46 protein-coding genes and 2 pseudogenes are annotated in these 54133 nt (G+C 46.1%); 28 read left to right on the top strand and 20 right to left on the bottom strand.

Features of this window, described 5'->3' with window-relative positions; translation table 11 throughout:
* The 4 genes and pseudogenes from VR7878_RS18295 to VR7878_RS18280 form a co-directional block, all read left to right on the top strand.
* A pseudogene (locus VR7878_RS18295) lies at window positions 1-128 on the top strand (IS200/IS605 family transposase); the annotation flags it as partial.
* Between the two features lie 188 nt (window positions 129-316).
* Complete coding sequence (locus tag VR7878_RS18290; RefSeq protein WP_077337456.1) at window positions 317-1519, top strand: sugar efflux transporter; 1203 nt, start codon at window positions 317-319, stop codon at window positions 1517-1519.
* 232 nt (window positions 1520-1751) lie between these two features.
* Entirely contained in the window at window positions 1752-2282 is a 531-nt protein-coding gene (locus VR7878_RS18285) for a GNAT family N-acetyltransferase (protein WP_077337455.1), read from the top strand.
* A gap of 156 nt (window positions 2283-2438) precedes the next feature.
* Window positions 2439-3047, top strand: coding sequence for a beta-phosphoglucomutase family hydrolase (locus VR7878_RS18280; RefSeq protein WP_370737105.1), 609 nt, complete (start codon window positions 2439-2441; stop codon window positions 3045-3047).
* Between the two features lie 64 nt (window positions 3048-3111).
* Here VR7878_RS18280 and bamJ read toward each other — a convergent pair whose 3' ends face one another.
* Window positions 3112-3588: a BamJ family beta-barrel-assembly machinery protein gene (gene bamJ / locus VR7878_RS18275; protein ID WP_077337453.1), complete on the bottom strand. Its 477-nt coding sequence runs from the start codon at window positions 3586-3588 to the stop codon at window positions 3112-3114.
* Between the two features lie 252 nt (window positions 3589-3840).
* Here bamJ and VR7878_RS18270 point away from each other — a divergent pair, with 252 nt between their 5' ends.
* Window positions 3841-4455: an OmpA family protein gene (locus tag VR7878_RS18270; RefSeq protein WP_077337452.1), complete on the top strand. Its 615-nt coding sequence runs from the start codon at window positions 3841-3843 to the stop codon at window positions 4453-4455.
* A gap of 79 nt (window positions 4456-4534) precedes the next feature.
* Here the strand turns inward: VR7878_RS18270 and tkt are convergent, their stop codons facing one another.
* Together tkt and tal are read right to left on the bottom strand one after the other, a co-directional pair.
* The gene (tkt, locus tag VR7878_RS18265; protein ID WP_077337451.1) at window positions 4535-6526 is read right to left on the bottom strand and encodes a transketolase; all 1992 of its coding nucleotides are present in this window, start codon (window positions 6524-6526) and stop codon (window positions 4535-4537) included.
* Window positions 6527-6611: 85 nt separating this feature from the next.
* Window positions 6612-7562, bottom strand: coding sequence for a transaldolase (tal, locus tag VR7878_RS18260; protein ID WP_077337459.1), 951 nt, complete (start codon window positions 7560-7562; stop codon window positions 6612-6614).
* Between the two features lie 433 nt (window positions 7563-7995).
* On the opposite strand from tal, the gene VR7878_RS18255 reads away from it, so the two are divergent.
* Window positions 7996-8985 carry a sugar-binding transcriptional regulator gene (locus VR7878_RS18255; RefSeq protein WP_077337450.1) on the top strand — a complete coding sequence of 330 codons (990 nt, stop codon included), beginning with the start codon at window positions 7996-7998 and terminating at the stop codon, window positions 8983-8985.
* Window positions 8986-9177: 192 nt separating this feature from the next.
* Here the strand turns inward: VR7878_RS18255 and VR7878_RS18250 are convergent, their stop codons facing one another.
* From VR7878_RS18250 to moeA, 3 genes are all read right to left on the bottom strand, one after another.
* Window positions 9178-10017 (bottom strand): sulfurtransferase, encoded by an 840-nt coding sequence (locus VR7878_RS18250; protein ID WP_205409487.1) that lies wholly within the window; start codon window positions 10015-10017, stop codon window positions 9178-9180.
* An 87-nt stretch (window positions 10018-10104) separates the two neighbouring features.
* Window positions 10105-10875 carry a molybdopterin-synthase adenylyltransferase MoeB gene (moeB, locus tag VR7878_RS18245; RefSeq protein WP_077337448.1) on the bottom strand — a complete coding sequence of 257 codons (771 nt, stop codon included), beginning with the start codon at window positions 10873-10875 and terminating at the stop codon, window positions 10105-10107.
* Between the two features lie 11 nt (window positions 10876-10886).
* The gene (moeA, locus tag VR7878_RS18240) at window positions 10887-12122 is read right to left on the bottom strand and encodes a molybdopterin molybdotransferase MoeA (protein ID WP_077337447.1); all 1236 of its coding nucleotides are present in this window, start codon (window positions 12120-12122) and stop codon (window positions 10887-10889) included.
* Between the two features lie 259 nt (window positions 12123-12381).
* Between moeA and folE the strand changes: the two genes are divergently transcribed.
* A complete protein-coding gene (gene folE, locus VR7878_RS18235) occupies window positions 12382-13038 on the top strand; it encodes a GTP cyclohydrolase I FolE (RefSeq protein WP_077337446.1) in 657 nt (218 codons plus the stop codon).
* A 238-nt stretch (window positions 13039-13276) separates the two neighbouring features.
* On the opposite strand, the gene VR7878_RS18230 is transcribed toward folE, so the two are convergent.
* The 5 genes from VR7878_RS18230 to VR7878_RS18210 all read right to left on the bottom strand — a co-directional run bounded on the left by VR7878_RS18230 (window position 13277) and on the right by VR7878_RS18210 (window position 20475).
* The gene (locus VR7878_RS18230; RefSeq protein ID WP_077337445.1) at window positions 13277-15895 is read right to left on the bottom strand and encodes a pectinesterase family protein; all 2619 of its coding nucleotides are present in this window, start codon (window positions 15893-15895) and stop codon (window positions 13277-13279) included.
* 238 nt (window positions 15896-16133) lie between these two features.
* Complete coding sequence (gene eutC, locus VR7878_RS18225; RefSeq protein ID WP_077337444.1) at window positions 16134-17003, bottom strand: ethanolamine ammonia-lyase subunit EutC; 870 nt, start codon at window positions 17001-17003, stop codon at window positions 16134-16136.
* Entirely contained in the window at window positions 17003-18403 is a 1401-nt protein-coding gene (locus VR7878_RS18220; RefSeq protein WP_077337443.1) for an ethanolamine ammonia-lyase subunit EutB, read from the bottom strand. The genes eutC and VR7878_RS18220 overlap by 1 nt, the downstream gene beginning before the upstream one ends.
* A 414-nt stretch (window positions 18404-18817) precedes the next feature.
* On the bottom strand, window positions 18818-19468 hold the full coding sequence (elbB, locus tag VR7878_RS18215) for an isoprenoid biosynthesis glyoxalase ElbB (protein WP_077337442.1): 651 nt from the start codon (window positions 19466-19468) through the stop codon (window positions 18818-18820).
* Window positions 19469-19527: 59 nt separating this feature from the next.
* Window positions 19528-20475: a LysR family transcriptional regulator gene (locus VR7878_RS18210; protein WP_077337441.1), complete on the bottom strand. Its 948-nt coding sequence runs from the start codon at window positions 20473-20475 to the stop codon at window positions 19528-19530.
* A gap of 135 nt (window positions 20476-20610) precedes the next feature.
* Between VR7878_RS18210 and yjjG the strand changes: the two genes are divergently transcribed.
* The gene (gene yjjG, locus VR7878_RS18205; protein ID WP_077337440.1) at window positions 20611-21285 is read left to right on the top strand and encodes a pyrimidine 5'-nucleotidase; all 675 of its coding nucleotides are present in this window, start codon (window positions 20611-20613) and stop codon (window positions 21283-21285) included.
* Window positions 21286-21419: 134 nt separating this feature from the next.
* Entirely contained in the window at window positions 21420-22121 is a 702-nt protein-coding gene (locus VR7878_RS18200; RefSeq protein ID WP_077337439.1) for a GntR family transcriptional regulator, read from the top strand.
* Window positions 22122-22256: 135 nt separating this feature from the next.
* Here the strand turns inward: VR7878_RS18200 and VR7878_RS18195 are convergent, their stop codons facing one another.
* Window positions 22257-22967 carry a hypothetical protein gene (locus tag VR7878_RS18195; RefSeq protein WP_077337438.1) on the bottom strand — a complete coding sequence of 237 codons (711 nt, stop codon included), beginning with the start codon at window positions 22965-22967 and terminating at the stop codon, window positions 22257-22259.
* Between the two features lie 285 nt (window positions 22968-23252).
* Between VR7878_RS18195 and VR7878_RS18190 the strand changes: the two genes are divergently transcribed.
* Genes VR7878_RS18190 through VR7878_RS18170 form a run of 5 tightly spaced genes read left to right on the top strand, consistent with a single transcriptional unit; the run spans window position 23253 to window position 29356 of the window.
* Window positions 23253-23777, top strand: coding sequence for an NUDIX hydrolase (locus tag VR7878_RS18190; protein ID WP_077337437.1), 525 nt, complete (start codon window positions 23253-23255; stop codon window positions 23775-23777).
* A gap of 13 nt (window positions 23778-23790) precedes the next feature.
* A complete protein-coding gene (locus VR7878_RS18185; protein WP_077337436.1) occupies window positions 23791-25611 on the top strand; it encodes an extracellular solute-binding protein in 1821 nt (606 codons plus the stop codon).
* Window positions 25612-25619: 8 nt separating this feature from the next.
* Complete coding sequence (locus tag VR7878_RS18180) at window positions 25620-26705, top strand: microcin C ABC transporter permease YejB (RefSeq protein WP_077337435.1); 1086 nt, start codon at window positions 25620-25622, stop codon at window positions 26703-26705.
* A gap of 15 nt (window positions 26706-26720) precedes the next feature.
* Window positions 26721-27749, top strand: coding sequence for an ABC transporter permease (locus VR7878_RS18175; protein WP_370737104.1), 1029 nt, complete (start codon window positions 26721-26723; stop codon window positions 27747-27749).
* Window positions 27746-29356 (top strand): ABC transporter ATP-binding protein, encoded by a 1611-nt coding sequence (locus VR7878_RS18170; protein WP_077337433.1) that lies wholly within the window; start codon window positions 27746-27748, stop codon window positions 29354-29356. The genes VR7878_RS18175 and VR7878_RS18170 overlap by 4 nt, the downstream gene beginning before the upstream one ends.
* Window positions 29357-29537: 181 nt before the next feature.
* On the opposite strand, the gene VR7878_RS18165 is transcribed toward VR7878_RS18170, so the two are convergent.
* Together VR7878_RS18165 and VR7878_RS18160 are read right to left on the bottom strand one after the other, a co-directional pair.
* Window positions 29538-30974: a glyceraldehyde-3-phosphate dehydrogenase gene (locus VR7878_RS18165; RefSeq protein ID WP_077337432.1), complete on the bottom strand. Its 1437-nt coding sequence runs from the start codon at window positions 30972-30974 to the stop codon at window positions 29538-29540.
* 346 nt (window positions 30975-31320) lie between these two features.
* A complete protein-coding gene (locus VR7878_RS18160; RefSeq protein ID WP_077337431.1) occupies window positions 31321-31956 on the bottom strand; it encodes a hypothetical protein in 636 nt (211 codons plus the stop codon).
* A gap of 397 nt (window positions 31957-32353) precedes the next feature.
* Between VR7878_RS18160 and VR7878_RS18155 the strand changes: the two genes are divergently transcribed.
* Both VR7878_RS18155 and VR7878_RS18150 read left to right on the top strand, forming a co-directional pair.
* Entirely contained in the window at window positions 32354-32896 is a 543-nt protein-coding gene (locus VR7878_RS18155; RefSeq protein WP_077337430.1) for a cytochrome b, read from the top strand.
* Window positions 32893-33462, top strand: coding sequence for a YceI family protein (locus VR7878_RS18150; protein ID WP_077337429.1), 570 nt, complete (start codon window positions 32893-32895; stop codon window positions 33460-33462). The genes VR7878_RS18155 and VR7878_RS18150 overlap by 4 nt, the downstream gene beginning before the upstream one ends.
* A 147-nt stretch (window positions 33463-33609) precedes the next feature.
* On the opposite strand, the pseudogene focA reads toward VR7878_RS18150, so the two are convergent.
* Window positions 33610-34455: pseudogene (focA, locus tag VR7878_RS18145) on the bottom strand (formate transporter FocA); the annotation flags it as partial.
* Between the two features lie 189 nt (window positions 34456-34644).
* On the opposite strand from focA, the gene VR7878_RS18140 reads away from it, so the two are divergent.
* Entirely contained in the window at window positions 34645-35550 is a 906-nt protein-coding gene (locus tag VR7878_RS18140) for a LysR substrate-binding domain-containing protein (protein ID WP_077337427.1), read from the top strand.
* A 51-nt stretch (window positions 35551-35601) separates the two neighbouring features.
* Here VR7878_RS18140 and VR7878_RS18135 read toward each other — a convergent pair whose 3' ends face one another.
* Window positions 35602-37236, bottom strand: a complete 1635-nt coding sequence (locus VR7878_RS18135) for an ATP-dependent endonuclease (RefSeq protein ID WP_077337426.1) — start codon at window positions 37234-37236, stop codon at window positions 35602-35604.
* A 186-nt stretch (window positions 37237-37422) separates the two neighbouring features.
* On the opposite strand from VR7878_RS18135, the gene VR7878_RS18130 reads away from it, so the two are divergent.
* Together VR7878_RS18130 and VR7878_RS18125 are read left to right on the top strand one after the other, a co-directional pair.
* On the top strand, window positions 37423-39156 hold the full coding sequence (locus VR7878_RS18130) for a bifunctional metallophosphatase/5'-nucleotidase (RefSeq protein WP_235862913.1): 1734 nt from the start codon (window positions 37423-37425) through the stop codon (window positions 39154-39156).
* Between the two features lie 576 nt (window positions 39157-39732).
* On the top strand, window positions 39733-40995 hold the full coding sequence (locus VR7878_RS18125) for an OmpA family protein (RefSeq protein WP_083960871.1): 1263 nt from the start codon (window positions 39733-39735) through the stop codon (window positions 40993-40995).
* 69 nt (window positions 40996-41064) lie between these two features.
* On the opposite strand, the gene VR7878_RS18120 is transcribed toward VR7878_RS18125, so the two are convergent.
* The gene (locus tag VR7878_RS18120) at window positions 41065-41631 is read right to left on the bottom strand and encodes a PhnA domain-containing protein (protein WP_077337423.1); all 567 of its coding nucleotides are present in this window, start codon (window positions 41629-41631) and stop codon (window positions 41065-41067) included.
* Between the two features lie 233 nt (window positions 41632-41864).
* Between VR7878_RS18120 and VR7878_RS18115 the strand changes: the two genes are divergently transcribed.
* From VR7878_RS18115 to VR7878_RS18105, 3 genes are all read left to right on the top strand, one after another.
* Window positions 41865-42287 carry a hotdog fold thioesterase gene (locus VR7878_RS18115; RefSeq protein ID WP_077337422.1) on the top strand — a complete coding sequence of 141 codons (423 nt, stop codon included), beginning with the start codon at window positions 41865-41867 and terminating at the stop codon, window positions 42285-42287.
* 86 nt (window positions 42288-42373) lie between these two features.
* Window positions 42374-44065 carry an SgrR family transcriptional regulator gene (locus tag VR7878_RS18110; RefSeq protein ID WP_077337421.1) on the top strand — a complete coding sequence of 564 codons (1692 nt, stop codon included), beginning with the start codon at window positions 42374-42376 and terminating at the stop codon, window positions 44063-44065.
* Between the two features lie 299 nt (window positions 44066-44364).
* Window positions 44365-45255, top strand: coding sequence for a LysR substrate-binding domain-containing protein (locus VR7878_RS18105; RefSeq protein WP_077337420.1), 891 nt, complete (start codon window positions 44365-44367; stop codon window positions 45253-45255).
* A 76-nt stretch (window positions 45256-45331) separates the two neighbouring features.
* Here the strand turns inward: VR7878_RS18105 and VR7878_RS18100 are convergent, their stop codons facing one another.
* Window positions 45332-48028 carry a bifunctional acetate--CoA ligase family protein/GNAT family N-acetyltransferase gene (locus VR7878_RS18100; protein WP_077337419.1) on the bottom strand — a complete coding sequence of 899 codons (2697 nt, stop codon included), beginning with the start codon at window positions 48026-48028 and terminating at the stop codon, window positions 45332-45334.
* 215 nt (window positions 48029-48243) lie between these two features.
* Between VR7878_RS18100 and VR7878_RS18095 the strand changes: the two genes are divergently transcribed.
* Window positions 48244-48810: an SPOR domain-containing protein gene (locus VR7878_RS18095; protein WP_077337458.1), complete on the top strand. Its 567-nt coding sequence runs from the start codon at window positions 48244-48246 to the stop codon at window positions 48808-48810.
* 136 nt (window positions 48811-48946) lie between these two features.
* On the top strand, window positions 48947-49963 hold the full coding sequence (locus VR7878_RS18090; protein ID WP_077337418.1) for a D-alanine--D-alanine ligase: 1017 nt from the start codon (window positions 48947-48949) through the stop codon (window positions 49961-49963).
* Here the strand turns inward: VR7878_RS18090 and VR7878_RS18085 are convergent.
* Entirely contained in the window at window positions 49944-50912 is a 969-nt protein-coding gene (locus tag VR7878_RS18085; protein ID WP_077337417.1) for a tyrosine-type recombinase/integrase, read from the bottom strand. The genes VR7878_RS18090 and VR7878_RS18085 overlap by 20 nt on opposite strands.
* A 101-nt stretch (window positions 50913-51013) precedes the next feature.
* Here VR7878_RS18085 and VR7878_RS18080 point away from each other — a divergent pair, with 101 nt between their 5' ends.
* From VR7878_RS18080 to VR7878_RS18070, 3 genes are all read left to right on the top strand, one after another.
* A complete protein-coding gene (locus VR7878_RS18080; RefSeq protein ID WP_077337416.1) occupies window positions 51014-51394 on the top strand; it encodes a DUF3319 domain-containing protein in 381 nt (126 codons plus the stop codon).
* Between the two features lie 7 nt (window positions 51395-51401).
* A complete protein-coding gene (gene yciH / locus VR7878_RS18075) occupies window positions 51402-51713 on the top strand; it encodes a stress response translation initiation inhibitor YciH (RefSeq protein WP_077337415.1) in 312 nt (103 codons plus the stop codon).
* 256 nt (window positions 51714-51969) lie between these two features.
* Complete coding sequence (locus VR7878_RS18070; RefSeq protein ID WP_077337414.1) at window positions 51970-53115, top strand: iron-containing alcohol dehydrogenase; 1146 nt, start codon at window positions 51970-51972, stop codon at window positions 53113-53115.
* Window positions 53116-53361: 246 nt separating this feature from the next.
* On the opposite strand, the gene VR7878_RS21520 is transcribed toward VR7878_RS18070, so the two are convergent.
* A complete protein-coding gene (locus VR7878_RS21520) occupies window positions 53362-53652 on the bottom strand; it encodes a bacteriocin immunity protein (RefSeq protein ID WP_261855971.1) in 291 nt (96 codons plus the stop codon).
* 323 nt (window positions 53653-53975) lie between these two features.
* On the opposite strand from VR7878_RS21520, the gene VR7878_RS18060 reads away from it, so the two are divergent.
* The coding region (locus VR7878_RS18060) for a transposase (RefSeq protein WP_077333657.1) at window positions 53976-54133 on the top strand (158 nt) is incomplete at its 3' end.

The raw sequence follows: 54133 nt of genomic DNA, 5'->3' as shown, positions 1-54133 counted from the left end.
TAGATACGGTAGGTAAAAATACGAGCAAGATACAAAATTACATCAAGCAGCAACTAGAGCAGGATAAAATGGGAGAGCAATTGTCGATCCCGTATTCAGGTAGCCCGTTTACGGGCCGCAGGAACTAGTCATATGCAAATGTCAGATCACTACGCGCCTGCTAGGGCGCTGCTAGTAGGAGAGCCTTATAGGCGCATATGAAAAACCACCGGCTATGCCGGTGGATACTTTTTTATCTGTATATCATCTGAATGGTTTCTCAGCCGGGGGAACCATTCAAGTCGAATTGATGGTTTGAGTATGAAGGGATTGTTAGATGAATTTTGAACTATTTCGAGGAGATTCAGGCGTTTATTTCTGGTTGAACGGACTGGCAGCGATGGCTTTCTCGTTCATTTTACCGGTCATGAGTTTGTTCCTTATCGAAGGTTTAGGCATTGAACCGATGTATATTGGGCTTTATACCGTTGGTACAGCAATCTCTACAATCCTGATTAGTCAGGTATTAGGACGTCTGGCGGACAAAGGCATCGATAGTAAAACATTACTGTTGATCGCGGTTGGCTTTCTGGGTCTGGCGGCATTATGTTTTTCTCTGCTGACTCAATTCTGGCAGGCGATTATTGTCGGCTGGTGTTTTATGGCATTCGGTGCGTCATCGATTCCTTTATTATTGGCTATGATTCGCCGCTTCGCTGAACGGTCAGGTAAAGATAGTACCAAGCTCAATTCTCAGATGCGTTCTTCGGTTTCATTGGTCTGGATTGCAGGACCGGCTCTGGCTTTTGCATCGGTGGGGACGTTTGGTTTTCGGGCAAACTTTCTACTGGCTGCTGGTATTGCGCTACTGGTTTTTTTGATGGTGTGGCGATTATTGCCGTCTGTGCCAAAGGTTGCGAAATCTGAAACTTCGCATGAAGTGGTTCCGCCTTTTCCTTATAAAGTCTGGTTTCTCGGGGTCGGTATTTTATTTGCGAATATGGCAAACAGTACTTATATCAATGCGATGCCACTTTTTATCACGAAAGAGCTCGATTTCCCGGTTTCATACCCGGGTATTTTTATGGGATTGACAGCGGCATTAGAAATTCCGGTGATGCTTCTTTCTGCGTCTTGGTCACACCGTTTCGGTAAAATGAAGCTGATGATGGTGGGTTTTGTCATCGCCATGTTGTTTTATATCGGCATTCAATATGTTTCGAGTCTCGAAGGGTTGTTAGCGCTGCAACTGTTAAATGGTCTTTTTTACGGAATCTTTGTTGGTTTAGGGATTACACTGTTACAAGACTCAGCACCCAAACGGGTGGGGCAGGTTTCTGCTTTCTATACCAACGCGATGTCAGTCGGCACAATGTGTGGTACCTCTTTAATGGGGTTTGTTGCACAGCAATATGGTTTCCGGAACGCCATCTATATTTCGTTGGTGGCTATTCTGGTTTCATTTGCTATCTTTCTAGTCGTTTATTTGCATGAAAACAAGCAAGAAAAGGTTTCCGAATTACCATCTTCGCCTTTGTAGTCAGCGTTTTTATTAACGATGACACCCCGAGTAATCGTATGTAATCGCGCAATATCACAGTAGAAAAAGCTGAATATTCTGTGGCAGGATGCTGACTGCTTGCAAAAATAATCATGCCGTCGTACGGTAATCAATCAGTCATATATTTTGCCGGAATGTTATGCTTTTGGCTAAAATAATGGCAGTATAAATGTAGAGAACAGAGCTAACAGGAAGTTAGAAGGGCTATTAAATGGATATTCGAGTAGCTGAATATAGTGATTTTGAAACAATTGCTGAATTGCATGCCCGGAGTTGGCAGCAGAATTATCAGGGCGTAATGGAAGCCCATTATCTTCAGGATGAAGCCGAAGAAGATCGGCGTTTGATCTGGCAGGCCAGATTGATTAATCCGCCGATTAATCAACATGTCGTTGTGGCAGAAGAAAACGGCAAGCTTTGTGGTTTTATTTGTGCGTTTGGTAATCATGATTTTGAAAAAGGCACCGTGATTGAATCCCTGCACGTTGCTCCCGAATTTCAGGGAAAGGGGATTGCGAAGTTATTGCTAAAAGAAGTCACCCAATGGATTCAACACTATTTTCCTGATAGTGGTGTGTATATTGAGGTGATGGAACAGAATATTCGGGCTATTGAGTTTTATGATCATCTCGGGGGGCTACATACGCTGGATAGAATCTGGCATTCTCCTTGCGGGAGTGATGTTCCGGAGTGGGTCTACACTTGGGAGACGCCTCAGGCGATTCTGTCTGCTATCGAATAAAATTAAAATGGGTCTTGGGGCCATTTTTAGTCTGTTTTCTCGCAAAGAGAATTTGCTGCCAGCACTAAAATAGGAATGATGTCTATGAATCAGCCTGAATTTACTGTTCACACCTTTCGGTCATGTGGCACTGAAAATGTTGCTCAACCTGAATTACTGACCCGCCTCTCCCAATATAAGGGGCTCATTTTTGATATGGATGGTACCTTGCTTGATACCATGCCTGCCCATGTTGAATCTTGGAAACAAGCTGCGGAACATTTTGGTTTTCCTTTTACTGCACAATGGCTGCACAGTATGGGTGGGATGCCGAGTATTAAGGTTGTCGGTGAGATTAACCGCCGTTTTGGTTTATCTCTCAATCCGCATGAGGTGTCGCAGTTCAAACAGGATGCATTCCGTTTACTGGATAACCAATACCAGCGAATTACACTGACCTGTGACATTCTGGAACAGGCGTACGGTGAAAAGAAGCTTGCTGTCGGAACGGGAAGTCAACGGGATAATGCGCTGTCGTTGCTAGAAAATACCGGGTTGCTGGCTAAATTAGACTCGGTTATCACTGCAAGTGATGTAGAAAATCATAAACCGCACCCGGATACGTTTTTGACCGCCTGCCACCAGATCCAACTGAAACCAAATGAATGCGTTGTGTTTGAAGATACTGTGCTGGGGAAGCAAGCCGCTCATGCGGCAGGGATGGACTGCTTTCTGGTTACTGAGCACGGCTTAGTCTTCTATCCGCTGACTGATGAGACACTCTGAGCCGGAAGACGTCATGATGATAAGAGCTGCATAAGCAGCTCTTATCGTTTGTGGCTGGTATATCTTACTGGATATCGAGCAGTTCGACCTCAAAAATGAGCATTGAACCGGGGGGAATGGTACCGATACCACGATTGCCGTAGGCCAGGTGTGCCGGAATAAATAGACGAACTTTCTGGCCGACAACCATCAGCTGTAACCCTTCTTGCCAACCTTTAATGACTTGTTTGACGCCAAAAGTAATCGGCTTCTTACGTTCAACAGAGCTATCGAACATTTTACCGTTTAATAATGTCCCATGATAATGCACTTTGACTTTATCCGTCGGGAGCGGATGTTGTGTGCCGGTTCCTTCTTGCAGAATCTGATATTGCAAACCACTTTCTGTCGTTATGACGCCTTCTTGTTGCGCATTCTGTTCCAGAAATGTTTTTCCTTCACTGATATTTTTGGCGGCTGTCTGACTCCGCTTCCAGTTGCGGTAAAGAAAAATACCAGCGATGATAAACATGAAAATAGAGAAAATATAATTTTTATCCATGATAAATTTATTCCTTGGGTTGAATCGATACCCCGTGAATATCAACAACTCGAAAAGGCTTGTCGATGAGAGACCCTATTGTTGAATTGGTATTTTGTCGAGGGTATTTGCAGATAGCCATATTTCATCGAAAAGCGTGGATAAAGGCAATCTTTCTTGCTTCACAATCAGGCAAATGTCGAAAAATCAGCTATAAAGTTTTTATGATTTAGCCGATAAAGTGAGTATGTCGGAAATAAGGATCGTGAATCAATGAAGTTTATCGTTTATCTACTAAGCTTCTGTCTTTTCGGGTGTGGTTCACTTGTCACTGAACGTTTGTTCGATGACAACATGCTCGATAGGGCACCCAAGAATAACTCAGATGTACGTTATCCTGAGTGGGGTAAGTTGCCGAAGACGGTAAGCTCCGGTGTTCAGGGGCCGCAAGGGCAGAAGAGAGCCGATAGCGCTTATCAGTCATTGCAACGTTTTTTGCTCAATAACCGCATTGATTACGAAGTATTACCGGGTCAGTTTATGATTGTGCGGGTCAAGCGAACCATTCAGTTTGCAGTGGGGTCTGCCAATGTGACACCGGAATCACGGCTATGGCTAGAGAAAGTGAAGAACTATCTGGCAACTGCTTATGGTCTTGAGTTGGTGATTGACGGACACACCGATGATCTGGGTGATGCCCGTTACAACGATCAATTATCAAAAAAACGAGCTGAAGCCGTCAAACGGATCATTGCTAATAATCGTGTTTCTCTCGATTCTATTTATACCCGTGGGTATGGTGATGTTGTTCCGGCATGTACCAATCAGACACAAAAAGGGAAAGCGTGTAACCGGCGTGTCGAGCTTTTCTTTATTCTTCCGAGCTGATTTTACTTGTATTGGCTGTATCACGATTAAAAAAACGCCAGCAACTGCTGGCGTTTTATCTCATATCTCTCGATAGTCTTTACCCTAAAGACAACGCGACTTCGACGACATTCTCGACAGTAAAGCCGAACAGTTTGAACAACTCATCCGCCGGTGCTGACTCACCAAAGCTGGTCATGCCGACAATCCGGCCATTGAGACCGACATATTTGTACCAGTAATCGGCAATACCCGCTTCAATCGCAACACGTGCTGTCACCGCAGCAGGTAGTACCGCTTCACGGTAAGCCGCATCCTGACGGTCAAATGCATCGGTTGAAGGCATCGACACCACTCGTACCTGCTTGCCTTTTGCTGTCAGCTCCGCTGCTGCCTGAACCGCCAAATCCACTTCAGAGCCGGTCGCAATCAGAATTAAATCCGGTGTGCCCTGACAATCTTTGAGGATGTAGCCGCCTTTGGCGATGTTTGCCACCTGAGTCGCATCACGCTCCTGCTGAGCCAGATTCTGACGTGAGAAAATCAACGCTGTCGGTGCATCTTTGCGTTCAATCGCCAGTTTCCACGCCACGGCCGATTCAACCTGGTCACAAGGACGCCAGGTGCTCATATTCGGGGTCAGACGCAAGGTCGCCATTTGCTCCACCGGCTGGTGGGTCGGGCCATCTTCACCCAGACCAATCGAATCGTGCGTGTAGACCTGAATGTTCTGCACTTTCATCAGTGCCGCCATCCGCATCGCATTACGCGCGTATTCCATAAACATCAGGAAGGTGGCCCCGTAAGGAATAAACCCGCCATGCAGCGCAATCCCGTTGATGATGGCCGTCATGCCGAATTCACGCACACCGTAATGGATATAGTTACCGGACGCATCTTCAGCCGTCAGTGATTTCGAGCCAGACCACATGGTCAGGTTGGACGGTGCTAAGTCAGCCGAGCCGCCCATAAACTCAGGAAGTAACTTACCGAAAGCTTCCAGTGTATTCTGAGACGCCTTGCGTGATGCAATCGTCGCCGGATTCGCTTGCAGCTCAGCAATAATTTGATTGGTTTGCGTTTCCCAGTCAGCCGGGAGCTCACCATTGATCCGACGCTTGAATTCAGCCGCCAGCTCAGGGTAAGCCGCCTGATATGCGGCAAACTTGTCATTCCATGCCGCTTCTTTGGCAGCACCGGATTCTTTCGCATCCCACTGCGCATAAATGTCAGCCGGAATTTCAAACGGGCCATATTCCCAGCCCAGTTGCTCACGCGTTGCTTTGATTTCATCCGCGCCCAGCGGGGCACCGTGACAATCATGCGAGCCGGATTTGTTCGGTGAGCCAAAACCAATCACCGTTTTCGTACAAATCAGTGTCGGACGTGATGTTTCTGCTTTTGCCGCTTCAATCGCCGCTTCAATCGCTGCAGAATCGTGACCGTCGACTGCCGGAATGACATGCCAGCCGTATGCTTCAAAGCGTTTGGCCGTGTCATCGCTGAACCAGCCGTCAACATGGCCGTCAATCGAAATGCCGTTGTCATCCCAAAACGCAATCAGCTTGCCCAGCCCCAATGTACCGGCCAGAGAGCAGGATTCGTGAGATATCCCTTCCATCAGACAGCCGTCCCCGAGGAAAGCATAAGTGTGATGGTCAACAATGGTGTGTTGGTCACGGTTAAACTGTGCCGCGAGTGCTTTTTCAGCAATCGCCATACCGACCGCATTGGTGATGCCTTGTCCCAGCGGCCCGGTGGTGGTTTCAATCCCCGGAGCATAGCCGTATTCCGGGTGACCCGGCGTTTTGGAATGGAGCTGACGGAAGTTCTTCAGGTCATCAATCGACAGGTCATAACCGGTCAGATGCAACAATGAATAAATCAGCATCGAGCCGTGGCCGTTAGAGAGGACGAAACGGTCGCGGTCAGCCCAATTCGGGTTTTGTGGGTTGTGGTTCAGATGAGAGCGCCACAGCACTTCAGCGATATCCGCCATCCCCATCGGGGCGCCGGGGTGACCTGAATTGGCTTGTTGAACACCATCCATACTTAAAGCGCGGATCGCATTCGCGAGTTGTTTACGGTTCATAATTTTTTCCAACAAGATTAAATGAAGATTAAAAGCGGTATAAACAGAAAGAGGACTGTCGGTACAGTCCTCTCAAATATTTGTCTTAAAGCTGTTTGCTAATCATCGCTTCCAGTTTGCCTTGGTCAATCGCGAAATTACGAATCCCTTCAGCCAGTTTTTCAACTGCCATCGGATCCTGATTATGTTCCCACAGGAATTCAGCGTGAGTCATGGGCTGCGGGCGTTCTTGGATACGAGTCGTCGGTGTAAGTTTTACATCCACTTGGCTTTCAGTTTCTTCCAGTGTCTGGAGTAACTGCGGGCTGATGGTCAGACGGTCACAGCCGGCGAGTTCCAGAATTTCACCAGTGTTCCGGAAGCTGGCACCCATCACGACGGTATCGTAACCATGCTCTTTATAGTAGTTGTAAATTTTCGTGACGGACAGAACACCCGGATCTTCGCTGGCTGCAAAATCGCGGCCTTCTTTTGCTTTGTACCAGTCCATAATACGACCGACGAATGGTGAAATCAGATAAGCACCGGCTTCTGCACAGGCACGGGCTTGTGCAAAAGAGAACAACAATGTCAGGTTACAGTTGATCCCATCTTTTTCGAGCACTTCTGCGGCACGAATACCTTCCCATGTGGAAGCAACTTTAATCAAAATGCGATCATTACTGATCCCTGCATCATTATACAGGCTGATAAGTTTGCGAGCTTTTTCAATGGTTTTTTCGGTATCGTAAGACAGGCGTGCATCGACTTCTGTTGAGATACGGCCGGGAATACTTTTCAGGATCTCTTTCCCAATCGTCACTGCCAGCATGTCACTGGTATCTTCAAGCTGTTGTGCTTTATCATCACTTTTAGACTTGGCGTAAGCGACTGCCTGATCGATAAATTCAGCATATTCAGGGATCTGGGCAGCTTTCAGAATCAACGATGGGTTCGTCGTTGCATCTTGGGGCTGATATTTTTTAATGGCTTCAATCTCACCGGTATCGGCAACGACAGTGGTATATTTGCGCAGTTGTTCTAGTTGATTGCTCATATTCCGATCATCCTCTTTTAGGCCAAAAGACAGCTGAGAGATAAACATGACATTATGAAGGTGCCTGTTTCAAGAGCTGGCTTGATAAATCTTCAACATTTGTCGCATTGCACTGAACATATGATCAAATGTTGAGTAAATGATGAATCCATATTTATCTGATCGATTGAGAAAGTCAACGGCTATCATGAATTTCTATCGGATATTACCGATATTCAGAAAATGTAGCGCATTTTTTCTGTTCTCAGACCGATATTTCCTCAAATAAACCCCATTTCTCAGTGAAAGAGACAGCTATTTCTCGTGAACATTTGTTTTGAGTGTGAACATTTGATATATAGATAAACATTGAACATGATGATATTTCCATCGCTTGCATTGTTCTTGAGCGGGAGATCATCACTGCTGTGAGCCAGAAGTATTGGAGGGGTACATGACGGGATCGCAAGAGATATCTGTCGAAGATTCGGATCTGTTGACCGAGATTTCGGTTGCCTATTATCAGGATGGGGCAACACAGGAAGAGATATCCAGAAAGTATGCTATTTCCAGAGCCAAAGTCGGGCGAATGCTCAAGCAAGCCAGAGATGAAGGCATTGTCGAAATTACGGTGAAATATCACCCGGTATTCAGCGCCAAAGTTGAGCAGCGATTGATTGAACGGTTTGGGATTAAGCGTGCCCTGATTGCATTAGATCAACCGGACGAGGCTCAACAACGTCAGCAAATTGCCGGGTTGGTATCAAATTATTTATCCAGTTCACTCAAAAGTGGTCAGGTGATCGCTGTGGGTCAGGGGAGAAATGTCTCTGCTGTTGCCCACCATGTCGGGGTGATTTCACCGAAAGATGTCAAATTTGTTTGCAGTATCGGTGGGATTCACCCGCGGGGCGGTATGTTTAACGCAGACCATATCTGCCGCCAGCTGGCGAAAAAATATGGCGGCACATCGGAGACACTCTATGCACCGGCATATGCGGTGAACCGGGCACAGAAACTGGCATTTATGGAGAATGACACCATTAAGCAAACGCTGGATTTAGCCAGAAAAGCGGATGTTGCACTGGTCGGGATTGGCGATATGAGTGAGAACAGTTATATGGTGGATTTAGGCTGGTTTACCCCGCAGGAAGTGGTTCAGTCTCGTTTAGAGCAGGGGGTCGTCGGTGATTTTGCCGGATATGACTTTTTTGATATTCATGGACAGATAGCCAACACAGTGATGAGTGATCGAATCATTGGATTAAGTATTGAAGAATTCAGACCGATTGCTGAGGTGATTGCCATTGCCGCAGAAAACAGTAAACCGCTGGCGCTATTAGGGGCTTTGCGAACCGGAGCCATCGATGTGATTGCAACCAGTGTTTCTAACGCGCTGACCATTCTTAATCTTGATGAGCAAATGCGCTTTAAATCCGAATGATCACCGAGCAATATTGTGCTTCAAGCGGTGCGACTTATCGCGCCATGCTTGAAGCCTGAGTATTTGTCATCGTTACCATTTATCCCTTATCAGCCCGGTAGAGCCGATGGAATAGATGCAGAAACGGAGCGTCGAGACAGCGCACGGTGATAGCATGTCAGTTTTCGCTCATTCGCCATCCGCTGCTCTTTTTTATGATTCATCTGTTGCTATGGGATGTTGTGAAGCTCCCCATTCGGTCCATGAGCCATCATAAACTTTCAGATTCTGATAACCGCAGATATAAGCTGCCAGCAGCACAATACAGGCTGTCACACCGGAGCCACAGCTGAAAATATATTCTTCAGCGTCGTGAGGCAGAGTGTCTTGCAGTATCGTGCGTAGTGCTTCCGGTGATTTCAGCGTGTGTCCGTCAATGAGACATGTAAACGGCACACAGATCGAATGAGGAATATGACCGCTACGAATACCGGCTCTCGGTTCGGCAACGGTTCCCGAAAAACGCGCCCGAGAACGGGCATCAACTGCCAGGCTGTTTTGCTGCATGATTTGTCGGAGTACATAGTCGGCATCTACAAAAAAACCGGGGGTGAGCGTTCCGGAAAAGTTGCCGGGCGCAGCAGGGGGCTGAAAGCTCATCGCGAGCGGATAACCCTGGCGTTTCCACTCAGCCAGACCACCGTTGAGAATATAAACGTGTTCATGTCCCATTGCTTTGAGCATCCACCACGCCCGGGGAGACGCCATTGTTCCGCTGTTATCGTAGACGACGATGAGCGAGTCTTGGTTGAGCCCGATTTGGCGGGCACATTGATTGAAACGACTCTCGCTTGGCATCATATGTGGCAGGTGGCTATCCGGATCGCAAAATACTTTATCGTAATCAAAGCGCCGGGCTCCGGGAATGTTATGTACGGTATCTTTCTCAGTTTCTGAGGGAATTTGAAAGGCAATACTACTATCTAAGACGACCAGTTTCGGGTCAGAGAGGTGTTCCGATAGCCATTGCGGTGAGACAAGTGGTGACATAATTGATATTCCTTCTATTGATTCAGTAATCCGTTTGTTTTATCCGGGAGCATTGAACGATAAAATAGTGACATTGTCACTTGTGCCGATTCAATCAACGTTGCTGCAACAGACCGGACAATTCTTCCGCTGGGGGAGAGTCATTGCTTGCCATGACAGCGTCATCGCGTCTAATAACAGCACTTTACCTCGCAACGGCTGACCGTAATTCGCCAATACTTTGAGTGTTTCCAGTGCTTGCATCGCACCAATCACCCCGACGACTGGCGCAAGTACACCATTTTCGACACAAGTCGGCGCATGATTACCAAATAATGTGCTAAAGCACTGATAACAAGGCTCACCGGTTTGATAGGTAAAGACACTTAAGAAACCTTCCATACGGATTGCCGCACCGGAGATGAGTGGTGTCTTGGTTTGAAAACAGAGTTGATTGAGCTGATTACGGGTGGCGATATTGTCACTGGCATCCAGTACGGCATCATGATGTGCCATCAGTGCCAATAGCGAAGGTTCGTCAAGCCGTCGGGCTATCGTTTTAACCCGAAGGTAAGGGTTGAGTTGACGGAGTGAATCTGCGGCAGAGTCAACTTTCAGCCGTCCGATATCCTGATCGGTGTGTAGAATTTGTCGCTGCAGATTGGATAATTCCACCACATCATCATCAACCAGTGTGAGATTACCAACGCCGGCACTGGCAAGATATTGGCTGGCTGCACACCCCAGACCACCGGCACCGATGATCAGCACCCGCCCCTGTTTGAGCGCTTCTTGTCCCTCAAAATCAAACTGTTTCAGGATAATCTGGCGGTTGTAGCGCAGATGCTCGTCATCACTGAGCAACTCGTCATGCGTCGTCATTGCGTTGCTCTCTAATATAGTGCCGGGTTAAACGGTTCGATAGTGACGGTCTCACCGGCTTCAACCGAACCGCGTTGCTGTTCGAGAACGATGAAACAGTTGGCGGTACTCATTGCGCGGAATGCCCCGGAGCTTTGGTTGCCTGCATTATCAACAACGATTTGCCCGTTTTCTACGCTGAAAACCCCGCGTTGATAGTCGGTTCGCCCGGGAGATTTCTTAAATGAAACCTTGCTGGTGGCTTGTATTTGTGCTGGCGCCTGCCACTGGGTATGGCCTGCGAGTTTGGCGAGCATCGGTTGAACTAAAACGTATAAAGTCACCACCGCAGAAACCGGATTCCCGGGGAGCCCGCAAAATAGCGAATGATTCAGTTTACCGAAAGCAAAGGGTTTACCCGGCTTAATGGCGATTTTCCAGAAATTGATTGTACCGAGCGATTCGAGAATGGTTTTGGTGTAGTCGGCTTCTCCGACACTCACGCCGCCCGATGTAATGACAACATCCGCAAGCGACTGGGCTTGTTGGAATGTTTCTGTGAGTTGTGTTTGGTTATCGGGAATGATCCCTAAGTCAATCACATCACAACCGAAATTTTCGAGAATAGGGCGGATGGCATAGCGATTACTGTCGTAGATCTGTCCTGCGTCGAGCTTTTCACCCACCGGTTTAAGTTCATCCCCGGTTGAGAAAATCGCAACTTTGGGTTTGCGCAGCACCAGTACCTGACTAATCCCCAATGATGCCAGTAGCGGTAAGTCCCGGACGGTCAGACGGCTGCCGGCAGGGAGCACAACCTCATTCTGTTTGAAGTCATCACCTTGAGGACGAATATTGGCCTGTGCTTTCACCTGAGAAGTGAGGAAGTGAATCCCTTCTGGGGTTGCTTCGGTTTTCTCCTGCATAATCACGGCATCACAACCAGTGGGAACGGGAGCGCCAGTCATGATTCGAATGCAGGTTTTTTCCGGCCATTCGCCACTAAAAGGCTGCCCGGCAAATGCTTTTCCCGCCAGCGGGAGCGTGTCTGTTGTGGTGAGGTCTTGAGTCCGGACGGCATAACCGTCCATTGCTGAATTATCAAAAGGAGGAACATCAATCGGAGAGCGGACATCTTCGGCGAGCACATGACCTAATGCTGTTTCAAGAGGAAGTTTTTGACTGATTTTTAGCGGAGAAACATCAGCCAGCATGGTTTGAATCGCATCTTCAATCGGGAGAAGTCCTTGGGTATCACAGCATCCCATATCTATTATCCTAATTCGCGTTATATAATCTTGAGGGGTTACTTTAGCATGAATCGTTTCATACCGAGTGTGCTTTCATGAATATTTTGATGCAATGAATTGCACTTTTTAATGCGGCAGCTCTACAGATGAATTCATCAATTATTATGTGTTGAGATGGTTCTGATTTCCTGCCTTAAATTGTGGATGTAATTATGACAAATTCCGAGTATCCTTGTCAGCCATCCGGAGGAAGGGTTGAATCAAGAGAGGTTATGTCATGTCAGGTTTGAGCGAGTCTGCTTTGCTGGTCAAAAATGCACTCGAACATCGTGGTTTAGAAACGCCGATGCGTTTGAATTCGATTGGACGGGAAGAGAAGAAAGAAAAAATAGAATATCACATGCGTGAGATTCTCAATCTGCTCGGACTGGATTTAACCGATGATAGCCTTGAAGAAACACCGCATCGTATTGCCAAAATGTATGTGGATGAAGTGTTCTCCGGTCTGGATTATCAAAATTTTCCGAAGATCACCCTGATTGAAAATAAAATGAAAGTCAGTGAGATGGTTCGGGTTAAAGACATTACCGTGACCAGTACCTGCGAACACCATTTGGTCACCATTGACGGAAAAGCAGCAGTTGCCTACATTCCCCGTGGCAAAATTATCGGTTTATCGAAAATTAACCGGATTGTTCGTTTCTTTTCCCAGCGCCCACAGGTGCAAGAACGAATGACCCAGCAGATTCTGGTGGCATTACAAGTGCTGTTAGAAACAGATGATGTCGCGGTGACGATTGATGCGACCCACTATTGTGTTAAAGCCCGTGGCGTGATGGATGCAACCAGTGAAACGACGACGACCGCACTGGGGGGATTGTTCAAGTCGAACCCTGCTACGCGCTCCGAATTTTTACATGGTCTTTTAGGTTAAAAGTCTGTTAGGTTGAACGTTTCTAAGGCTGGCAGTCTCCCCGGTTAAAGAGAACGGGCGGTTAACAGCGAACAGGTTGAAAGGAAAAACCGAGTGTTTAACACTCGGTTTTTTTATGGATGTTGCAAACACTTTAGCTATACAAACACTTTAGCTATACAAACACTTTAGCTATACAAACACTTTTGTTATCTGAACAATTACGTCATGCAAACAATTGAGCCAGAAAATGCCTGAATCAGAAATTGTCATGCGACAGACGGGGAAGTTGCCGCGCGAGATGATGCAGTGATGGATTGTGCTGAATGGCCTGAATCACCAGTTGAGCAATCCGTTGGGCGCCTTGCTGTTGAAAATGGGTGGTATCCGGTTTTTCAAGTGATCCGCTCCGGCCTTTGTAATAAGGGTACTGCTCGGGATCAACCGCGAGCCAGATATTTTTCCATTCGTCATCGCTGGTCTGGTTGACCATATCAATCACCATGGCCTGTAGGTCGATCAGCGGTACATGATTGATCCGAGCCGTGTCTTCAATCGTTTGGGTATAGTTTCCGACATATTGATAGCCGTTATCTGCATTTTGTGCCGTGATATGCTGCTGTGGCGTGATTGGTGTGCCATTACCGCCATGAATGCTTTTTGCTCGGGGAACCGGGGTAATCAACACCGGATGCATGTGATGACGACGCGCAAAATTTAGGTATCTTTCGAGCGAGTGCTGAAAGGAATCGTTCCATGCCAAAAATGGGTACTGAGGATTACCCCAGCCATCGTTCGGGTAGGTACATAAGTTTGCCACATCAACAGCACCCCGTCCTGCTTTTGCCCCGTTACATTTTTCATCATTGTGCCCAAACTGAATCAGCAGAAAATCATGGGGCCGAACCTGCGACTCAATCTGGCTGAGCCAGCGGGCGTTGATGAAATCTTTTGAACTTCGCCCTGAGCGAGCGGCATTGACAACTTGTAACCGCCGACCATTGGATACCATGTCAGCAAATGCCTGTCCCCATCCCATCCGCGGATAAACTTCATTGTCGTAGTTGGAGACGGTTGAATCACCGACCAGAAAGATCCGTCGTTTGGCTGACTGAATCAACTGCTTGGTGTCGGCTAGCTGTTCACCGGTAACTTGGTATCCTGCGACCGTATCTGCAGCGAGAACCGAATGAAATGCCAAGTCGGTCAGGTAGGTTTTGGCCGTTAATCCCGTATGGGTGTCATAGCCACGATTATGGATAACCTGACTGGCAAGTTTACGAATGACCGGCTCATAGCGCTGCGAATAACTGACGGGATCCCATGATTGCTGAGCATCGATGCCATATGCTTCGGCAACAGACTGGAAGGCGGTTGTGAAATTTTGCTGTGCTTGCTGTTGTACCGCTGCCGAAAAGGCCGGTAACTGATCCATTTCATTGAGTAAGGCCGGACCGTTAATCCCTTCATGCGCAGCAAGTACGGAGACAATCAGATCACTGAACGGATTGACGTTACCGATGGTCGTGCCGTTATTATTGATGTCACTGACCAAAGCGCTGGCACAGACTGACTGGTAGGTGTCTCTGTGCAGACAGGAAGAGCCGCTTTGATCATCAACCGCGACCAGAACCGGTGGGGTCATACCTGCAATTGATGCTTGGTAATATCCGGCAGAATCGGTCAAAGTGGTCGCTGTCTGACCGCTGCTGCCTTTCAGGCGAACTTTGGCAGGGAAAGTCATTTGCGAATGAATTACCTGACCCTTGAGCATACTTTGTGGGCCGAGAGAAACATCGGGTTGCCAGCCGTCCAAAATATGACTGCGGGTATACTGTGCCGCATCGGCATCACTCAGTTGCCGCCTGGTTGTATCGGAAGCATCGGCTGTGCCGGCACCGGTATTTTGATATTCCCAGAAACGACTGTCTTCAGGGTAGAACCAGATGACATTGCCATGGATGTCTTTACCGCTCATTTTATCCCAGCCAAAAATATGGTCGTCTACATCACAGTTGATGAAGGCCGTATGGCCGATGGCATTCGGATCGGCATAGCGGCCATCTTCGAATGTCCGGGTCGGATGCCAAGGACGTCCCAGACCATAACTCGCAGCCGGAACTGCGGCTTCTTTGGATAACTGACAATCTTTAAATACCAGGCCGAAAGGGGAGCTGATATCTGTGCTGGGGGCTGTCAGGTAACCTTGGGTGTTGCCCGGTGCCACATCATCACGATACCGGGCGATCAATTGACTGTTTTCAAACAGAGCGGTGCCTTCACCGAAGATAAAATCGACGGTGCCGGTAATCACGGAGTTATCAACATAGGTATGCGGCGCGCGCAGATAGACCGTATCTTGGTAGCTCACCAGCCGGACATCTTTGAACTGTGAGCGATCCGCTTTGGTGGAAACCAATAGCGCAACGGCCTGTGTTCCGCGGATCTTGGTCGGATCATCATCACTTTTGGCCTGATTGGCCGGAAAATCAAACCCGTTTTCGATGGTCAGAGAGCGGGCGGTGAAATTGGCCGCATTGATGTACACAGTACGACTGCCGGATGTGCCGTATTTCTTGCCATTTTCATCCAATGTGCCATTGGCGGTGGTTGCGGTAATGACCGTCTGATCGCGATTTTCACCGATGAGCATAATATTGGGACGGGAAACATTGAGTTTTTCGTGATAGATCCCATTGGTGACATAGATGACGTACGGTTTTCCATCATCCGGAGCACTGTTAATGGCCTGCTGGATTGAAGTAAAGTCCGCAGAACCATCTAATGCGACTTTAGTGTCATAGAGTGGGGCTGCGATGGCAGAAGAAAGACAGAGGAGGGAGGTGAGCCCTAAACCTGTCGTTGTCAGATGATTCATACAGAGGTTCCTTTTGTTATTAGGTAAAATGAAAACTGTTTATTTTTATTTTAAAATGGTGTTTTATTTTATTGTTTTCGGAACAGGTTAACTGTGATCAGATGAATAAGCAAGGCACGAATGAGTGACATAATGGTCAATATGTGAGCAGGAATACATTGATCCATGAAATATCCGGATGACTGAATTCATCCCTTTCTGATCTCTCAGAAAGGGGATGAACCGTCGATGAAGTGGATTATTTTGATGTATCAACCAGACAGAATGTGGGCGTCGTACCGGTTTGCAGCGCTTTATCTTCAGAGCGATCTTTGAGTCCGACACCGGTCTGATGCAGACGCCGCGATTCTGTAAGCAAGTAGAAACATTTACAGGCGGCTTGTTGGTAGTCCAACCCTTCGGGTCTGACGTTGGAAATGCAGTTACGCAGAGAATCTTCCGTGCCCCGGTGTGGGTGCCATGTCAGATAGAGCCCCATACTATCCGGAGAGCTAAGTCCGGGGCGTTCTCCAATCAACACCAGAACTTCTTTGGCATTCAATGCCGCACCGACATCATCACCCACAGCAACACGCCCTTGTTCAACAATACACAGTGGCGCGATACGCCAGTTCTGGTGCGGGTCATGATGCAATTGATCAAGTAAATGTGTCAGGAATGGCGCTGCATGATGGGTGATTGCATAGGAGGACAGGCCGTCAGCAATCACAATCGCGAGATCAAATTCTGTTTCGGGCTGCTGATATTGCTGCAACTGATAAACAGAAGCTTCATTCAGACAGCGCCCGTAATCCGGACGTTGTAGGTATTCCATTCGGTGCTGTGCCTGACTATGGAGTTCAAAGGCGGGCAGATAGGGTGAGAACAGCGGATTTGCCTCAAACTGGTGGTATAAGTCTGAAACGTCTAAAGGGACATGCACCGCATCGATGGCCTGAGCATGAGATAACTGAAACTGGAGTAATGCTCGGGTTGGGACACTGGTTCCGGCACGGCCTATTCCAATCCGGGCATGAGTAAACTGGCGCAATTTTTCCCAGGGATCATGATGAACATAGGTTTCTCCGGAATCGTCTGCAGCATTGCTCGAAAGGTGGCGGGAATTCATTAAACCTCCTGAATGAACTGAAGTGGCCGGGCAAATGACGGGGGTAAGGTATCGCACAACTGGGTATGGCTATCGGACGGTGCGATCTGCATTTTTTTCAGCCACGTATCGAATTCCGGTGCCGGCCGTAAACCGAGCACCTGACGGGCATATAACGCATCATGAAACGAGGTGGTCTGATAATTAAGCATGATATCGTCAGAGCCGGGGATTCCCATGATGAAAGAACACTCGGCAACGCCTAACAGCGTGAGCAGATTGTCCATATCATTCTGATCTGCGTCTGCATGGTTGGTATAACAGATGTCGCATCCCATCGGTAGTCCGAGCAGTTTGCCACAGAAATGATCCTCAAGACCGGCACGGGTAATCTGCTTGCCGTCGAACAGATATTCGGGGCCGATAAAACCAACCACGGTATTGACCAGCAGCGGATCAAACTTTCTCGCCACTGCATAAGCGCGCGCTTCACAGGTCTGTTGGTCGATACCATGATGTCCGTTGGCGGATAACGCACTTCCCTGACCGGTTTCGAAATACATCACATTGTGGCCCACCGTGCCCCGTTTGAGGCTCAGGGCTGCATCATGGGCCTCAGCGAGCAGGTTGAGATTGATGCCGAAGCCTTGGTTGGTCGATTCTGTGCCGGCAATGGATTGAAATACCAAATCAACCGGTGCACCCAGCTCAATGGCTTCAATGGTATTGGTGACATGGGTCAGGACACAGGATTGGGTGGGAATCTCATAATGTTGAATGACATCATCCATTAAATGCATCAGTTTCGTGGCTTGTTTGACATTGTCGGTAGCCGGATTGATACCAATAACCGCATCACCATTACCATACATCAAACCATCAAAGATCGATGCGGCAATGCCGTTGATATCATCAGTGGGGTGGTTCGGTTGCAGACGGGTCGATAAATGGCCGCTCAGACCGATGGTGTTACGAAATTGTGTAACCACATGACATTTCTTTGCAACCAGAATCAGATCCTGATTACGCATGATTTTACTCACTGCGGCTGCCATTTCAGGTGTTACGCCTGACTGAATCCGGGCGAGCTCGACAGCGGTGGTTGTTTCTTGCAGTAGCCAGTTACGAAAATCACCGACAGTCAGATGAGCAATTGTCATAAAGGCTTCGGCATCGTGTTCATCAATGATTAAGCGGGTTACTTCATCTTGTTCATACGGGATCAGGGCTTCATTCAAAAAAACGGTTAAGGGCAGCTCTGCCAAAACCATTTGGGCAACGACCCTTTCTTCCGCTGATTGGGCTGCCACTCCAGCCAGCTGATCTCCTGAACGGAGTGGCGAAGCTTTAGCCATCACTTCAGCCAGACTGGCAAACTGGTAGAGATGTGTCCCAAGCTGATATCGATAATGGGTCGGCATAACATCCTCATTACTGGTTATGATGATGGTTTAAAAATAGTCGGAGTAACGGAGTCTGACCAGACTGAGCATTGGTTTGCTGTTTGCTCCGGATACAAAATGACGTGATCACACATGGACGATAGCGAAATTCATTCCAATCATGCGGTTAAAAACATCAGGAATTAAAAGTTATAAAATTCAATAACTTAAAATAAATCAATACCAGAGGTGCGATGTTTTTTTGCGAGAGTGGGAGGATGATTGCCCATTGCTGAATCATCATCGGGTTGTTTTGCACCAGGTTAGTGCGATACCGACCGGAAGACAGGATATGTATAGTTTGGTCGCCAACAGCAAAAAACGATCAGGAATGCCGATCGTTTTTTGCTGTGGCCTGATTGTATCACTGGGAGTTGATACAAATTCAACAACTTAAGCCAGTTCGACGAGTTTCTTGACCAGTTTGTCTATACCTGCAGCGGCTTCTGAAACACTGCCGGCCAGCATATAGGCGGGGGTTGATAATACGTTATAGCGTTCATCATAAACAATATCATCAACCGGACAGTCAATGTGCTCACCACCGAGTGCCTGAAATGCAGCTGCGACATCCGGATCATGACCGATAGTGCCGCGCACGCCTGCTTCATAAATCATCGGGATAATTGCCGGTGCAATACACAGATAACCGGCTGGTTTGCCCGACTGGGCGAAAGCGCGACATGCCGAAGCAACGTGGGTATTAATACTGCATTCTGCACCGTTAATGGCAAAATCAGTCAGATTTTTTGCGGCACCAAACCCACCCGGTAACAGCAAGGCATCATACTCACCGGGATTGATAGTGGAGAGGTCAGTAATCTGACCGCGGGCGATACGGGCTGACTCTGTCAGAACATTTCTTTTTTCTTCGGTGACGTCACCGGTTTTGTGATTGACGACGTGGTGTTGCTCAATATCGGGGGCAAAACAATGCCAGCTTGCACCTTGACGTTCGATAGCAAGCAGTGCCAGAACACTTTCGTGGATCTCCGCTCCGTCGAAGACGCCGCAACCACTTAAAATGACAGCTATCTTTTTCATGTTGTAATCCTTTCTGTTATTCAATGTGTCTTGATTTGTGTATAAGCCTAGCATGATTTTTAATGTGCTGAGACTGTCGGTTCAATCTGTTTCAGTGCCTGATCCCAATATGGTGTCTCGATGCCGAATTTTGCTTGAATGAAATCAATAAAAAGACGCACTTTATGCGGCAGATATTGTCTGTCCGGATAGACAGCGTAGACGGCATGAGCCGGCAAATGATAACGAGACATCACGGGGACCAGAAGCCCTGCGGTTACATCTTTCCCGATGATAAATGTCGGCAGTTGTGCAATACCTAAGCCATCCAGCGCCGCCCGTCGGATCCCTTCACTGTTATTCATCACCAAATTCCCTTTGGGAACAACTTTATATTCTTTGTCTCGCTGGTGGAATGTCCAAGCCTGCCCGCCGCGAAAATACGAATAGAGCAGGCAGTTATGATGGCGCAGGTCGGCGGGATGTTCCGGCAAACCGAACTGAGCGATATACTCGGGAGATGCACACAGCACGGATTGGCAGTCGGTGAGACGTTTGGCAATCATATTCGAGACGGGTAAACGACCAATTCTGATCGCGAGGTCAAATCCGCCCTGTAACAGATCCACCATTTGATCTTCGAGCTCTATTTCGATGTCGAGTTTTGGATACTGCTGCATAAATTCACTGATATAAGGGGCGACATGGCGAACGCCAAATGACATAGGGGTCGCAATCTTCAGTTTTCCCTGCGGTTCTCCCTGAAGCTCTGAGACCGCATCCAGTCCCTGTTTGGCATAGGAGAGAGACTGAGATGCATAAAAATAGAGTCGTTCTCCCGCTTCGGTCAGATGAATTTTTCGTGTGGTACGGTTGAATAACCGTACCCCGAGAATCTCTTCAAGCTGATTCAGACGTTTACTGACTGCGGACTTGGTAATATTGAGCTGACTAGCCGCTGCGGAAAAGCTGCCTAATTCGACAACAGCAACGAAAATCGGTAATGAAGAAAATTTAGGGCTAATCATCGATGTTAACCTACAGGAAACAGTTAGTTTCTTTATTGAGGGATTATAGCAAATTAAAAAACAGTATAAACTGATTACACGCAAATGTTCACCAGATGGATGATGTGTAAGCAGTATGATACAAAAGGAAAATTTATGAAGTTTGACTGGATCTTATTTGACGCGGACGAAACCTTATTTCATTTTGATGCGTTTACCGGACTGAAGAAAATGTTTGCCTCTTTTGGTGTCGACTTTACCCCTGAAGATTTTAAACAGTATCAAGTACAAAACCAGCAGTTATGGCGCGATTATCAAGACGGAAAAATTGATGCAGTGACTCTGAAACATCAACGCTTTACAACGTGGGTAGCACGGCTTGGTCAGACAACTGACGTATTGAACGTCAATTTTTTTCAGGCCATGGCAGAGATCTCAACACTACTGCCCGGTGCCAGAACGTTACTGGAGCAGCTCCGCGGGCAGGTTCGGCTCGGCATTATTACCAATGGTTTTATCGATTTACAGTCCCATCGGCTGGAAAAGCACGGTCTGAGCGATTACTTTGCTCAAGTGACGGTCTCCGAACAGGTTGGTGTTGCCAAGCCGGATCCGGCCATTTTTGCCTATACCCATCAACAGATCGGTTATCCCGATAAGAGTCGCGTGCTGATGGTCGGTGATAATCCGGTGGCTGATATACAGGGCAGCCATCGATATGGCTTTACCACGTGTTGGCTGAACAGTGCTCAGCAACCGATTCCTGGTGATGTTGTCTGTCACTATGAAATCCGTTCTTTAACTGAATTATCAGCGGTGATTTTTGCCTGAATGTCATTTGAATATCACCTGAGAGGATTGAATCAGTGGGATGAAAGAATATCTCATTGTATCTGCCGGGAAAGCTCGTTAAATTGGAGGTATTCATTTGGGTTTTGTGACAATGTCACTTTAAGTTGGTATCCGTGCAATACATTAAAATTAAAGAAACCATTGCAGAACAGATAGCGCAGGGCATGTTGTCCGCTGGACAGAAATTGCCTTCAGAACGGCAATTGGCAGAAACATTTGCTACCACCCGGGTGACATTGCGTGAAGCGTTGTCATTACTGGAAACCGAAGGGTTGATTTACCGGGAAGATCGCCGCGGCTGGTTTATTGCACCGCCACGGATCAATTTTCCTCTGTCTGCGGCGGAAGATTTTCTCGCTCTGGCGGAAAAACAGTCCCGTCAGGCAAGTGTGTCGGTCATCCGGGCAAAAAATACACTGGCGAACAAACAGGTGAGCGGCTGGCTGCAACTGGGGCCTTTTGCTGAAGTTTATGCGGTAGAAATGCTGCGTTATTTGGAGAAGCGTCCGGTTTGTCTGGTTCGTTACTGGGTTCATGCCGAGAAACATGCAGCAATCAATGCTGACGCACCGGAAGAGCTGTTTGCATGGCTTTGCCAACGAGAATCACAACATAGTCTTGATGTGAGTGACAGTGTCACTATTGGTTGCCTGACCGGAGAAACCGCGATAATGCTTCATGCTGCCCCGGGAACACCGGCAATTGTGATTGAAAGAAAAGTATATTGTGGCGGACATCCGGTTGCCGCAGAAATCGCTGTATGGCGGCATGATACTTTAACCGTCACTTCAAATGCTGAGCATTCGTCCCGGTAAATCGCTTGCTGTGGATTGATTCGCGTGCATCGATGGATGTGAATTCAAGGGGCGGGCTGGCTGAGAAAAATGTCGGGGATGCTTCATGTTGGAGATGAAGCATCCCGATGTTCAGGCTTGAATCTGATGATTTATCTAACGATAAATACTTTCGCTGACATTGACTTGTTTATGCTGTTGCATCGCGGCATAACGAACTTTCATGGAGAGTTGCGTCGAGACTGCCGAATAACTGATTAGCGCATAGCAAAGCAACTCGGTTCCTTCCTCGACAATGTTTTTCACATTACGGATATAGTCACCTTGCATCACCATATGCCAGAAACTTCCCATCCCAAAGAGTCGGGAAAACGAAATCAGGATGATCACACTACAGACCAATAAACGCATATTGGGGACGCTGAGAATTTCAGCCATCTCATGGAGAACCTGATTTTTTCCTTTCCATGCATAAGCCAAGGCACCGATTGTGACGAAGACTGCAGGGTAAACCCAGAAACCATGCCATATATAATCAAACAAGAAGTCGAGTTCCCGGATAAATAAGACCATAAAGAAGCCGCTGATCAGGATAGCCGCATGGCGCAACGTTTCGTGGCCGGCTTTGATCCGATAAAAGGCCACGACAGTGATACCCAAGAGGATCTGCTGGACATATTCGGTGACAGATGTCTCACCAATGTAGTGATCGCCGTAAAGGTAGTCCAACCAGAGACATGCAACTGCCAGCAGGCTTGAACCGAGGACGCCCAGTATTAACATACCGGTATCAATCCATACTTTTTTAGTCTTCTCGTATTGTTCATGTTGAGCATGAATGGATGACGACGAGTGTTGATTTTTCATAGTAGTCACCTATTATTGATAAATAGTTATAGATTTATATTATTAATCAAAGACATATTACATAGATTGTCCGTTACTCATGTGTAACGGCGTAAATTGAGAAAATATGTCTGATCAAACAGTAATCATCCTTGATTCATGGTATTTTGTTCCGGCTTGCTTCGAGATATGGAACTCGAGGTACTAAAAATGTTGCATTTTATTTTTTGCTAACTTATTGTTTTTTATGACCGATAGCATCGGTATTTACAGTCCGTTAGCAAGGACAGACAAGGAGAAGCCGTTATGAGACATTTGGCCACAGCAGTCGATCCTGAGGTGCAAGCCCAGAAGGATTTTCAGACACAAGTTCGTTTAGCCAGTCGAGCGATTGTGCTGAACGAGCAGAACGAAGTTTTAGCACTATATACCCACCGTTTTGATGACTACAGTCTACCGGGAGGCGGGTTAAGAGACGGTGAAGACCCGATTGTCGGTATGGTGCGCGAATTGCAAGAAGAAACCGGTGCTCATCATGTTCACAATATTCAACCGCTGGGGATTTATGAGGAGTTCCGACCCAAAGGAGCCGAAGCGGGGCAGGTGGTACATATGGTGTCTTATTGTTATGCCTGTAAAGTTGCGGATGACCTCAGAGCGCCAACTCCGGAAGATTATGAGATCCAAAACGGAAGCCGACCGGTTTGGCTCGATATCCATCAAGCCATTGCGCATAATGAACAGGCGTTGATGGATCCATCCCATCATGGGGAGAATCTGGAGCGGGAAACGTTTCTGCTCCGGTTGGCTGCAAAAGAATTATTGATTTAGGAAAAGTAATCATATGGGTAAAGTAAGACTGGCTATATTGAGTTGTGGCTTGATGATCTTCAGTATGGCCAGTTTTGGCAAAGTGATTGAGACGACCCGTTTGGTCGGGTATGGTCAGGCGAAATATCCTGAGAACTTTAGGCATTTTGATTATGTCAATCCGAATGCGCCGAAGTACGGTAAAGTCACTTATGGTCAAATCGGGACGTTCGATAATTTTAACCGCTATGCCTCACGGGGTGTTCCTGCGGTTGCCAGTGGAGAGCTATACGATAGCTTAATGTTTTCTCCCGATGATGAAATCGATACCTACTATCCGTTGATTGCAACCAAAATTCGTTATTCGGATGATTATCTCTGGCTTGAGGCTGACTTGAATCCCAAGGCGCGTTTCCATGACGGGATACCGATTACAGCTCATGATGTCGCATTTAGTTTTAACAAATTGAATACCGAAGGCGTGCCTCAATTCCGCGTTTATTATAAAGATGTCAAATCGGTAAAAGCCCTCAATGATCGAACCGTCCGGTTTGAAATGTCACAACCCAATCGGGAGAAGTTGTTCAGTATTGCTGAAACGCTTCCGATATTACCCGCGCATTTCTGGAAAGATAAGAACTTTGCTGAACCGCTTGCGACGCCACCGGTCGGCAGTGGCGCTTACAAAATCATCGATTATAAAATGGGACAAAGTGTGACTTACGGGCTGGTGGATGATTATTGGGCTCGTGATTTACCGGTGAATGTCGGGCGGAATAACTTTAAAGTGGTTCAGTACGATTATTACCGGGATGATACAGTTATGCTAGAGGCTTTCAAATCCGGTGAATTTGATTTTCGTCAGGAAACCAATGCCAAGCAGTGGGTGACCGCGTATACCGGGGTGAATTTCGATAATGGTCATATTATTAAAGAAGAAATTCCGCATCAGAAACCGGCACCGGCAAAAGGATTTGTTTTTAATACTACCCGGCCTGTGTTTCAAGACCGGCGTGTCAGAGAAGCGTTGACCTATGCACTGGATTTTCAGTGGATGAATCAACATATGTTCTATAACCAATATACGCGCACAAGAAGTTATTTCCAGAATACTGAGTTTGAAGCCCAAGGACTGCCGTCTGAGGCGGAGCTGAAAATTCTGAACCCGTTGAAAGCCGAGATCCCGCCCCGGGTATTTACCCAAGTCTACCAACCGCCGGTGACGGATGGTTCCGGCCAAATTCGCAAACAGATGCGTCAGGCTTTTAAGCTGCTTAAAGCGGCAGGATGGCAGATTAAAGACGGCGTTATGACTCATGTGCAAAGTGGCCGGCCACTCAAATTTGAGTTGTTAATTTATAATCCGACCGATGAACGGATTTCCATCCCTTTACAGAAAAATTTAAAACGGATGGGGATTACCATGAACATCCGTACCGTGGACACCACACAATATACGAAACGCCTGCGTGACAGAGATTTTGATATGATTTCAAGAGGGTTCAGCGCGAATGCTTATCCTTCGTCAGATCTGATGATTATCTGGAATTCCGGCTTTATCGACTCAACGTACAATCAGGCGGGGGTCTCCGATCCAGCTGTTGATCAGCTCACCGAAGCGATTGCCGCGAATCAGCATGACGCTCAAAAACTGGTGGCGCTGGGGCGTGCATTTGACCGAGTGTTGCAGTGGAATTTTTATATGATTCCTCAATGGTATATCAGTACCTATCATGTTGCGATGTGGGATAAGTTTGAACGTCCGCAAGTGATGCCGAAATATTCGCTCGGTATGGATAGCTGGTGGATTTCAGCAGCAAAAACAAAGGCCTTGGCAAGCGGTAAAAGCCATTAGAGGGAATTATGGCTGCATATATATTCCGTCGGTTATTGTTAGTGATCCCGACGTTGTGGGCAATTATCACCATTAACTTTTTTATTATCCAGATTGCACCCGGCGGGCCGGTCGAACAGGCGATCGCGCAAATGCAGGGGCTGGGTTCCGGGGTGATGGAGCGGCTCGGTGGTGGTGGTCATGATGTATCCCTTTCAGACGAAAAAGCCGGACATTCTGGATATAAAGGCTCAAGAGGGCTCGATCCCGAAGTGGTTGCTGAGATTAGACGCCAGTTCGGTTTTGACAAGCCGCTGCTGGAACGGTACGTGGAGATGTTGAAAAACTACGCTACGTTCGACTTTGGTCAGAGCCTGTTCAAAGGCGGCGATGTGATGACGCTGATCAAGGAGCGCTTGCCGGTTTCTATCTCATTGGGTTTGTGGAGTACCTTAATTATCTATCTGATTTCAATTCCGCTCGGGATTATGAAAGCGATCCGCCATGGTTCCCGCTTTGATGTTTGGTCGAGTGCGATGATTATTATCGGTTATGCGATTCCCGGTTTCCTGTTTGCGATTTTGCTGATTATTGTTTTTGCCAGTGGCAACTATTTCGACTGGTTTCCATTGCGGGGTCTGGTCTCCGACAATTTTGAACAATTGACATGGTATCAACAGATTGGGGATTATTTCTGGCATCTGACATTGCCGATTTTAGCGATGGTGATCGGTGGATTTGCGACCTTGACGATGCTGACGAAGAACTCGTTTCTTGATGAGATTAATAAACAGTATGTGGTTACCGCCCGGGCGAAAGGGCTGGATGAGCGCAGTATTCTGTATCAGCACGTTTTTCGGAACGCGATGTTAATTATTATTGCGGGTTTTCCCAGTGCGTTCATCAGTATTTTTTTCACCGGTTCGATGTTGATTGAGGTGATGTTTTCGCTCAATGGCATTGGTTTACTGGGGTTTGAATCGACCATACAGCGTGATTATCCGGTGGTATTCAGTTCTCTTTATATTATGACTTTGCTGGGGTTGGTACTGGGGATTATTTCAGATTTGACCTATACATGGGTTGACCCGCGTATTGATTTTGAGGCTCGTTGAATGGTGTTGACCAAGATGAATCCAATCAATGCGGAGCGTTGGCAACGCTTCAAAAATAGCAGGCGGGGTTACTGGTCGCTGTGGATTTTCAGTCTCCTGTTTGTGATCAGCTTGTTTGCCGAACTGATTGCCAATGACAAGCCGCTTTTCATTTCCTATGACCATCACTGGTATTTCCCGATCATGTATGTGTACCCGGAAACCGAGTTCGGTGGTGAGTTTCCGACGGAAGCTGATTATACCGATCCTTACGTTGATGAATTGATTCGTGAGAAAGGGACGATTATCTGGCCGCTGATCCGGTTTAGTTACGATACCATCAATTTTAATATTGACGGTGGTAGCGTACCGTCACCGCCGGATGCGGTTAACTGGCTTGGAACAGACGATAAAGGACGGGATGTTTTAGCCCGGATTATCTATGGTTTCCGAATTTCGGTCTTATTTGGTTTCGTGCTCACGCTGGTTTCTTCGGTGATTGGGGTTGGCGCCGGCGCGATTCAGGGGTATTACGGGGGATGGATTGATCTGTTCGGTCAGCGCTTTATTGAGGTCTGGTCCGGGATGCCGACGCTGTTTTTACTGATTATTCTGTCGAGTTTTGTCGAGCCGAATTTCTGGTGGTTACTGGGGATTATGGTGCTGTTCAGTTGGATGAATCTGGTCGGGGTCGTGCGGGCTGAATTTCTGCGCTGTCGTAATTTTGATTATGTCAGGGCTGCTCTGGCGATGGGCGTCTCCGATCACCAAATTATGCGCCGCCATATGCTGCCGAATGCGATGGTGGCATCATTGACGATGATGCCATTTATTCTCTCCGGTTCGGTCACGACATTGACGTCACTGGATTTTCTGGGCTTCGGGTTGCCGGTGGGCTCACCATCACTCGGAGAATTACTGGCTCAGGGGAAAGCGAATCTTCAAGCCCCTTGGTTAGGTATATCGGCCTTTATGGTTTTGTCGGTCATGCTGACATTACTGGTGTTTATCGGTGAAGCCGTGCGAGATGCATTCGACCCACATCAGTATGGGAAACACACATGAGTCAGGATGTATTGAGTATCGAAAATCTGTCGATCGGTTTTCGCCGTCAGGACAGCGGTGTGCAAGAGCATATCGAACAAGTGACGCATCAGGTCAGCTTCTCTCTCCGTCAAGGAGAGACGCTCGCGCTGGTGGGTGAGAGTGGTTCCGGAAAATCGGTGACCGCCAATGCGATTCTCAAGTTATTGCCTGTTCATGCCGCACACTATTGTGACGGTGAAATTCTTTTTGACGGGGTCAACACGTTAACCTGTTCAGCCCGGCAATTACGCGGGATTCGCGGTGGCCGGATCGGGATGATTTTTCAAGAGCCGATGGTGTCACTGAATCCGCTGCACAAGGTTGGCAGACAGTTGGTGGAAACACTGGCGATTCACCGGGGCGTTCGGACTCGCCAAGCGGAGACTATTGCGCTGAGCTGGTTAGAAAAAGTTGGTATTCGTGAACCGGCAACGAAAATCAATGCTTATCCGCATGAACTCTCCGGTGGTGAACGGCAACGAGTGATGATTGCAATGGCGCTGATCAATGAGCCGGAGTTGTTGATAGCCGACGAACCAACCACGGCTCTGGATGTCTCGGTTCAGGCTCAGATTCTTGATCTATTGAAAGCGCTGCAACAAGAACTGGGGATGGCAATGCTGTTTATTACGCATGATCTGAGTATTGTCAGACGGATCGCTGATCGGGTCGCCGTGATGCAACAGGGACGTTTGGTCGAAACCGGTGAAACCCAGCAATTGTTTGCCGCACCTCAACATCCCTATACCCATCAGTTAATTCATGCCGAGCCGAGAGGAAAGCCGGTTACGGTGGCCGCTGATGCGCCGACTTTGCTTCAGGTTGAGCATCTGAAAGTCTGGTTTGCGATAACAGGCGGATTACTCAAGCGTACCGTCGGCTATGTCAAAGCGGTAACGGATATGCAGTTTGATCTGCGCGAAGGGCACTCAATCGGCTTGGTCGGTGAGAGTGGCTCCGGTAAATCAACAACCGGATTAGCCATTCTTAAATTGCTCGGTTCTGAAGGCTCGATTCGTTTTCGGGAGACGGAATTACAGTCACTGGATCGTCGTGGGATGTTGCCATTCCGGCACCAGATGCAGGTGGTTTTTCAAGACCCATTTTCGGCACTCAATCCGAGAATGTCCGTCGCACAGGTGATTGGTGAAGGATTACGGGTTCATCAGCACTTGAGTGATGCGGAGATTGACCGGCAAATTTGCGCCGTCATGGCTGAAGTCGGGCTCGAACCGAATAGTCGCTACCGTTATCCCAATGAGTTTTCCGGAGGGCAGCGTCAGCGGATTGCGATCGCCCGGGCGTTAATCTTGCAACCTCGGTTTATCTTACTGGATGAACCGACCTCTTCACTTGATCGGACGGTGCAGGCGCAGGTGTTGGATTTGCTGAAAATGCTGCAAGCAAAGCACGGTTTGACATATTTATTTATCAGTCACGATCTGAATGTCGTGAAATCGCTATGTCATTACACCATTGTCATGCGTCAAGGCAAAGTGATTGAGCAAGGAGAAACCCAAGCCCTCTTTACCGATCCGCAACATGAATACACCCGGGAGTTGGTGGCATTATCTTCATTTTCATGAATCCTCTTCATTTTCATGAACACGATTCTCTGAGCTGAATGATAGTCAAAAAAAAGCCGCTTTGGTTGAGAAAGCGGCAAGCACTCAGGTGCATGATCGATGTCGTGGGTACACGCAAAGGAGATGCGCTAAACCGAGACATCGTTCGGTTATTATTGTTATGTTGTGGAGACGAAACTGGTTATTGTATCGGGTAGGTTTTGTAACGAACCCCCATCATCTGTTCCATACAGTGAATCACCTGACCACTGTAGCCAAATTCATTGTCATACCAGATATACAGAACACAGCGTGAATCTTGAGCAATGGTCGCTGCACCATCAATGACTCCGGCATAGCGTGAGCCGACTAAATCGGTTGAGACAATTTCTGTGGATTCAGTGTAATCAATCTGTGGTGCCAGTGGTGAATTCAGCGCGATATCCCGCAGATAGTGATTCAGGGTTTTTTTGTCGGTATCTTTTGCCAGATTGAGGTTGGCAACTGCCATCGAGACATTCGGCGTCGGTACCCGGATCGCATTTCCCGTCAGTTTTCCGGCAAGTTCCGGCAGAGCTTTTGCGACAGCTTTAGCGGCACCGGTTGAGGTCAGTACCATATTGAGTGAAGCACTCCGCCCGCGACGCTCACCGCTATGAAAATTATCGATCAAATTCTGATCGTTAGTAAATGAATGAACCGTTTCAATGTGACCCGATACAATCCCATACTGATCATGAACCGCTTTTAAGACCGGTGTTATAGCATTGGTGGTACAGCTTGCGGCTGAAATGATGGTGTCATCAGGCAGAATGGTCGATTCATTCACCCCAAAGACAATATTCTTCATCTCACCTTTGCCCGGTGCTGTCAGGAGCACTTTGGCCGCGCCTTGACATTGCAGGTGCTGACTTAACCCTTCTTGATCGCGCCAGACTCCCGTATTGTCTACGATAAGGGCATCATCAATCCCATAGTCGGTATAGTTGATGTCTTGTGGCTGACTGGCATAGATAACCTGAATATAGTTGCCATTGGCAATGATGGCTTTACGCTCATGATCTACCGTGATACTGCCGTTGAACAGACCGTGAACCGAGTCACGACGGAGTAAACTGGCTCGTTTCTCCAAATCACCGTCCTTTCCGCCGCGTACCACAATCGCCCGTAAACGTAACGGATAACCGGGGCCGCTTTTTTCGATTAGCAAGCGCGCCAGTAAACGACCAATCCGACCGAAGCCATACAGCACAACATCTTTTTGCGCGGCTCTCGGGGTGTTATTCAAGGTATTGTGAAGCGTTGTTTGTAAATAATCCTTCAGGCCGGCTTCATCGTCGTGATGTTGCCAGTATCGGTGGGCGAGTTGACCGATATCGATACGGCATGGGGCTAATTCTAACTGTGCGAGCTGTTGTAAAACAGGGAGTGTTTGTTGTAAATCAAGGGGAGAACCAATATAGCGACGGGCAATCCGGTGCGTTTTAATGATTTCAATCGTTGCGGCGTTAATCAGCGTTTTTCCGAATAAAATAATTTCGACACCCCGGTTGCGATATAACTGTCCGATCAGGGGCGACATGGATTCCGCAATCGTTTGGCCAGCGTGCCAGTCGAGTAGATGTTTCTCTGGGCTCATGATTCAGGGACCTTTTTATTGTTTACGTTGAGCTTAAGTTCATACCTGAGGTATGAATCCTGTCATGACCTGTATCGCAACAATTCTCTTGTTGCAGGAGACTGTTGCAGGTGATGACTTTTGTTATGAATTTTTATGGGAGGCGATTCTAATCTGAGTTGTTTTATTTTCCTAGTAAAAATAAAACGATATTTTTTTCTGTAAATAGATAAGAAAGTAGTTTTTTAAATGGTGAAAATATCGATGGGAGCGTGAACTATAATCTTGTGTAACCCCGCAGGCGTGATATTTTTGACCCGATGGTTGGTTGAGCAGACTGTTTTATTGAGGTGTGGTTATATAGATCTCAGGCCCACTGTAAAACTGCATATAATTGAATGTATTTGCGTACCAACTGTTGATCTTTTGAACGTCGCAGTGGGTGGCCATATTTAATATAGCAAGGCGAAACTGCATAGCAGGTTTCTATATGTTGGCTTAGCAGTGAGTCACTTTCATACAGGGTAATTCCCTGTGCATTGTATTCGGCCAGCTCGTCCGGTAATTGTCCCATCCACCAATAGAGTAACTCCCGGCTGGTGGTTCTGCGCGAAATCCAGTGATCAGCCAGTAGCAGTAACAGATCTGAGGGTTGAATGGCATAGGCATATTCTTCTTTCCAGAGCGCAATATCTTGAACAAGTTTGTCCCGGCATGTCTTTCCGGCACTGACGAGATGATGCGTTAAGATCCACACGGTGCCTATTTCTGAGGTGACCCGAAAATGATGAGGGAGTTCATGGTGAATATGCAGGTCAATCGGCATGTATTCACAAGAATGGCCGAATTCAATCAGCGTTCGGGCAAGTCGTCTGGAAAATGCTTTGGCAAGGTGATGTTCCGTCATTCCCTGATTATGAATTGTCGGATAGTGTTTTTCACATAACTTCAGACAGTCAGATTGAAACTCATTAACACTTTGAATCAGGATATCCAATAACAAGATTAACACTCCTTGTGAGAACAGAACTCAGCGTAGCATATTTTATACTGAACTCGACTTTTTTTGTTCTTTTCAGCGAGCGATCCGACTAAATATCTTAAGTTTTTGTGATGTTTTCGGTGCCTTTCTATCTACTCATTTGTTCGGGGAGAGGGCGTTTAAAATAGGGACATCTATAATGTGCAATGTGATCTCTATGCAATTGTATGTTTATAGTTCAAGAAATTAGAATAAGTTTGTCAATTTATTGAGGTGTTCGATGAAATATTTATAAGAAATACTTATTAAAGAAAGTAAGGATAGACCAATTTCTACTAATAAGTACGATGGAAATAACAATTGTTTTTCATTCGGAGAACTGTCGTTATGAGCAAATATACAGTCAGGAAGGGCCGATATGAGCACTGATGTTAAAAACTATAATCTTGTCGCCAGGATCATTCACTGGTTATCGGCAATTGTTATTGTGGGGATGTTTGCTGTTGGTGTCTGGATGGTTGATCTGTCTTACTACAGCACTTGGTATCACGAGGCGCCTTTTTTACATAAATCTGTCGGGATACTTTTGGCACTTTTGACTATTTTCCGTGTGATTTGGAAAGCCTCAACGGTGTCACCAAAAGTGACAGGGTCTCGTTTTGAAAAGATTGCATCGAAAGCGGTTCATCACACGATGTATCTTGATTTATTCATTATCTTTATCTCTGGTTATCTGATTTCTACAGAAGATGGCCGGGGTATTGATGTGTTTAACTGGTTTACAATTCCCGGTGCCGGTGCGCTTTTTGAAGGGCAGGCAGATCTGGCGGGCGTTGTTCACGAAATTGCGGCTTGGACATTGATCATTATGGTTGTTCTGCATGTCTTGGCAGCCCTACAACATCACTTTATTTCCAAAGATGATACATTACGAAAAATGATAGGAGCATCTAAATCATGAAAAAATCATTACTAGCAACAGGGTTGGCATTAGCGACAACTTTATCTTTTGGTGCAACGGCTGCCGATTATGTTATCGACACAGAAGGTGGTCACGCGTCAATTAACTTCACTGTGAGCCATTTGGGATACAGTTATATTCAGGGACGTTTCAATACCTTTGACGGAACATTTTCTTATGATCCGAAGAACCTGAGTGCATCGAAGGTTGAGGTTAAAGTCGATACAACATCTCTGGATTCAAATCACGCAGAACGAGATAAGCACCTTCGTGGCGGAGAATTCATTGATGCAAGTAAGTATTCAACCGCAACGTTTAAAAGCACCAGTATTGAAGATCAGGGCGATGGTGAGTTTATCATCAATGGTGATCTGACACTGCACGGTCAAACCAAACCAATCAGTATCGATGCAGAACTGATCGGTGCCGGCCCGGATCCATGGGGCGGTGAGCGTGCTGGCTTTGAAGGGACAACGACACTACAGCTGTCTGACTTTGGTATCAAAGCGATGGACATGGTTGAGACAGTTGATATGCAACTTTATGTTGAAGGCATTAAAAAGTAAGTCAATTGTGATATACATAAAGCAAAGCCTCTCATCTGAGAGGCTTTTTTGATCGGATTTAATATCAGTTTTGTATTGATGATTGGTGTCTACAAATGTTCAGGCATCATTTTTCAGAGCGTCAATTTGATTGGTTGAGACAGACTTTTTCTGAGACGGGCAGCTGAATACCAACCAGTTGCCTAAACCAACAAGGAAAGCACCACCGACAATATTGCCAAGCGTTACAGGGATGAGGTTGGCAAATACAAAGTGAGAAACGGTCAGATCAGCATATTGGCTTGCATCAGTACCAATAGCGTGCCAGAAACTATCCGGTGCGAATGTCTGAATTGCAATTCCTAATGGCACCATAAACATATTGGCCACACAGTGCTCAAAACCTGAAGAAACGAACAGTGCTACAGGTAAAATTGTCATCATTGCTTTGGTGGCTGCATTTTTTGAACTGAATGTTAACCACACAGCAAGGCAGACCAACAGGTTACACAAAATGCCGAGGGCAAAAGCCTGAATAAAAGTGTGGTGGAGTTTGTGTTGTGCGATATTCAGTGCATTGAGGCCCCATTGTCCGTGTGCGCTGCCGTATAACCCGGCTGCCATCACTAAGACGAGCAGTAACATGGCACCCAAAAAGTTACCGACATAGACCTTGCCCCAGATTGTCAGCATCTGAGAGGTATTCACTTGTCGGTTTGCGCGGGCAAGAATGGTGAGTACGGAGCTGGTAAAAAGCTCTCCGCCGCATATCACCACCAGAATTAACCCCAGGCTGAAAGCGATGCCTCCGGCCAGTTTTGCCAACCCCCAAGGAATATCAGCAGAGCCTGTTGTGACTGTAATATAAAATACAAATGCAAGCCCGATAAACAGGCCAGCCATGATCCCGAGTCCTAAAATCGTCCCTGTTGATTTCTTGGTTTTACTATTGGCGTAGTGTTCTGCTTCAACCATCATTTCAGCAGGCGTTAAGTAATCGGTATTGTTCGCCATATGGGCTCTCCAGATATAACTCAAAGCGTTTAAATTGTGTGCTACAGCACATTCCTGTGCATAGAGTACCTAATTTTACACCATACGGTAAATCGGTAATTCTGAATATAACTATCAATTTGATTGATAGTTGCCAGAAGGGCCGTAAAATGAAGTTTGAGTGGATGCACAATAACGATAGGTCAATCGGTGAGATATACATTAAAACAGATCGCTGTCTTTGATGCGATTGCTGAATACGGCAGTGTCAGTCAGGCTGCGGATTACTTGTCACTGACGCAGTCTGCAACCAGTATGTCTTTATCACAACTGGAGAAAATTCTGGGACGTTCATTATTCGAACGACAGGGTAAGCAGATGCGACTGACTCACTGGGGAGAGTGGCTGCGACCACGGGCAAGACGTTTGCTGCAAGATGCCCGGCAGATCGAAACCGGTTTTTTTGATTTGCAGGGGATTAGCGGTGATCTGACATTATGTGTCAGCCAGACGCCGGCGGAGCATCTGCTTCCGGAGTTGATCAGTCTGTTGGATCACCGTTACCCGGATGTTCGGATCAAAGTCAGTGTCAAAAGCTCACATAATGTCATTGAAGATGTCCTTAATTACCGCAGTGATTTAGGGATCATTGAAGGTCGTTGTGATGATCATCGTTTATGTCAGGAGATCTGGTGTAGTGATCAACTGACGATTGTTGCCGCCCCCGATCATCCGTATGCCAGTCTGCCGTCTGTCAGTTTCGAGTTACTGGCCCAAGCACGCTGGGTATTGCGAGAACCCGGGTCGGGGACTCGGATGGTGTTCGAAAGTGCCATTCACCCTTATGTCCCTCAACTGGATGTCTGGCGTGAGTACGATTTTGTGCCGTTACTTTGCAGCCTGACAGCGCATTCAGATTATTTGACCTGCTTACCGTACCTTGAAGTGAAGCCGTTAATTGAAAGCAACCAGTTAGTCGCCTTGAATGTTCCGGCATTGAAAATGGATCGGAGTTTATCTTTTATCTGGCGTGCCGATGTCGGTGAACATCCATTAATCGACTGTATCCGGACGACCGGCCAGCATATGGTTGAAGGCCGATCTCTCCTGCGATAAATTTTTCGCGTGTCGTGGGCAAAGGTATGTCGGTAAATAGCCTGACTGACGTCAGGTATTGCCATTTGCCATTGTGACAACGCGCTTCAGTGTTTTTCTGAGTTCCGGAGGAATACAGACCACACCGCGTTGCTCACAATAAGAGACGATCGCGAGTGCCAAATCTGGTTTTGCATATTTCTTGAGAACCCGCATGACGACTTTTTTGGCGGGAATCGGGTGATCATGGGGGATTCTCAGCATATCTTTAAAGAAAGATTCAAAACCGTTGTTATATAAGAAGTGTTCGATATCGCGATCCGGAAGTTCGGTCAGGCGGTGTAATATCTGATCGTGCCCCAGTTGTGAACGGACGGTTGCCGCATATTTCTTACCCGCTGAATCACCATCCGTGACAACATGCCAGTCGATCCCGAATGCTTTGGCAACTTTAATCAACGATTTAAGCCCGGATTGCGCAAATTCAATGATCTGGATTCCTTCAGCCATTAAGTCATAACCACACTGGCGAGCCAGTTCACTAAACAGCCAGACTTCAGTTTCGCCTTCGACCAATAACCAACAGCGGGCGAATAACGCACTGGAGCGATGAAAACGAATATGAAAGCCGATACGACGCAGGTCGTCCTGAGACAATATTTTTTCCGGGACAGACATCGCTTTGGTTCGGTCTGTCATTCTGACCAGTCGCCGGATGGAATAGAGTGGGACGGCAGCAAGCAACTCGCCACTGTTGGTGGTGAGAATCTTTTGCATCGGCAGTAATTGTAAAATTGTCCAGGCTCGTGCCAAATGCGTCGGGTGTAACCGGCCTTCCGGATCTTCAATGATGAGAATCGGACGCGCACACCGGCGGAGATCGGTCGGGCCTTTGGCTTGTAGATAGGCGTTCAGCAAGCGCATCAATAGCAGACGACTCTGACGATTTTTGGTTTCTTCAATATATTGAATGAAGGTTTTTTCTGATGCGGGAGAAGCGTAAACCAGACTGTTCCTCTCAAACACCGGCTTTTTTTTACTTCGGCTTTTAAACGAGAAGTAGTGTTCAACCAGTGAATTCATTGCATTGAGGCTGCTTTTGATTTCCCCTTTGTTGACATGCCCCGGTGTTGCCAGCAAGCGCCGACAGGTGTTATCGATTCTCTTCTCTATTCTGGCATTCCGACTGTGATTGTTGCCATTGGTTGAGTCTTCGAAATGTCGGGAATCTCTGAGCCGGAGAACAGGGTGGAGACTACTTAACTCTTGGGCGAGTTTTTCTGAATGATGTAGTTTGAGTGGTTCGCCATCCTGATCAAGAAAATGATGCACGGTAGTGATGCGATCCTGCTCCCGGGTGCCGCTGATCCGATAAATGATCCGGCTGAATCCGCGAGCAGCCGGTTGCCAGAGAGGTTTGAGTCTGCGGTATCGACCGGACTTTGGCTCATTTTTCTCGGTTGTGATAAAGCTGAGTACGATTTGCAGATGTTGAGTCTGTGGTTGGGAAACTGCGTAATTGACATGAAAATCCTGTAGCAAAAAATGATACAGGTTACCGTCAGGCGGGAGAGCAATACTAAGGGCATCCAACAATGAAGACTTTCCCCAGGTGTTTTCTCCGATTAAAGTGGTGAGCGCTTCTAAACTCAGTGATAAACGACGGATTCCGCGGAAGCCGGATATTTCGACTCGCTCTAAATGCATAGGCATCTTCCTGAAGAGGTAGCACTTGTTGTAAGAGTAATATAAAAAGCCAGAAATACGAGTTACTTACATCACAGATGATAAATGACGGCAGGGCTGATCGTTCGGGAGACTAAAAAAGTTTGAACTCTATTTCACAAATGAAGATGAATCTGTCATGCTTTTCTACCTATGATACACACAAAAATGCTTGAATCTATGCATCACCAGCCATTGTCTATCACGATTGCGCACTTAAATGACACTCACTCATACTTTGAGCCCTCATCATTACAACTGGAAATGACTGTACATCAGGATGAGATCTCACCGTATGTCAGTGCCGGAGGATTTGCCCGGATTGCGACCCGCATCAATCAGCTGAAAGATGAAGCCCGGAACCGTGAGCGCCCCTTTTTATTATTGCATGGCGGAGACTGTTTTCAGGGCACACTGTATTTCTCCTTATTTAAAGGAGAGGCAAATGCCACGTTGCTCAATGCCCTGGGGGTTGACGCAATGGTGCTGGGCAATCATGAGCTGGATCTGGGAAATGAACCGGTTGGCCGGTTTGTGCGCAATATTAATTTTCCGTTTTTAGCGGGTAACTGGGATCTGAGTCAGGAGCAGGCGGACAAACCATATCGTTTGTCTGATCAAGCCAATGTTTACCGCTATGATGCTGAGCAACAAACGGCTCAGTGGTTAGTTCGGGAATATGAGCAAGACGCCGTCGCTGTTTTCGGGCTCTCACTGGATCGGATGGATGATATCTCAAACCCGGATGCGGATACACCGTTTGTCGCGGCACTGGATGTTGCACGCCGCACCGTCGATGCAATTCGGAACAGTGGTATCAACAAAATTATCTTACTCAGTCACCTCGGGTATGAAATAGACAAACAGCTTGCCGAGGCGGTAAGTGGTATCAGCTTGATTATTGGCGGGCATAGCCATGTTTTACAAGGTGACTTTTCCGATATTGGGCTGGGGGCTGCCGATCCGTACGGGATCAAGGTAGGAGACACCCATATTGTGCAGGCCGGATGCCATGCACTGGCACTGGGGCACTGCCATATTGACTTTGATGCCGCTGGTAAAGTCGTGCGTTTTCAGGGCAAGAATGAGCTGTTAATTGGCCGGCGTCTGTTTGTGGATGCGGCCAGACAGTCTCCTGGCAGTGACTGGCGGCACCAACATGCCTGCGATTATCTGGAACAACATCCGCAGGTTTATGTTTGCCGCAAAGATCCCCATATTCAGGAGATATTGAACCGCAATTATCTGCCGGTGGTGCGGCAACAGCAAACCAAAGCAGTGATTCACCTGACACAGCCTTTATTTCATACTCGGATTCCCGGAGAAAATGGCGGCAGTGAAATTGCACCGCTGGTAGCCCGGTCATTTTATCATGCAATGCGTAAGCGAGAGCATCCGGTTCAGTTTGCCGTGCATAATGCCGGGGGGGTGCGTTGTTCTCTGCCGAGTGGGGTGCTGACGGTTGCCGATATTGCCGGTCAATTATTGCCCTTTGCCATCCCGATCGGTGTATATTACGTCACCGGGAAGACGCTCAGATATTTACTGGCTGGCGCAATTGACAATGCGTTAGGTCATCGGCCTGACAGTACCGGCACGGGAAGTTACCCCTATTGCTATGGTCTGGATTTTCAATATCAGGCCGATATGCCGCCAGAAAAACGGGTTCAGGCATTAAAGATTTATCAGAACGGCCATTGGATATCCGTTGATGACTCAACGGTTTATTGCGGAACATCATCAGCTTATACCATGAAAGGCAAAGAAGGTTATGAAGCAATCCTTGGCATGGTTCGACCCGGTATTGTTTCAAATGTTTCGATGGCCGATGCGTTGATCGAGATGTTTGAGGATAAACCGGAATGGCTTGAAATGTCTGTTGAAGCACAATTTATCAGCTAGCCTTCATCTGTTTCATCTGTGATTACCATGATGGCATTGTCTTTGCTTGTTTGATGATGTTGAAATAACCTCATCGGTGAGGAGGGAATATGCGGCATAAAGATTGGTTTGATGCGCTGGTGGTTGTCAGTTGGGTAAGTATCTGGTCGTTACTGGTTTATTTTCTGCCATACTCGGCTGTTTAAATCAATGGGTGCTTCCAATGGATAATTTGTATCGGGCAGCTATTGCAATTTAAGGGTAGCTGCTTTTCAGATCGCTTTAATAAAATAAATACGTGTAATTTACCGGTCAGGCATTTATATGTCTTTGAAATTACGCATCCCAATATTGGAATCAATCTCTCATTTTGGTTAGTATTCTGCAAAATCTCCGAAAAAAACATTCAGAAATAGTCAATATCGCATCAATTCTACTTGCCTAAATAAGTGATCGCTTTAAGATCGGTTCGTTGTTTTTCATATCTTTGCTAGGTATATAATCATAATGACTACACAAAAAATAAGTGAATCTATCTCGATTATTTCTAAGGTTGGGTTTTTTCTCGGTGCAGTAATAATACTGATATATTGCTCAATGATTGGATTCTATCCTCAAAGTCTCACACTTGGTGATGGGGTATTCATTGGCTTCGTGTTTCTCTCATTCGGATTCTTAGCCACACTATTTATCTTTCTGTTTTCGATCTCATCTCTGTCATTGATCAATGCGTTGATTTTTCTGTTTCGATTGCCATCGTTTATTTTTAAAACGTTGTCGATGACCAAGAAAGAGAAACATCTGCGCGGTATGGTGTTTGGCGGAATGCTCAAGAACTTTATCAAAGACCATCATATCGGCTCGATCTCTTTCTTAGGATTGGTCTGGTTGATTCCGTTGATTTATACGCTTTGTCAGTATGCAACGGTCAGAGATTCAGACTGGTTTTCAACCCTGTTGATGTTCACACCACTATTGTATTGTGGCATCGCCTGTAAGATGTATCTCGATCATAAAGAGAAGAATGTTTTTAATAGTCTGGTGACACTATTTATTTTATTGACACCTTTTATGGTGGTGCCCGGATTATTTAAACATACCTTGTATAGCGCGATGGAAAATATCGGCGTCAGGGACAGCAATGTATCACTTTATATCGATAATCAGTATGTTCCGGTGGTGAATGATATTATCAATAAGAATGATCTGGCTGACTATCAGGTGACCAGTGTTGATGACAATTTCAGTAAAATTGATCATGTTGATGTCATTTTTACCGGGGCAGGGAACCGAAGTCTTTTGAGGCTGGCGGATAAACGTGTGTCGATTGACTTTGTGTTACCGTCGGATGCATTTTATACCGAAAAATCCCATTTGAATCATGATTTGAATAGTCTGATCGCAGCGATTCAAGCAAATAGCTCGGATGCGTTTAAACAGAATAAGGTTTCGTTTGATTACCATCACATGGTGCTTGATTTTGGCTCGTATGGCTATTTTAAAGTCGGAGAGTATACAGTTTCACCTCGGTTTGAAACCGCGATTACGTCAACGCTGAATCCATTATTTGATGTGCTTTCACAGTATCCGGAACAGGTTCGGTCTCTGGAAGTGATCGGATTATCCAGTCAGGAATGGAAAGGCTCAAAAGATGATCTGGATGCTTACAAGTATAACTACGATCTCTCGGTGAAAAGGGCGTTGGCCGTGTCTAATGTGTTGTTTGAGAGTGAGATGTTACAACCATACGGGCAGTGGCTGAGTGATAAGCTGATCATTCGGGGTGAATTATCTCAGCAAGACGGACGAGATAAAAAATCAGACCGACGTGTGATTATCAAATTGAATTTGAAACCGTAAACATTGAGTATAAAGAAAGCCCCGGGTCAGTTTCTGATCCCGGGGCTTTTTGATTCAATCAGTTGGTGATTATTTTTTACGGGTATATTCAGCAATAATATACATTGACTGCCCGTTTGCTTTTCCTGAAACCAGTTTAGGGTCATCGCTCAGGCTAATGCCTCGAACCACGGTACCTTGCTTAATCACTTGAGAAGAGCCTTTAATCGGCAAGTCTTTAATAATTGTGACGTCGTCACCTTTTTTTAGCTCGACACCATTGACATCACGAGGCTTCTCAGCATCATCGTCCATGCCGATCATTGCCCAGTTAGCAACATCTTCTTCCAGATACATCATATCCAGTAGATCGTGAGCCCAGGCTTCAGACTCTGATAAACGTTTCAGCTGACGCCACGCGACAACTTGAACCGCTGGTGTCTGATTCCACATACTGTCGTTCAGACAGCGCCAGTGGTTTGCATCTGCCGTTTCCGGATTCTCAATTTGACTTTTACAGGTTTCACAGAGCATCACTGCATGATCGACTGTAATTTGCGTATGAGGTGCAACAACAAATGGTTGAAGCTGAGCGGTAGATGAACAAAGTTCACATTTTGATTCACAACGTTCAAGCAGCGCTGATTCTGTTGCCATATGATTGGACTCCTGTAAAAAGTATAGGGGCGTATTATCCACGCCATGGCGACAATTTAAAGTTTTTTATCAAGCAAGATGCGTTTTTAGCAACAATGAGTGGATCGGTTCAATTGTATTATGCATTGTTTATATGAATATAGTTTGCTGACATCCGCGATGTTTGTCATGATATTTTCTGAGCTGAAGACTCCGGCTCACTCATCTCTATTTGATTTGGCGAAAGGTAGATTATGCATATCTGGAAAAAACCGATTGATATTGATTTATTAAATCAAAGTTCAGTGAACACCATGATGGAACACCTGAATATTGTCTATACGGAAGTGACCGATTCAACAATTTCGGCAACAATGCCGGTTTGTCACTTTACCCATCAGCCATTGGGGATGCTTCATGGCGGCGCTTCGGTGGTACTGGCTGAAACATTAGGGTCAGTTGCAGCGAACTGTTGTGTGGATGAAGATACCTATTGTGTCGGGCTGGATATTAATGCCAATCATATCCGGGCGGTAAAGAGTGGCACGGTCACAGGGGTTGCTCAACCTATGCATATCGGCGTATCGACGCAGGTGTGGCAGATCAATATTCATGATGAGCGGGATCGGTTAGTGTGTACCAGTCGTCTCACCATTGCGGTCAAAAAGAAAAAATAACCAAAATATGCGGACTAAATTTGCAGAAAAGGGAAAAATAGGAAATTATAGAGCGATGAGCCATATCAGTAATTTCCTCCTTTATTATGAGTAGTCCAAGGTTACGTGTCCAGTTTGAAACCTTATTCGAACATTTTGGTGGTCAGAATACAGAAGTCCGTCTGGAAGATGTGACTGACATACTGTTTTGTACACGGCGTAATGCCCGTATCGTCTTGAATAAGATGGAAGAGGAAGACTGGATCGAATGGCATCCTGCTGCCGGTCGAGGCAAATTATCACACCTGATTTTTAAACGCAGCCGCAGTGATGTGAGTGAGAATCTGGCCAGACGCTACCTTGAAGAAGGGAAGTTCGGACAGGCATTCTCTGTGTTGGATCAGAATGCCGATAAACTTACCCAAGTTATCCAAAGTTATCTTGGTGTTCAGCATCAGCAGGGGCGTCAGGTTGTTCGTCTGCCTTACTATCGCCCGTTATCGATGCTGAATCCTCGTAAACCGATGCGACGTTCTGAGCAACATATTGCCCGGCAAGTATTCAGCGGTCTGACAACTTTTGATGAGCATGAAACTTTACAACCCGATCTGGCTCATAGCTGGCAGAGTCTGTCTGCAACACACTGGCGGTTTTATCTGCGTCCCGGTGTCCGGTTCCATAACGGCCAACTGCTGACATCGGCGTTGGTGGTGGATAGTCTGCGTGAGTTGCAACATTTCAGATTGTTCCGTCATATTGAGGATGTCTCATCGCCCGGAGATTGGGTGATTGATATTCATCTGAACAAGCCTGATTTGCATTTGCCGGTGTTACTGGCCGAAACGTGTGCAAGGATTGTGAGTCCCAGTGTTCAACAAGAGCATGAGTTTGATGTCATGCCGGTTGGTACCGGGCCATTTAAAGTGGTAATTAATGATAATAAGCGACTGATTCTTCAGGCATTTGATAGTTATTTCGGCTATCGTCCGCTGTTAGATCAGATCGAAGTCTGTGTGATTGATGAGGCGGACTCTTCTTTGGTTTTTCCGACCTTGAATACCCCCCTCAAAGTGAGACGTGGAGCCTCCCGGGAAGATGTTGATTTAGATCCGGGATGTATTTACCTGCAATTAAATCGCAGAGACGGGATAGCCGCTGATGATGCATGGGCAGAATACCTGAGTAGTAAATTGAGTGCACTCAATCTGTTTAGTCTCTTTCCGGAAGAAACGGTGGTTGCATGGGGCCTGTTACCGGCTCACGGGCTGAAGCCTGGATGGTATCATCATCGTCCTGCTCGCCAGGTGGCTGTCCCGGTTATGACGCGCCCGGTTCGGATTGCTTATCACGCGAGACATCCGATGTTTCCTCATTTGATAGAGGCAATTCAGACTTTATTGACCCAAGATGGTATTGAGGTTGAATTGATTACTTATGAACATGCTGTCGATGTGACCCAAGAGATTGATGTCTGGATCAAAGCTATGGGCATCTCAAATCATCGCGATGATGTATTGGCAGGCTGGCTTTTGGATTATTCCGATGTCAGTGAAACCAGTCAGCCTGAGGATTTTTCCGGGTGGCAGCAGTTGATTGATTACTGGCGAGCCGACCCCGAACAGCCGTTTCCTGCAAGAGAGATCGGTAAATCTTTGATTGAGAAACATCAAATTGTGCCGCTATTTCACAGTTGGCTTGGTGTCAGTCATGACCAGTGTGGTGCGTTGCAGAACGCTAAATGTAATGCACTTGGATGGTTTGACTTTTGTCGGGTGTGGGTGAAGCCGGAGCTGGATTAAACGCAGGTTCTGTTTGTCGGGTTTTACCGTTGTTTGAAGGACACAAAGCAGAAATAGCATTCAATCAGTCAATATGTTGCGATTCGTATTACACTATTTTCTGTGTAATATTTGGATCGTGGTATTACTGAATTGGCCGCATATAGACGTGGCACCTCAGACGTGATGAATGGTGTATCAAACACGTTTTTACATAAATAGTTGATTTTAAGAATATTTAATTTCAGCGAAAATTGTTTTCTACCAACATTGTTTTCTACCAACATAGCGTTTAAGAAAATAGCTTAAGGATACTGATTTTGCATAGTCCTATTACATTAGAAGCGCTTTATATTCTCGATGCGATCGAACGACGCGGCAGTTTTGCCGCTGCTGCTCATGAGATGAACCGCGCACCAAGTTCCCTGAGTTATCAGATTCAAAAACTGGAGCAAGATCTCGATATTATCATTTTTGACCGCTCCGGCCATAAGGCCAGTTTTACTGATGCCGGACGCCTACTGTTGGATCATGGGCGACGAATCCTCTCTGAAACCGATAAACTGGTCAATGATGCAACTGTCCTCGCAAATGGGTGGGAGCTGGATGTGACACTAGCTTATGACGGAATTATTCCGGTGGATAATTTCTTTCCGCTGGTGGAATCTCTCGGCAATGTGAGTAAAACCAGGGTTCGGCTTCAGGAGGAAATTTTGGCGGGATGTTGGGAGTCGCTGGCAACGGATCGCGCGGATCTCTTGGTTTGTCCTCGTCTTGAAACGATGCCTCATGATGTCAAAGTTGAGTCATTGGGATCGATGTCGATGGTATGGGTTGCTGCAACGGATCATTATGTTCATAAGCGCAGTGGTGTTTTTGATGAAAATGCACGCCAGAAATACCGGATTGTTGCGATTGCAGATACAGCCAGAGAGCAACCGCCAATCAGTGTGAATATTCTGCAAAAGCAACCGCGGCTGACCGTAACGAATTTTGCTGCGAAGTGTCAGGCACTGACATCCGGGCTTGGAATCGGGACGCTGCCGCAACAGGTTGCGCAACCTTTGATCGACGCAGGCAAATTGCAAATCATTCATGGGACAGAAAAGAAAGAGGCTGAGTTAGTGTTGGCTTGGCGGCGGAATAAAATGGGTGAAGCCAAGTCTTGGTGTATTCAGTATTTGAAAAAGCATTGGAATTTACTCAACTAATGAGTCATGTGATATAGAGAAAGCATAAAGAAACAGAGTCGCTGTGATCGACGACTCTGTTTTCATTTGATGGTTATCATTCCGGCTCTGGTGATAACGAGAGCTGCATTTCTGCCGTGCCGTCTTCAAAATGCACTTCCACTTGAAATCCGAGTCTCTGAGCCAGTGTTAACATTCCCTGGTTACTTGGCATCGTCATACCTGATATTTGTTGTGTTCCCTTGTTGGTACAATAATCGATGATTTTCCTCATCAGAATACGTCCCAATCCCAGACCTTTTAAGTCGGAGCGGATTAAAATGGCAAATTCTGCATTACTGTTGTCCGGTGTGATTAACGCACGGGAGACACCGATAATCTCGTGTTGAGGGGATGAACGAACCGCAACGAAAGCCATTTCCCGGTCATAATCGATCTGAGTCATGTTTGCTAAAGCTTCATGGTTAAATTCGCCGACTTCAGTAAAAAAGCGTTTATATAGATCCTCTTTGGAGACTTTACTGATGAAATCGGCATGATCAGGTTCATCTTCCGGCAGAATGGGACGGATGAGAATTGATTCCTGATTTCTCATGACTACCTGTTCTTCTAACTCTGAAGGATAGGGACGAATGGCTAACCGTTGTTGTGCATTACCGTGATAAGGCTTGAGGTGCAAATCGGCATCCAGAATCGTAAATTGGTGACCATTGACCAACAGCGGATGAATATCCAATTCATGAACTTCAGGACACGTCTCTATTAATTGCGATAGTCTCACTAAAAACTGAGAAAGTCCGGCAATATCAATCGGTACGGGCAGTTTTTGCAGACGGATTTTATTGTTTTTAATTGCTCGGACGATTAAATATCTTGCCAGTGTCATATTTAACGGAGGCAGTGCTGCTTCGGCATCCGTCGCTTCTTGCCATTCTGATCCCCCTTGTCCCAACAGAATCACTGGGCCGAAAGTGTCATCATGTTTGACTTTAATCCGCAGTTCTTCACCACCGGCAAGTTTCGCCATCGCTTGAACGACTAAACCATGAATCAGCGCGGCCGGGTAAGACAGACTCACCCGATCAAGAATCGCCTGTGAGGCACTTTCGACTTCATGGCGGTTTCTCAGATTGAGCATGACGCCTTGTACATCCGATTTATGGGCAATGTCCGGTGAGCGGAGCTTTACTGCCACCGGATAACCGATAGTTTCAGCAATGTGGACAGCTTCGCTACTGTCTTGTGCCATCCAAGTGGGCAACACATCAAACTCAAAACAGCTCAGTAAACCACCGATTTGATGGGTATCGAGTAATGTATCTTGCTGATTGGTAAGGTGGAGCTGTTCTTGAATCCATTTTTGAGCCTGGTGAATTTTTTCCGGTGGAAGGAAATCTGCTGTTGTGGGGGTCTCCATCAATTGCTTCTGGTTACGCTTGTATTCGACGATATGCATAAATGCTATTACTGCACTTTCCGGAGTTCGATAAGTCGGGATCCCGGCTTGATAGAATCGTTGACGAGCGGCTTTGGCGGTCAGTTCACCGGACCAGTTGGTCAAAATGTTAAACTGGCGGCTGCGTGGATGCTGTTTTAAGGCGTCAATCACCGCCTGAGCGGTTTGCTCTGATTCTGCGACGGCCGAAGGGCAGTGCATAATTAAAATGGCATCAGCAATATCTGAATCTAACACGGCATTCAGGGCGGATACATAACGCTGGTGCCCGGCATCACCGACGAGATCAATCGGGTTGGCATGTGACCAACTTGGCGGCAGGCTTTGATTGAGTTTGTCCATGATGTCATCATCTAACTGCGCTAACTTGCCACCACGTTCGAGTAAGGTATCAATGGCCATAATGGCCGGGCCACCCCCATTGGTGATAATTGCCAGTCGTTCACCACGGAGCGGGAGCGGGTGGGTTAAAGTCTCAACCGCGGCAAACAGTTCATGCGTGTTCTGAACGCGCAACATACCGCTGCGACGAATGGCCGAATCATAAATGATATCGAGTGTATCGATACCACCGGTATGCGCTTTGGCTGCTTTCCGGCCTTCCAGTGTTCTTCCGCCTTTCAAGACTAGGATTCTTCGGTTTCGTGATGCGGCGCGGGCTGCTGAAATAAATAGTCTGGCATTTCGAATCGTATCGACATAGAGCAAAATGGCATCGGTATGACGATCGGTACTGAGATGATCGAGCAGATCATGAAAATCAATATCCGATGCATTGCCCAGAGAAATAAAGGCAGAAAAGCCGATCTGTTTTTCGTTGGCCCAGTCCAGAATTGTCGTACATACTGCTGCTGACTGAGAAATAAAGGCGATATTCCCTTTCAGGGCTGCTACCGGAGAAAAAGAGGCATTAAATGATATCCAGGGGAGAATCATCCCCAGACTGTTTGGCCCGACAATACGCATGTTTGCCGCTTTTGCGATAGCGAGACACTGTTGTTGGATCTGATGTTCTTCTGGATCGTTGGTGTACATATCTGAAGACAAGACCACGACGTAAGCGACTTTTTTCTCGGCAAGTTGGTGGAAAAGCGAAATATTTCTTGAGGCGTGCGTACATAAAACTGCGATATCCGGTATGATAGGCAGCGAGTCGATAGATTTATAAGCCAGCACGCCACATACGGAAGTATAGCGGGGGGTGACTGGCATGACTGTGCCATCAAAGTTACCGCTGAGCAGGTTCTTCATCACCACATGACCTGCGCGTAGTGGCCGATTGGAGGCACCTATGACGGCAACCGATCTGGGTTTTAAAAAATGAGACAGGTTGTTCATTTTTATTTCTCACATCAGCAAGGATATCCGTCTGATTATACAATTGGATTGATGAAAGCAGGTATGCGGAAAGCAAAACTTGGATATTCGCTTAAAATTGTTTAATACTTTGTGTTTTATATCACATGTTATTCATTTGAATTTATTACCTAAACTTGATTCTAAACTCGGCTATGGGCATGATTGATACACTCTTTATGAAAGGCACGAAAACTATGGAAAAAAAAGTCATTCTCGGTTTGTCTACGTTACTGTTGGCGGCATGCTCTTCTGGTACTTATGTGACGGACGTGACAACTGAAAGCTACCAGGAAGAATATCCCACGGCCAAAATACAGCAGCCGGTGGTTTCTCAGCAGGGAACAACCGCTGAAGGTGTGACAGAAATGAATGTCGTTCGGACGACCGAGCAACCAGCGAAACCTCAAAAGATGTCTACGTCGAGTCAGAGTGCTGTGACGATTACGCCGCCGACAGCAAAACAAGTGGCAATGAACCCACGTTTTGGTTACACCATTCAGGTTGTTGCGGTTGGCAGTCAAAGCAAGGTTGATCGATTTTCCAATAAGCTCCCGAAAGATGGTCAGCCAATCTGGGAAAACTACAAAGTTGTGAATGGGACGAAGTGGTATACCGTTTTATACGGTGATTTTGCAACGCGTGCCAAAGCGCGTCAGGCGATTCAGATGCTACCGGCTGAGTTTCGTCAACTCAAACCTTTTGTAAAAAGTATTGATGCAATCAAAAACTCCGAATATCCCACTTTAAATAAGCTGAATTAAAGTAGAAAAGGGCCTTTGGGCCCTTTTTTGTGTAGATAGTGAACGGTTAGTCGTATAGAGCAAGATTAGGACTACAACTTTATCTGGAATTATCTATGATAGAGACGGTTTAAACGAAAGGGACAGTGGAAGAATAATGGGCCGTATCAATATATTGTTGCTTTGTGGTGGTGGTTCATCTGAACATGAAGTGTCATTAGTTTCTGCAAATTATGTTCAGGAGCAGCTCCAAACCAATCCTCATTTTCATGTTGAACGGGTTGAAATGAAAAGTGACGGATGGTTTACCGAAGACGGTCATCTGGCATATTTGGATACCAACACAGCAACGCTGAATACCGACGTCAGTCGTCAGAAAATTGATTTTGTGGTGCCATGTATTCATGGCTATCCCGGAGAGACCGGCGATATTCAGTCAATGCTTGAGTTAGCTGCGATTCCATATCTGGGATGTGGTCCGGAAGCGAGCTCAAATAGTTTTAATAAGATCACCTCAAAACTTTGGTATGATGCGCTAGGCGTCCCGAATACCCCTTATTTATTTCTGTCTGAATTCACGGATGAGGCAATCGCACAGTGCGAAGCCGCTTTTCATCGTTGGGGTGCTTTGTTTGTAAAAGCTGCCAGACAGGGGTCTTCGGTTGGATGTTACAAGGTCACTGATTTATCGCAATTACGTCAGTCGATAACCTCGGCATTTCAGTTTTCTGAGCAGGTTCTTGTCGAAAAAGCGGTAAAACCACGTGAGCTGGAAGTTGCGGCTTATGAAATTGGCGGAGAACTTTATATTTCAGCCCCGGGTGAAGTGATTGCACCAGCGGATGCATTTTATACCTATGAAGAGAAATACAGTAATACCAGTCACTCTCATACCAAAGTTGAGGCCGAAGGTCTTACTGTCGAACAGCTCACCTCAATTCGTGAATATAGCGAAAAAATATTTCGTCATATGAAACTCAGACACCTTGCCCGCATTGATTTTTTCCTGACTCCTGACGGAGAAGTCTATTTGAATGAAGTGAATACATTCCCGGGGATGACGCCGATCTCGATGTTCCCGAAAATGTTAGAGAACAATGGCCATAGCATGGCTGATTTTTTAACGGATTGTATTGAGCGTTCATTGGCAAAAATCAGGGCTTCCAAGGCTTAAACGATTTAAATTGCTGAATTTCAATTTCGGCCTGACGATGCCTTCCGACGTACTGAGAAGGCATCACTGAGCTCTGCCAACGGCCGAAAGACTGAATCTCTTTGATTTTCATTCCCTGTTTATAAAGTTCTTGAGTTGCTCCGATACGGGTCGATTGGCCTGAAAATTTAAGATCAGCAATCCCAAGTCGTTTACCGGCTCCTCTTAATATTCGATAAATTGATGAGTCATTCAGTTTCTCAGTCCCGATATTCTGATGGCGATCGATCGAACGAAAGACATAAGGTGAGGATTGAGTATCAATCAGCTGATACCATCGATGAATCGCTTCTGAAGCCGCCGGAGACAGTTGATAGCGGTTGTCACTGAGTTCAACTTGTACTTCAGCGTCTGAGCAAAATGTGAGTTGTTCAATGCACAGTTCTCTGAGTTCTGCTCGTTTCAGAATACACTCAAACATCAGATGGTAGATCGCGAGATCACGAATATCTTTGATATTTTTAGAAGTCGAGAGTTGAGTATCGAGTTGCTCAATATGTTCCCGGGCTAGTGCATCCGCTTGACTATTATCGCCTTTTTTCTCTGTTCTTAAAGACATCAGCAGTAATCGAACCTGATGATTGGCGATCGGATCCTGATAACCCAGTAATTTATGTAGTACAGTTATTGTGACAGTGTAACGACGCAAGGTCGAAAACTTCCTGACTCGGGATTCCTTCTCAAGAAAAAGGCGAATCATATCCGGAGACGCAGGATAGGGAACAACATGCTGATGCTGGCAAAATTCGACAAAAAGATTCCAGTCTTTAACCATGGCAAGTAAAGAGCTATTGGAATACTGATATTGTGTCAGCTCATTGAGTTGTTCTTTATGGATAAATGTACAAAGTTGCTTTTTATAAGCATCAATTATTGTCTTTTTTGTGATTAATATTGGTTTTTTTAACATACTAATGCACTATAACTAGTCTATTAGCCCTAAATATACTTGATCATGTGTTGATTACAATTAATATTAAATGAAAATACATAAAAGAGCTGAGTAGACATATGGCTGTTGCAACATACCGAGGATTTACCCTCAAATCTGCCGGTCAATCCAGTGATGTCTGGCAAGTAAAAATCAAGAATCATATTCTTTCCGGTAATAAAGCGGCCGTACAAAAGAGTATCGATTGGTGGTGTGATACTGCTTCGATAATTGATCCCAAAGAATTTTCAAATATCGAAGTGAGGCGGGAGCAACAGACAGCAGCCCAGGAGCAGTTTGCTGGTTTTACGTTGAAAAATGATACTGGTGAGCCGAATGATTGGTACTGTATATTCAATGGACGTCTTCTTAAAGGCTCCAAACTCGCGATCGAAAAACATATTGAAAAAACAATTTTAGAACTCCGTCAGGCGAAAGCAGCGGCAGCAGCAAAGAAGTAGTTAAAATATGACATTAGTATACTCCACAGAAGTTGGACGAATTCAACCTGAATCACCACAACCTGAGCGACCAAAAGGCGATGGTATTGTGAGAATCCAGAGACAAACCAAGGGACGAAAAGGAAAGGGTGTCTGTATCATTACAGGCCTTGACCTTGATGATCCGGCACTGAAACTTTTGGCAGCAGCGCTCAAGAAGCACTGTGGCTGTGGTGGTGCCGTAAAAGACGGACATATTGAAATTCAAGGTGATGACCGGGAAAAGATTAAAGTCTTCTTAGAGAAGAAAGGTCATACCGTTAAACTCGCCGGTGGTTAATTTAATATCCTGATAAAACGATAAAAGGCCATTGTGATCCTGTCACTTTTGGCCTTTTTATCTTTCTAACTAAAACTCATTTACACTTCCTTTCTTCAGGCAAGCCGTCCTCAATTTCCTGTTGTTCAGAAAATACCTAGTTATTTCATGTCTATAGAATTTATTTGCGATTAATGATTCAAATCAGTGTTTCATTGCACCTGTAAGCATATTGTATGCTTAATCACAATTTATATGAAACCTATAGGAGATAAGTATGAGTGTTATGAGATTTTCTGTACCCAGAAATATTATCTATGGAGAAGGGGCTCTGGCCGAATTAGCGCAGCTAAAAGGCCAAAAGGCGGTGATAGTGACTGGCGGAAGCTCCATGAAAAAATTTGGCTTTTTAGATCAATGCCAAGATTATCTGTCACAAGCTGGCATTCGTAGCATTATTATCGATGGGGTTGAACCGAATCCGTCCGTCAAAACAGTATGGCGCGGCGCAGAAGCAATGATGAGTTTCGAACCTGACTGGATCGTCGCGATAGGTGGTGGTTCGGCTCTGGATGCAGCAAAAGTCATGTGGTGCTTCTATGAGCATCCTCACTTAAAATTTGAAGATATTATTGAAGTCGGTTCTATGCCGGCATTGCGTCAAAAAGCGAAATTTATTGCCATTCCGTCAACCAGTGGTACCGCATCCGAAATTACAGCATTTTCAGTGATTACTGATACCGAGAACCATATCAAATATCCTATTGTTGCTGCTGACATGGTACCGGATATTGCGATTCTTGATCCAAAACTCCCGGAAACCATGCCCGCACATATCACAGCCAATACAGGGATGGATGTCTTGACTCATGCTGCAGAAGCGCTTGTTTCAACTGCTGCGACATCATTTACCGATCCATACTCAATTGAAGCAATTAAACTGGTTATCGATAACATTGAAACGGCATACAAAAAGCCAGACAATAAAGAAGCTCGTTATAATATGCACAATGCATCAGCGCTTGCCGGTATGGCATTTACGAATGCTTCATTAGGATTGGTTCATTCACTGGCTCACAAAATTGGCGGTGAGTTTGGTGTAACACATGGCTTATCTAATGCAATTCTGTTGCCATATATCATTGATTTCAACAGACAGCACACCACCAAATATCAACTGGCAGAAAGCATTCTCGGCATTGACAATCTGGCACAAACAGTCAGAGAATTGAACAAAGCATTGAATATTCCATCCTGTTTTAAAGATTGTGATGAGGTAGATTTCAGCGAAGAGAAATTCATCCGTGTATTGGAAAGAATGAGTGAACGGGCCTACGGTGACCCATGCACACTGACCAACCCTGGTAAACCAACTGTTGAAGATGTGAAAAATCTATATCGGAAGAGCTATTACGGAGAGTAATATTCAATTCATTTAAGCATAAACGAGCGCGGTAACTAACCGCGCTCGTTTTTTATCATTCTCAAATCCTTCAAGATAATATTAAATCAGGAGGGCACAAGAAACGCGAGGTCACCATAAGCATCATCTGAGTTGTATGCGAAATACAAAGAGCCGTTATAGGGATTTACTTTGAGTCGTCCCGAATATTATATTTAACATAACGTACATAATGCGCACTAAGGGGGATTTTAAAAAAAGACTGAATCAGTCCTTAAAGCATGGTAAACCTTGTGACCTTCGCCATCGTTTAACCTCAGCAACAATGCCTTTTGGAGAATCATCCTGACCATCTTTAGGCCAAAAGATTAAATCTGTACCATCTGGGTGATCAACTATCTCTGAAAAATGACTGGTCAGTTTATCTTCTTCCGATTCAGACAATTCATTATCACAAATAAGTTCAACAAACTGAGTAAATTCTTGTTCCGTATAGTCAGATACAAATCCACTTGGGGTCAGATTTCGAACAAAGCAGAAGATTCGGAATATTGTCAATCGGGATTGTAAAAGATTGGGAATGGCGAATACCTTGCATGTCGATGTTGCATACCACTGACGCGCAGGAGCTTGTTCTTCATTTTCTGGACTACAAGACAGAGCCTATAGACCAGAAAACGAGGTAGGTAAGTAAGATACCTACCATACCTGTAAGCTCACAGGTGAGCATTATTTTTCTTCAAAATGATGGTTATTCTTGGAAGGCGGAAATTTGTCACCCTTTTTGACATTACGATCATAATCAGAATGTAGTGGTACGGTGAATTTGGCCACCTGATTAGAGGTGTTAAAATACACCTCATAGCATGACAGGTGAAACTATGACCAAGCGTACCAGACGCACTTTCAGTGCGGAATTCAAACTCGAAGCAGCGCAACTTGTTCTCGATCAAAACTACACCGTTGTTGAAGCTGCAAAAGCCATGGGTGTTGGTAAATCGACAATGGATAAGTGGGTAAGGCAGCTCAAGCAAGAAAA

The sequence above is a fragment of the Vibrio ruber DSM 16370 genome (genome assembly GCF_900163965.1).
GTDB lineage: Bacteria > Pseudomonadota > Gammaproteobacteria > Enterobacterales > Vibrionaceae > Vibrio > Vibrio ruber.
Note: the sequence above shows the minus strand (reverse complement) of the source record. Positions and strands in the feature narration are given on the sequence as shown.

What these genes read in the sequence shown, in the direction of transcription:
- VR7878_RS18100 (WP_077337419.1), bottom strand. Translation starts at nt 48,028, where the DNA reads ATGAACAACCTGTCTCATTTTTTAAAACCCAGATCGGTTGCCGTCATA.
- VR7878_RS18195 (WP_077337438.1), bottom strand. Translation starts at nt 22,967, where the DNA reads ATGAAAAATCAACACTCGTCGTCATCCATTCATGCTCAACATGAACAA.
- VR7878_RS18270 (WP_077337452.1), top strand. Translation starts at nt 3,841, where the DNA reads ATGAAGTTTATCGTTTATCTACTAAGCTTCTGTCTTTTCGGGTGTGGT.
- VR7878_RS18230 (WP_077337445.1), bottom strand. Translation starts at nt 15,895, where the DNA reads ATGAATCATCTGACAACGACAGGTTTAGGGCTCACCTCCCTCCTCTGT.
- VR7878_RS18115 (WP_077337422.1), top strand. Translation starts at nt 41,865, where the DNA reads ATGCATATCTGGAAAAAACCGATTGATATTGATTTATTAAATCAAAGT.
- eutC (WP_077337444.1), bottom strand. Translation starts at nt 17,003, where the DNA reads ATGAATTCCCGCCACCTTTCGAGCAATGCTGCAGACGATTCCGGAGAA.
- VR7878_RS18210 (WP_077337441.1), bottom strand. Translation starts at nt 20,475, where the DNA reads ATGATTAGCCCTAAATTTTCTTCATTACCGATTTTCGTTGCTGTTGTC.
- VR7878_RS18125 (WP_083960871.1), top strand. Translation starts at nt 39,733, where the DNA reads ATGATTGGATTCTATCCTCAAAGTCTCACACTTGGTGATGGGGTATTC.
- VR7878_RS18175 (WP_370737104.1), top strand. Translation starts at nt 26,721, where the DNA reads ATGAATCCAATCAATGCGGAGCGTTGGCAACGCTTCAAAAATAGCAGG.
- VR7878_RS18290 (WP_077337456.1), top strand. Translation starts at nt 317, where the DNA reads ATGAATTTTGAACTATTTCGAGGAGATTCAGGCGTTTATTTCTGGTTG.
- yciH (WP_077337415.1), top strand. Translation starts at nt 51,402, where the DNA reads ATGACATTAGTATACTCCACAGAAGTTGGACGAATTCAACCTGAATCA.
- yjjG (WP_077337440.1), top strand. Translation starts at nt 20,611, where the DNA reads ATGAAGTTTGACTGGATCTTATTTGACGCGGACGAAACCTTATTTCAT.
- VR7878_RS18255 (WP_077337450.1), top strand. Translation starts at nt 7,996, where the DNA reads ATGACGGGATCGCAAGAGATATCTGTCGAAGATTCGGATCTGTTGACC.
- VR7878_RS18285 (WP_077337455.1), top strand. Translation starts at nt 1,752, where the DNA reads ATGGATATTCGAGTAGCTGAATATAGTGATTTTGAAACAATTGCTGAA.
- VR7878_RS18185 (WP_077337436.1), top strand. Translation starts at nt 23,791, where the DNA reads ATGGGTAAAGTAAGACTGGCTATATTGAGTTGTGGCTTGATGATCTTC.
- tkt (WP_077337451.1), bottom strand. Translation starts at nt 6,526, where the DNA reads ATGAACCGTAAACAACTCGCGAATGCGATCCGCGCTTTAAGTATGGAT.
- VR7878_RS18165 (WP_077337432.1), bottom strand. Translation starts at nt 30,974, where the DNA reads ATGAGCCCAGAGAAACATCTACTCGACTGGCACGCTGGCCAAACGATT.
- VR7878_RS18220 (WP_077337443.1), bottom strand. Translation starts at nt 18,403, where the DNA reads ATGCCGACCCATTATCGATATCAGCTTGGGACACATCTCTACCAGTTT.
- VR7878_RS18135 (WP_077337426.1), bottom strand. Translation starts at nt 37,236, where the DNA reads ATGCATTTAGAGCGAGTCGAAATATCCGGCTTCCGCGGAATCCGTCGT.
- VR7878_RS18130 (WP_235862913.1), top strand. Translation starts at nt 37,423, where the DNA reads ATGCTTGAATCTATGCATCACCAGCCATTGTCTATCACGATTGCGCAC.
- VR7878_RS18180 (WP_077337435.1), top strand. Translation starts at nt 25,620, where the DNA reads ATGGCTGCATATATATTCCGTCGGTTATTGTTAGTGATCCCGACGTTG.
- VR7878_RS18150 (WP_077337429.1), top strand. Translation starts at nt 32,893, where the DNA reads ATGAAAAAATCATTACTAGCAACAGGGTTGGCATTAGCGACAACTTTA.
- VR7878_RS18090 (WP_077337418.1), top strand. Translation starts at nt 48,947, where the DNA reads ATGGGCCGTATCAATATATTGTTGCTTTGTGGTGGTGGTTCATCTGAA.
- VR7878_RS18080 (WP_077337416.1), top strand. Translation starts at nt 51,014, where the DNA reads ATGGCTGTTGCAACATACCGAGGATTTACCCTCAAATCTGCCGGTCAA.
- VR7878_RS18070 (WP_077337414.1), top strand. Translation starts at nt 51,970, where the DNA reads ATGAGTGTTATGAGATTTTCTGTACCCAGAAATATTATCTATGGAGAA.
- moeB (WP_077337448.1), bottom strand. Translation starts at nt 10,875, where the DNA reads ATGACGACGCATGACGAGTTGCTCAGTGATGACGAGCATCTGCGCTAC.
- VR7878_RS18085 (WP_077337417.1), bottom strand. Translation starts at nt 50,912, where the DNA reads ATGTTAAAAAAACCAATATTAATCACAAAAAAGACAATAATTGATGCT.
- tal (WP_077337459.1), bottom strand. Translation starts at nt 7,562, where the DNA reads ATGAGCAATCAACTAGAACAACTGCGCAAATATACCACTGTCGTTGCC.
- moeA (WP_077337447.1), bottom strand. Translation starts at nt 12,122, where the DNA reads ATGGGATGCTGTGATACCCAAGGACTTCTCCCGATTGAAGATGCGATT.
- VR7878_RS18120 (WP_077337423.1), bottom strand. Translation starts at nt 41,631, where the DNA reads ATGGCAACAGAATCAGCGCTGCTTGAACGTTGTGAATCAAAATGTGAA.
- VR7878_RS18170 (WP_077337433.1), top strand. Translation starts at nt 27,746, where the DNA reads ATGAGTCAGGATGTATTGAGTATCGAAAATCTGTCGATCGGTTTTCGC.
- folE (WP_077337446.1), top strand. Translation starts at nt 12,382, where the DNA reads ATGTCAGGTTTGAGCGAGTCTGCTTTGCTGGTCAAAAATGCACTCGAA.
- VR7878_RS18190 (WP_077337437.1), top strand. Translation starts at nt 23,253, where the DNA reads ATGAGACATTTGGCCACAGCAGTCGATCCTGAGGTGCAAGCCCAGAAG.
- bamJ (WP_077337453.1), bottom strand. Translation starts at nt 3,588, where the DNA reads ATGGATAAAAATTATATTTTCTCTATTTTCATGTTTATCATCGCTGGT.
- elbB (WP_077337442.1), bottom strand. Translation starts at nt 19,468, where the DNA reads ATGAAAAAGATAGCTGTCATTTTAAGTGGTTGCGGCGTCTTCGACGGA.
- VR7878_RS18110 (WP_077337421.1), top strand. Translation starts at nt 42,374, where the DNA reads ATGAGTAGTCCAAGGTTACGTGTCCAGTTTGAAACCTTATTCGAACAT.
- VR7878_RS18155 (WP_077337430.1), top strand. Translation starts at nt 32,354, where the DNA reads ATGAGCACTGATGTTAAAAACTATAATCTTGTCGCCAGGATCATTCAC.
- VR7878_RS18095 (WP_077337458.1), top strand. Translation starts at nt 48,244, where the DNA reads ATGGAAAAAAAAGTCATTCTCGGTTTGTCTACGTTACTGTTGGCGGCA.